This is a genomic window from Streptomyces sp. NPDC047043 (assembly GCF_040644055.1).
Classification (GTDB): domain Bacteria; phylum Actinomycetota; class Actinomycetes; order Streptomycetales; family Streptomycetaceae; genus Streptomyces.
Genome location: NZ_JBEYVO010000015.1, coordinates 1 through 55,609 on the forward strand (window position 1 = coordinate 1; position 55,609 = coordinate 55,609).

Consider the following 55,609-nt stretch of genomic DNA (forward strand, 5'->3'; position numbering starts at 1 on the left):
GGCGGATCTTCCGCAAGGCGCGTTGCAGCCCGAATCGAATGACGTCAATCGCGGCAGCCGTTCTCACTCTGGAGCGGCAACGCTGAAAGAGCTCACTGCCTGCTTTACGAAGATCCGGCAATTACGTCACGGAAAGCGAGTAGGGTAACTCCGGTTTTAGTCACGGAAGTTGCCACGCCATGGCCAGAGCTTGCACCCTCGGTGGCGCACATGGATCCGCATTCAGTTCGAGCCGAGCGCTCCGGGCGCCATTGCCATCGTCGCCCCGGGTGCCGGGGATGCCGACTTGAAACTCTCAATTGGCTCGAGGGACAGAATCTGGTAGCGGCCTCCGCGGCATGCGAAAGCGTCTGACGCCGGGGCTTCGTTGTATTACTCGTTTCGCACGTCGTCATTCTCCGCACTCAGAAATCCGGACAAGCACCCACAGCGAGGGCCTCAGAGCGAAGGAAGCAGCCGCCACCGCAGAGGGCGGTCGTGCCGGCCATGGACCCCAGATCTGCCGCACAAGGCCTTCTTCATCGCCCATAACCACCAGCAACGCGTGCCATCCCAGCGAGAAATGACGGTCAGGACAAGAAGTCACGCCCGGGATGCGCCGGCAGGTCGGGCGCGCCGCACTGGGCGGCCGCCTGGGACTGCCGGCACATGCTCTCCCGCCGACCCGGCCAGCGGCTGCTCAGGAGACCTCGAGGTTGAAGATGACGGGGCAGTGGTCGGATGCCTTGGGCTTGTCCTGCCCCACCCCGGGGAAGCGAGGGCCCTTGTATCGGGTGGCACGCAGCGGGGTTCCCTTACGGAAGATCTCCGGGAGTGCCTGCGGCACCGCCCGGGCGAGCGATACCGACGGCAGGAGGTAGTCCAGTTGCCGGTATTCGTCGGCGTCGTCCCAGTAGTGCGTCCACCGGTCTTCCTCGGGCAGGCGGGCCACGACGTTCTCGATCTGGCCCCAGGTGACGAGTTGATCGATGCCGGAACTCCCGTCGCCGTCCGGTTCCAGATAGTCGTTCAAGTCGCCCAGAACCACGAACGGATGGTCTCCCGGAGCCTCGTGCCCGAAGCGGTCGGTGGCTATGTCCATCACCTTCTTGGCCTGGCGTTCCCGCTTCCCGCGGGTCTGCGCACGCCCGCCAAGCATCGATTTGAAGTGGTTGACGAACAGCGTGACCGATGTTGTCTGCCCCGGGTTCACCTCGACCTCTATGTCGACCTCGAGGCAGTCACGGGAGAACAGTGCTGCCGTCGGGCTCGCCGGGTCCATGAGGTGCTGGTGCGAGCGAATACGTGTAATCGGCAGCTTCGACAGCACGGCGACGTCGATCAGCCGAGGATCGTTGCCGTCGACCCCAGCGACGTAGGGGTACTCCGAACGCCCCCCGAGGGCCTGGGCCCGGAAATGCTTGAGGGTGTCGACGTTCTCCACCTCTTGCAGGCACAGCACGTCGGCCCGCAGCTCCCGAACCGCTGCCCCGGTGATTGCCTTGTCGTCCACGCCCAGTTCCTCGAAACGGGTCTGGTCGACAATCCACCCCCGCGTATTGGCGGTTGCGGGATCGACATCGGCTTTGAACCGCCAGCGGGCAAACAGGTTCTCGACGTTGAACGTGGCCAGTCGCAGCGTTGTCATGGGTGCTCCCGAGAAGACGGGACTGGAGTAAGGCCGCTGCACAGCAGCGCGCATGGGTGCCGGCGCGGCAGGAGCGAAAGATGCTCTGACACAGTCGGCATTCGCTGGTAGCAGCACGCCCGCACCGACACGTCCAGTCTCCCGCCGGGCACGTCGGCTTGCAAACGCAACCAGGAGCGGTATCGACCCTCGCACCGGAGCCCCTGGCTTCGCCGGCCTCGGCCACCAGGCGGACCGCCCATCAAGATCAACCTTGGCGCCAACCACGGTTTCATTGATCCCCGACGCGAGATCAGTCTTTGTGTTCGATGGTTCCTGCCGCGTCGTCCTCGTCGGCAGATGACCCTGACGGCTGCCATGCACTCTGCGCGGCGCTCTGGCGCCACCCGGGCTTGCGGCTCGTTCGGACTCCGTCGCTCACGGCACGCGTGCCCGAGCGAACCCTGATCGTCAGCCGCCTTGCACACTCGGTGGTTCCTTGGCGGATTCGCCCGGTGCCCGTGACCGCGACGGAGGTTGGGAATCGGGCACTGAGCGCGAAGGCGCGCAGCCGGGGCCGGCGGCGGTGAGAGGGCGGATGTGGCGGGCTCCCGGTCGTGGGAGGCAACACGGCCAAGTCACCCCGAGGTGCCACGGCCTTGAACCCGAAGCACCAGGGCCCGACTCGGGTAAGATCCGCCGCGCTCAACCGGTCAGCAAACAACGGGGGTAGGCCGTGAACTGGTATCAAGGAAACGGCTACGGGGGTCCGCAATTCGGCCCGAACGGGCAGCCAACGGGGCCTGGATCGACAGGTCCCCACCCCTCGCCACCTGCTCCGCCACAGGGCAGTCCGCTTCCGCCGCAGCTGCCGCCGGCGGGCTGGGGCCCCTACCCACCGCAGCCGTATGGCGGCCCGCTGCCGCCCGGCATGCCGCCCATCCCGGAACCGACGCGACGCCAGAGGGTCCTGCGCTGCCTCCGCAACCCGCTGTACGCCGCCCAACGTGTCTTCCGTCCCTCGCGCCCGGACCTCATCGAGGATGCCACCGTCGGCCGGCTCCAGCTGTGGCGGACCGTTCTGGGCATCGCAGCCTGGCTGTGGCTCACGGTCACCTACGGCCTGGTGAGCGACGCCGGGGACGTCAAAACCGCCCTCTCGGACCGGTTCAGCCAGAGCTGGATCAGCGTCCTGGTGCTCATCTGCACGTTGCCCGTGGTCGTCGGCGTGTTCGTGGCCGCCGCCCACGGTCACCTGCGTCGCCTGTATCTGCGCCGCGCTCTGCGCTCCCTGGGTGCGATCGTGGCCCTGGTGGCTTCCATGGCCGTCTTCCCGCTGGCCATGGCGCCGGATGCGGCCACACGGGGATTCCGGGACTTCATCGGAGTGCCGGGCAAAGTCGTCCTCGGGCTGGCGTGTCTGTGGTCGCTCGGGTTCGCCGTCTACGGCATCGGCCTGGCTCTCGTCCACGTCTTGCGCACCGCCGACATCCACCAACTGCTGCCGCCCGCCCTCGCCATCGTCCTGGTGTGGGAGTTGGCACTGCTCGACCTGATCACCGGCGCCTACCCGGAGGTTCCCCCACTCGCCAGAGCGGTCTTCATGATGGGCGCCCCCGTCACCGTGACCGCCCTGTCCTGCTGGGAGATGCGCCGGCTGCGCCACCGCCACGGCCTGAGCCTGCGTCAGGCACTGCGCCCATGAATCCCTGTTTCTGCTCATCGATCATCACCCGCCGACGCAGACCGCCGACTTGCCGGGTGGCAACCGAGACCCGCGCCACGCTGGCAGGATGCCAGCTGCGCAGTAGCGCCACGCCCACTCGTGCATCCGGTCAGCCATCTCTCCCAAGGGCGGCCGCAGGTGACGTGCCCAGCGCTACCCCGCGTCAGGCATCAACGACCGTCCGACACAGCACTGTTCGCGGCGCCTGCAGCGGTGGCCGCGGCCATCACCGAGGCAACGAGGGCGGCCACCTTGGCCACCGGCGCCCAGCCGCTGTGGGGACTACTGCGCGCCCCTCCCCCACACTCACAACGCACACCCTCACCCTGACCCCTGCCCTTCATCACATGCCGCGTGCAGCGCGGGGACGCACTTGTCTGCGGCGTCTGGGTCAGCCGGTTCTCTGCCCGGGCAGTCGGCCCACTGCGCTGCTGGGCGGCTCGCCTGCCACCGCTGCCAAGCCCGACACCGTGGCCGCACTGCTACGGGCCGACGGGCGGCCGGGGTGGGCTGCCCGGGCGGCGTAGTAGGTAGCCCCAGAGCGGGCCGATGTACTCGTCCTCGAGCTCCGCCACGTCTGACCAGCCTCGCTGTTCGACCGGGGCAAGGAGGTCTTCGATGGTGCAGGACCAGGCGTCGCACAAGCGAGTGAGGAAGACCCCGGCCAGGCTGCCTGAAATCCGCCACCAGAGTTTCTGCCAGGTCAGTGTGGTGTGGCTGCGCGCGAAGTCGTAGGCGGAGTCGCGGTTGAGGGCGGGCGGGAAGAGCTCGACGAGTTTCTGGCCGATGAGGAAGCTGCATATCAGTACGCCGTGGTGGGGCAACGGCACATCGCGTCCGGTCAGATAGTGGAAGATGCGCGGTGGGCGGGAGCCCCAGCTCAGTGGAGGTCCTTCGGCCAGGAAGACCTCGTTGCGCTGTGCGGCCCAGGATGCGACGCCCTCAGGCCGGAGCAGTCCCTCGGCCGTCAGTGCGAAGGCGGTGTCGCCGGAGAGGGAGTTCAGGGCGCGTTTTTGGGTGTAGGCGAGTTCAAGCTGGACGGAGTCGGTGAATTGGCCGACGGCTCGCGTGCGGTGTTCCTGTTCCCGTATCCACTGGCGGATCTGGTCCTGGCTCGCCAGTGGCCGTGCCTGGTCGCGTGAGGCCCGGTTCGGCTGTCCCGCGAGGTAGCCCGCGAAGGTGCTCGTTTCATCGGCCAGAAACCCGTTGACGGTGACGATGCCCTGGTAGCTGAGGTGGCTCCAGAAGAGAAGGTCGGCCCCCAACGCGGCCAGGCCGATACGCTGCTGCTCGTCGTCGAACAGTTCGGTGGCCCGTAGGACGAACGCCTCGCGCAGCTGAAGACGTTGTTTCTCGTAGTTGACCCGCCATGTGTCAGCCAGGCTGGGATAGAGACGGTCGAAGACGTCTTCGGGAGCCCCGTCGGCCAAAGTGAAAGGCTGGAGGGTCTCCGGTGCGGCAGCACCGGGTTCCCATGCGCGGATGGGGATCGCGTTTTCCAGTACCAGGCGGCGCAACAGCTGGATGAGTCGTTCATCGTCGGTGCGCCGCAAGATGCCCTCGGCGTCGTAGGGGTCTTCTCGCAGTCGGATGCGCACGGTGGTGCCGGGTGCCGCCCGGCGCGGGGCGGGCACTGTCGTCAGCAGTGGGCGTGCAGATGCCTGGTGGAAGGTCAGGCACCGGGCATCGGCCATGGAGCCGTCGTAGCGCCGTGTGGTGAGCTCGACGTGGTCGCCGAGCATGAAGACGGAGAAGAAGCCGATGCCGAAACGGCCGTTGGGTTTGAAGCCGCCGTCGGCGAGGCCGGGAAAGCGGGTACGGACCCCGTCGGACGTCCATCCGCTGGTGCCGAAGTCCAGCAGGCCGTGGACGAGGATGTCCTCGTCCATGCCGATGCCGTTGTCCTGCACTTCCAGGTACCAGTGGCCGTTGGTGTCCGTCAGGCGCACGTCGATTCGGGCGCCGGCGAAGTCGGGGTCGACCGCCTGCCGGGCGAGTACGGCGTCCTGGGCGTTTTGAATCAGCTCCCGCACGGCCACTTCTGGTTCCTTGCCGTACAGTTGCTCGCCGCCCAGGGTGTCGACCAGGGCCGGGATGTCAGAGATCTTCACCTTGGCGTCGATGGGACGCCACTCGCTCACCGGGAAGTGGTCGGCGAAGCGTTCAGGGGAGTCCACGCCTGCCACCGCGCGCGCGGCGAGCCGGCCACGCCCCAGATCGTGCAACAGTGCGTCGACCTTTTTCAGCTCCCCGTCCACGCTGCGCAAATAGTCCAGGGCCAGCCACCAAGCCGAGGTGCTGTTCGGGCCGAAGGGGCGCAGTGACGTGTAGGTCACCCGGTCGCCGCGCAGGTGGGGGCGGCTGATGTGTTCCTGGAAGCGCCAATGGTCGTGGGAGGCGCCCGCCGGGTTGCGCAGGGCGAACAGGAACGTCGGCGCCCGACGGCTGTCGATTTGCGTGGCGTCGGCGAGCCGCAGAATGCACGCCAGCTTCAGCGGCTCGATGAGCCATTCCACTGGCTGCCAGGTCAATGAGCCCTTCGCCTGCCGGAAACGGCTGCCCAGCATGTCGACGTGCCACCAGTGGCTGGCGGCCAGATCACCGATCAGCGGGCCGTAGGACTCGCGCAGCTGCAGGTCCTGGATGAGGAAGAGGTCGTTTCCCGCGTTGGAGCGCCAGGGCTGGTCGACCAGCCGCCGGGCCTGCTCGGCGTGCGTCTCCCGAATGGCGGTCGCCCGGCACTCCTTGGCAACGTCCGTGGCAGGTCGCTCCAGTTGCTCGGCATCGGGCCAGCTGCCCTGCCGTCGGAAGTGGGCGACGGATACCAGGTCCCGCCAGCGCTGCTCGCCCAGGGCGTCGGACGGGTTCGTAGCGTGCGCGGCCGCGCCCATGGCCGCGTCATGCAGGACAAAGGCGCAGCCCAGCACGTAGGCCTCGGCCGGCGTCAAAGCGACCTGGTCGCCGCAGACCATGTCGGCCGTTTCCCACAGGGCGTCCACATGGGTGATGTCGTGAACGGTGAAGTCGGGCATGCTGCGGGCGTTCTCCGTCAACAGTGCCGCCGCGTTCTCCCGCAGCGCGAAGTACGAGGCGCGCAGGCGTTCCCGCTGGTCTCGGTGATCGTCATTCCGGGGCCGGGCGGCAAGGGTCTTCTGCCACAGCGATGTCGCGGTGAAGTCGTACTCGGCCACGTGAGACGTCACCTCATCGCCGGCAGCAGGAACAAAACGGCCAGCAGCCACATGACGACGACCGAGACGACGATGAACGCCAGCACGTAACTCTCGTACCAGCGCAGCAGGTTGCCGGTGCGGGGCCGCTTGCGAAACCCCGGAGCCACGATCGCATCGGTGAGATCGCACTCCTCGTTGCGGTAGTCCAGCCAGGTGAGCGCGCCCACCACGACCAGCGTGGCGGTGAACGCAGCGACCACGGTGGTCAGCACGAGCAATCCGATCACTCCGCCGCGCGCCGTGTGCGGGGCGATCCCCCACTTGCGGTAGCCCACGAACAGGGCCACAACAGCGGCCACCAACGACGTCGCCAGCGTCTGATAGATAGCCAGGAAACGATGCAGGTTCTCATTCACGGTATGGATCTGCTGAAGGATGTAGCGATACCGCTCCAGTGCGAACTCCCGCCGCACCGCACCGGAATCCCCTACCGCATCCCGGGATGCCTCAGGCGTCGTCATAGAATCCCCGTCCCCCGGCCGGAAACCACAGGATAGAGGCCCCACGCCCCCGCCAGAAGGGACTCTCCGCAAAGGTCCGCACCCAACTCCCCTCACCCGCACAGCAGTTCGCTGCGGCAGCATGAGGTCTTGGGCTTCCGCACGGTCAGGCCGAGCCCGAGTGGGCCTCCAATGCAGCCGCTGGCTCAGCTTCGAAGCACTGCAAGCGGCCGTTCCGAGGCGGTCCCGTCAAGGGCACCGCGCATGCGGCAGGCCAGAAATGGGCCATGTACCGCTCTCCGCCTTTCGGCAAGTTTGCCTCAACCTGCTCTGGCACGGCTTCTCGACCGACCCGTGCACTCCACGCACACCGACAGTTACTCGGATGGTCGGCGACGGGTTTTCGTTCGGGCCTCGGACCTCTCGTCACGGAACCGCGCAGGCAACTGTCCGACGACGTGAGGACGTGCGCCTGGCCGTCAATGATGTTGCCCAGCGGACACAGGCACAACGCCCGCGACGCCGGCCGACCGCTCGTCCTCCCAAAACTCACATGGTCATGAAACGCGCGTCGCGAGACTATGTGTCGAAGCGCTGCCCGCCGGGGAGCCACTTGGCCTCGAAGTTCGAATCGGTCGTCGGGCGCACCGGAGGCCTAATTTACTTCGCCCCTTCACTGACGGACCCCGACGAAAGAATGTGACGGACTGAGCGTGAGCCTCTTGCCGACGAGCTACTTCACTGAGCGTCGGACGCAGATCAAGGCCGTCGTGCTCTGGCTCCTGGGGACGGTAGCGGTGCCGATGAGGCCACCCCGGCTGGCCCCAAGCCACGTGGCGCCCGTGTCGTCACAGCCAAAGGAGTTCGCCTGGTGTCGATCAAGGCAGCGGGAGATCTTGCGGGCTGCTGGCTGATCGACGCAGTGGGCAGTCCGCCGGTGGTGTGAGGTCTGGATACTGACGCAGGTGGGCGAGGCGGGCCCCCGCTACTCGCCTCCTCGATGAAGTCGGCGACAAGGGGCTGCCAGGCACAGTTGGCCGACGGAGTCGACCGCGGATGACGCGCCGCATCAGTCTGACGGCCTCATCAAAGGAATTGAGAGCCGAAGAAAGGCGGCTGCCGCACGGAACAACCCGCTCCGCCCGTCCGTACCATCTACGGCAAGCCCTTCGCCTTGGTGCGGCCCGTCTGTGAAACCAGTGCACGCGGGCCACTCCCCCGCAGCCTTGCCGCGGCCGCGCAAGTCCCCCGTGCGGCTTGCCCTCAAGGAAAGGTCAGCCACATGTCCGAGTCCACGACCGCCTCCACGGAACTCACCTCGCAATACACCGCCCAAGTCAGCAGCGACCTCGAACGCAACCTCAAGGAACAAGAACGCGTCAGCGGCGAAATCTCCGCGTTGCAGCAGCAGCTGGCCACCCTGCAGCACGACCACACCGTGCTGGTGAACATGCAGCAAGCACTCGGCATCACCCCCACACCAGCCGAACCGATCACCACGCCCGCACCCGCGCCGACATCCAGTAAGAAAGCCACATCGCGCGCACGTCCCACCGCTCGGGCCCGCAAGGCCACTGCCACCCCCGACCGCGCGTCAACTCGCAAGCCGGCCAAGAAGGCCCCGGCAGCCGCCCAGCCCTCCCTGGTCGAGCTGATCCGCGAGCACCTTGCCGAACAGAAAGAACCTCGCTCCACCGCCGAGATCGCCGACGCCCTCCAGCAGGCCCATCCCGAACGGGGCATCAAGAACACCGTCGTGCGGACCACCCTCGAAAACATCGTCGCCAAGGGGCAGGCCCAGCGCACCAAGCAAGGCAGCTCCGTTTACTACACCGCCTCCGACACACCGACCGAGCAGCAGCAGGAGGCGAAAGAGACGCAGCCGGAGGAAGCGCTGTAGCCGACTCGCGCACAGCGGGGAGCACGGCTGCCCCGCCGTGGCAGCTCGCAGTGGTGTCGGCTCCATTGAACCGACATCACCTGCGCGTGCGACGCCCCGGGGCAGGGCTTCCTCGCCCTTTCCCCGGGTGGCCTTCGGAGCGCTGGCATGGTGGATCGCCGAGCGAGGTCAACTCGCGTTGCCCTCGCCCGGGCAACGAACACTGCCAAGAAGGGTCCAGTCAGCGCCCGGCGAGGAGTTCGAGTGTGTCGATCACGCGGTTGGAGAAGCCCCACTCGTTGTCGTACCAGGCGACCACCTTCACATGGCGGCCGTCGACGCGGGTGAGAGCCGAGTCGAAGATCGACGAGGCGGGGTTGCCCGTGATGTCGGAGGACACCAGCGGGTCGTCGGAGTATTCGAGGACGCCGGCGAGCGGTCCCTGCGCCGCGGTGCGGTACGCCGCGAGCACGTCGTCGCGCGTCACGTCCCGGGCGACGGTCGTGTTGAGTTCGACGATGGAGCCCACCGGCACCGGTACGCGGATCGAGTCGCCCGACAGCTTGCCGTCCAGGCCCGGCAGGACCAGGCCGATCGCCTTTGCGGCACCGGTGGTGGTCGGCACGATGTTGATGCCGGCGGCGCGGGCGCGGCGCGCATCGCGGTGCGGGCCGTCCTGGAGGTTCTGCTCCTGGGTGTAGGCGTGCACCGTCGTCATGAAGCCGTGCTCGATGCCGGCGAGGTCGTCGAGGACCGCGGCCAGCGGTGCGAGGGCGTTGGTGGTGCAGGAGGCGTTCGAGACGATGGTGTGCAGGTCCGGGTCGTAGGCGTCGGTGTTGACGCCGTAGGCGAGCGTGACGTCGGCGCCGTCGGACGGCGCGCTCACCAGGACCTTCCGCGCGCCCGCATCGAGGTGGGCGCGGGCGGCCTTGGCCGATGTGAAGCGGCCGGTGGCCTCCAGCACGATGTCCACGCCGAGTTCGGCCCACGGCAGCTGCGCCGGTTCACGCTCGGCAAGCACCTTGATGCGGTGGCCGTCGACGATGAGGGTGTCCCCGTCGACGGTCACCGGGCGGCCGAGCCGGCCGGCCGTGCTGTCGTAGGCGAGGAGGCGGGCGAGGGTGGCGGGCTCGGTGAGGTCGTTGACGGCGACGATCTCGAGGGTGCTGTCGCGCTCCAGGAGTGCGCGCAGCACATTGCGCCCGATGCGGCCGAATCCGTTGATGGCGATGCGAGTCATATGCGGTGTCCCTTCGGTTCGCCGTCCAGGCTCGCTCGCCGCCTCCGTCGGGGACAGTGGCGCGATTGCCATGGTTCAAAAGGATCGCGCCATGGCGCCATCGGGCGGGCGCCGGGGTTACTCGCCCTGGGTGAAGGTGCGCCGGTATTCGCTCGGTGTGGTGCCGAGGATGCGGTGGAAGTGCAGCCGTAGATTCGCGCCCGTGCCCAGGCCGACGTCGGCGGCGATCTGCTCGACGCTGCGCTCCGAACGCTCGAGCAGTTCCCGGGCCAGGTCGATGCGGGCGCGCATGACCCACTGCATCGGCGTGTAGCCGGTCTCTTCGACGAAGCGGCGCGAGAACGTGCGCGGGGAGACTGCCGCCTGCTGCGCCAGCAGCTCCAGGGTGAGGGGCTCGTCCAGCCGGTGCAGCGCCCACTCGCGGGTGGCGGCGAACCGCTCGCCGAGCGGCTCGGGCACGCTGCGCGGCACGTACTGCGCCTGGCCGCCGCTGCGGTAGGGGGCCGCGACCAGACGCCGGGCCGCGTGGTTCGATGCGGCCACTCCCAGGTCGCCGCGCAGGATGTGCAGGCACAGGTCGATGCCCGACGCGGCGCCGGCCGACGTCAGCACGCTGCCCTCGTCGACGAACAGCACGTTCTCGTCGACCTGCACGAGCGGGTGCTTCGCCGCCAGCGCGCGCGTGTAGTGCCAGTGCGTCGTGGCCCGTTTGCCGTCCAGCAGGCCCGTGGCCGCAAGCGCGAAGGCGCCCGTCGAGATGGCGGCCAGCCGGGCGCCCCGGAGGTGGGCGGCGACCAACGCGTCCACGACCGTCTGCGGCGGGTCCTCCCGGTCCGGGAACCGGTAGCCGGGGATGAACACGATGTCCGCCCACGCGAGCGCGTCGAGGCCGTCCGCCACGTGGTAGGACAGGCCGTCGCCGCCGGTCACCAGACCCGGTGCCGCGCCGCACAGCCGTACCTCGTACGGCATGCTCGCGCGCGTCGTGAACACCTGCGCCGGGATGCCGACGTCCAGCGGTTTGGCACCTTCAAGTACGAGGACGGCGACACGACGCAGGCGGGGAGCTGACACGAAGACACACTATGCGGACCTGCACGCCTACCGGTTCCGCTGCCCAGCGCGGCGTATCAGTGGCTCTGGGTCTTCGCCTTGCGCGACCGCAGTGGCACGGAGCGGCGCGAGACGGTGGTGCCGCCTGCCGCCGCGCGGGCCGGCGCGTCCGGGAGGGTGAAGGCGAAGACGGAGGTCGCCGCCGCGATGGCGGCCAGGGCCAGGTAGGCGTGTTGGTAGGCGGCGATGGGTGGGTCCGCGGCGGCGGCCGCGGGGGTGTTCAGGACCAGGGCCGTCGTCACCACGGCCGGCGCGAGGGCGCCGCCGGTCTGGCGTACGACGGTGTTGAGTGTGGAGGCCTGTGCCAGGTTCTTGCGGGTGATGGTGGCGAGCGAGGCCACGGTCGTCGGCATGAAGACACCGCCCATGGCGACGCCGAGCAGGAACATGTAGGCGCGGAAGGTCCACAGGCTCGTGTGCTCGTCGCAGGTGGCGAACAGCAGCAGGACCAGGCTGACGCCGGCCAGGCCGCAGCCGACGATGACACGGGGACCGACACGGGCGTAGAGGATTCCGGCGATCTGGACGGTCAACAGGACGCCGAAGGCCTCGGGGAAGGTGCTGAGGCCGGACTCCAGCGCGGTGCGGCCCTGTCCCTGCTGCAGAAAGAGCGGGCCGAGGAACATGGCGCCGAGCATCGGCACCAGACCCACCAGATTGATCAGGTTGGTGTCCCGGAACAGCCGGTTCGCGAACAGACGCAGCTTCAGCAGCGGTTCGGCGGTGCGCAGTTGGTGGGTGACGGCCGCGGCGAGCACAGTCGCGCCGAGGGCGAGGGCGGTGAGGACGACGGTGGAGGACCAGCCGCGGTTGGGGCCTTCGCACACGCCGAACATCATGGCTCCCATGGCCGCCGCGCACAGCAGCAGGCCCGCCACGTCGAAGCGGGGCGGCCGGTGGCCGCGGTGCCCGGCCAGGAACAGCGCTCCGAACAGCACGGCGGGCAGGCCCACCGGCAGGTTGACGTAGAACACCCACCGCCAGGACAGGTGGTCCACCAGCAGGCCGCCGAGGATGGGTGCGGCGGCCGGGGCGATCTGCTGCGGGACGATCATGTAGCGGGAGATGCGCACCTGCTCGGCGGAGCTGAAGGTGGCATACAGCAGGGCCGCCGAGGCCGGGAAGAGCACACCGGCGGACAGACCCTGGAGCGCGCGGAAGGCGACAAGCTGGGACAGGCCGACCGCCGCGCCGCACAGCAGAGATGAGGTGAGGAAGGCGACGAGTGCCATGAGCAGGACGCGTTTGGCACCGAAGCGTTCGACCAGCCAGGCGGAGGCCGGGATGGTCATGGCCAGGCAGACCGGGTAGACCACGACCACCCCGTCCAGGGCGGCTGTCGTGAGCCGGAACTGGTCGGCGATCGAGGGAAGAGCCACCGTGGTGATCGCCCCGTCGACGATTGCGATGAACGTCACGCTGACGCACATCACGGGGACGACCAGGCGCTGGCTGAGGCGGAAGGAGGGGACGGACAGGCGGAAGCGGGAAGGGAGCGACAACACATGCTGAGCATACTCACTATGTGTGTGCTCATAGAATTGGATTTTCGGCGGAACGGGGAGCGGCATGGCAGTCCAAGGCAGCAGCGACGTCCTGGTCGACGAGCTCTACGAGACAACCCAGCAACTGCGCAATTTCGTGGAGGGCCGGCTGCGGACCGGCGGGGCCTCCGTCGCCCGCCTGCGCGCCATGCGAATGCTCGCACGGGCCCAACAGCCGCTGCGCATGCGGGACTTGAGCGAGATGACGGGGGTCGCGGCACGGACCACGACCAGCATCGTCGACGCCCTGGAGCGTGACGGCCTGGTCGAGCGGGTGCGCCATCCGCACGACCGCCGCGCGTTCCTGCTGCGCCTGACCGAGCAGGGGGTGCAGTGCCACCGCGAGGCGGAAGAGGTGGACAGCCTCGCGCTCGCGGAAGCCACAGCCGGGCTCGGCGAGGAGGATCGCGAACAGCTGCGGACCCTGCTCGCCCGCATCCGCACCGCCACGTCCTGACCGCGGCGCTGAGATCGCCGTCCGGGCGTCAGCGCCTGCGGCCGCTCCGCACGGACCAACCGCTGCCGACGCCCGCCAAATGCAAAGCCAGCGCGGTGAGGCCGAGCAACATCACGTTCGTCGAAGTGAAGGTGTCGTTCGTCGAGATGTCCGCCGCGTTGATCAGGAAGGCGAGGAAGAACAGGATCGCCGAGACGATCGCCAGCATGAGGTGCGTCCCTTCGGTCGGCCGAGCCCCGCGTACAGTCCGGATGCCCCGGACTGGCCGGGACACACAGATTCCTCCTCGCCGACACCGCCCTGTACGGACGGGTGAGGTCAGGCGTCCTCGACGGTCGCCGTCACCGGTGTGCCGATCTCGACCGTGCGGCTGACCGTGCACAACCGGTCGTGGGAGGTCTTGACCGCCCGAGGAAGAATGGCCCGCGCACGGTCCGCTCCGTCGCCATCCGGGAAGGTGACGGAGAAGGAAACCTTGAGGTCGGTCATTCGGTTGCCGAGCTCGTCATTGATCTTGTCACCGGTCACCGTGACGGAGAATCTGGTGGGCTCCGCGTGACGGCTGGTGGCGATGTCCACATCCACCGCCGTACAGCCGCCCAGGGCCGCGAGCAACAACTCCACCGGAGTGAACTCGGCGTCCGCCTGCGGGTCGGAACCGGTCCCGAAGGCGATCGTGCCGCCTCGGGGGTTCCTCGCGATGAAGTGGCCGGTGGCGGTTCGCTCGACGCTGACGGAGCGCAGGGAGTCTTCGGTCATACGACGACCCTAGTGCCGTGGGGCGACGGGGCCGGGGAGGTCCGCCTGGCCGGACAGGCGGACTGAGCCGACAGCCGGCCACGGCACCGGCGCCCGCTGCGGCTGCGACTGCGACTGCGCGCAAGGCAACCGCCTCAGATCGCCGAGGGCTCGTGGCCACTGGCTGCCACGAGCCCCCCGGCATGCAATGTGCGTGCACGTCGAGAGGTTCCAGCGGCCGCGAGTCCACCTCACGGCCAGGAGACGCATCCGGCGTAACACGCCGCTCAGGTCAGGTGATCCGGCTGCCGCTTGCGCAACCGCTTTCGAGGCGTGCCGATCCGCGGCGCGTCACCGCGGAGTCCGTGAATTGGTGAACTGGGCGGAGAAGTGACCGACATACGGCCGGCCACTGGGACGGTGAGGTCACGGGCGCGGTCCGACGAACTTCTGGGCGCGGGCCAGCGCCTGCCATGGGAGGCGACGGTGCGTGGCGAGTTCGTCCCCGTAGCGGTCGGTCAGCTTCTCGATGTAGTGGGCCTCGCGAGCCCGACGGACTTGAGCGAGGTTGCACGGGCGCAGTCGGCATCGGCCACCGCGATGTCCTTCTCGGCCTTGAACCCCCCTCTCGAACGCCTTCCCGGTCCGGCCCCGGGTCCCTTCCCGGGCGGCCTCCTGGGCCTCACCCGGGTCGTCGTACGGATGGCTCGCCTGGCGCATGCCGACCGACCAGCGCCGCAGCGCCGTGCGGAAAAGCTGGTCACGCATCAGCTCGGGCACGTACAGCAGGCGGAGGTTGTCGGCGACCTTGTCCGCGCGGAACCACGTCTTGAGATCACCGCAGAGCCGTTCCTCAGCCTCCCCGGTGCAGCCGCCCGCCTTGCGGCGGATGGTGCCGCCGCCGGGCACCTCGGCGGTGAGAACCGGCGTGTCGGGGCCTCCGTCCAGGGCCTGGTCGTAGGCGCGGCCCCGCTCGCCCGAGAGCGAACGTCGGTAGGCGCCATTGGGATTGTGCAGCCTCGCCCACGTGGCCTTCGCGTCGATACGGCTGCCGTAGCCGTGCTCGCGTGCCCAGGCGACGTCGTCCTGGACATAGCCGACCGGGCGGCTCTCCTCCTGGGTCAGCGGATGCCACTCCCAGTAGTGGAAGCCCTGCCGGTTCATGCAGCGCTTGACCAGTCGCTGCTCGGCGTCGGAGACCCGCAGGTCCTCGGCGCGTGTGAGGTCCCGGGCCGCAACCGGCGCCGCCGGGCTGCGGTCCGGGACCCCGCAGCCGGTCAGCGTGACGCCGGCGAGAATTGCCGCCATGGCGAGAGTTGCGGATATGCGTCGCACGGGAACGGTCAGCCCCCGTCGACGTGGCCGTTCCCTTCAAAATGGCCGCTGCCCTCGAAGTGGCCGCTCGCTTCGGAATTCTCGTGGTAACCGGCCAGTTCGGATGTCCCGTGCCGGCTGTCAGCAGACGCTGCGCCGGTCCCTAAGATCAGACCGCCCAGGATCAGTGCGCCAACCGTGGCGCCGGTAACCAGCCTTGTGCGAAGCACGTGTACTGCCTCCGCTCTTGGTTTCCGGTGGTCCCTGACCCGTGGTGCCCGTAGCGCTCCTGGAGTTGGCGGCGCGTACCGAAGGGCTCTTTGTCCGCTCCCGGTCCCCGGGGCGACGTGCAGGCCGTAGCGCACCCAGACCTTCGAGTTCGCCGCGCGCAAGAAAGCGAACTGCTCTCCCGCCGCCGCCTCGGACGAGGTGACCGAGGCTGCCGCGCGATTCCTGTTGCATGCCGTCCAGTCTGGAGCTGGAGAGCAGAGTGCCAGGAGTGCCAAGTGACCAGCTTTTGCGGGCAGTTGTCATCACTTGGCATGACATCTGTCACTCGGCGACCCAGAGAGGGGGGCGGATCCGATGACGCCACGGGCACGTGCGCCCCCGCCGAAAACCACTTGAGGCGTGGAGCAGGCGCTGGCACGGTTGCCCCTCGTGCCTGCAACAGATGCACCCGAAAGCCGAGATCCTGAACCACCTGACAGCGACGCATCACCGGTCACTGGCACCCACCACGCGTCCGGGCAACCGCTCCGCTCCCCCGCCTTCCGGTGGTTTCTGAGCGGCCAGTCGATCTCCATGGTCGGCAGTGCCATGTCACCGGTCGCTCTGGCCTTCGGCGTCCTGGAGGTCACCCACAGCGCGGCCTGGCTGTCCCTGGTCACCACGGCGGCCTTGGTCCCCATGGTCGCGGCGCTCCTGCTGGGCGGCAGCATCGCCGACCGGCACCGGCGCGACACGGTGCTGTGCCTCACGAGCCTGGGCGCCGGTCTCACGCAGGTCGGCGTCGCGTTCGTCCTTCTGGCCCACCTGCAACCGGCGCTCCTGCTGCCGCTGTCCGCCCTCAACGGAATCTTTCAGGGACTGACCAAGCCCGCATTGCGCGGCATCGTCTCGAATCTGGCGGCGGGGCGCGGCATCCAGCAGGCCAGTTCCCTGCTGGCATCCGTCCGGAACACCACCCGGATCACGGGCCCGGCCACGGCCGGACTGTTGACCGCCTCAGCCGGAGGCGGCTGGGCGATCGCCGCGGACGCCGTGTCCTTCCTCCTGGCAGCCGCGTGCTTCGCCCGGATGTCGCTCCCGGACCCGCCACCGCGCGCCCACGACAGCGACGCGACAATGCTCGGCGAACTGCTGGAGGGCTGGGCCTACTTCAGCTCCCAACCATGGATCTGGACGGTGACCTCGGCCTTTGCCGTCTTCAACGCCCTGAACATGGGCGTATGGCAGATCCTGGGACCTGTCATCGCGAACGACACGATCGGAGCGAATGGTTGGGGCCTCGTCCTCGGCGCCCGAGGCGTCGGAGCGCTGCTCGCCAGTGTGGCGATGGTGAAGCTGACGGTACGTCAACCCATGGCACCGGCACTGTCCTTGATGTCACTGTCCGCCGTCCCCTTGATCTTGCTCGGCATCGGCGTGAACACCCTCTGGCTGGCTGCCGCCGCGTTCGTGTCGGGAGTGGCCTCCGAGTTCTTCACCGTCGTGTGGGAGACCGTGTGCAACACCCACATCCCGGAGCGGCTGCTCTCCCGGGTCGGCGCCCAGGACGAGTTCTGGTCCTTCGTCCCCATCCCCCTCGGCCAACTGTCCACGCCGATCCTCGTCGCGGCATTCGGGACGACCGCAGTCGCCGTCACCGGCGGTGGCGTGGCGGCAGTGGCGATGCTGGTGCCGTTACTGGTGTCGTCGCTTCGGCGGATCAGCACTGTCCACGCTGGATGATTGGTCCGTGCGCCTGGCCAGACCACGCGCCATGAGTCGATGCGCGACCCTGCCGACGCATGTGACGGCAGGCCCGATTAGCGTGGGAACCGACCCAGGGGTGACGTGTCGCCCACGGACCACCTGTGACCAAATTGGTCCGTGAAGCCACCTTGACGGTGCGTCCCCCAGGGCACGCGGTGATCCTCGATTTCCGCTCCGGCGGTTGCGCCGGCGGCGACGGCGCGCTCGATGAAGGTGTCGGGGTCATCGACGAACAGCTCAATGCAGGTGGTCGTGACCCCCACCTGGCCGGGACTGGTCTCTGCGGGGTTGTTCGGATTGACCTCATGGAGGAAGAAGACGGCGCCACCGATCTCAAGGCCCGCCACGCCACCAAGGTTCCACAGCTCCGTCGCGCCCAGTGCAGTCTTGCACCAGGCGACCGCTGCATCTGCATCTGCATCTGCATCTGCATCTGGAACGATCAACATCACAGAAATCACTGGTGGTGAAGCGGACACCGTGTCGCCGGACAGGTCGGGACGACCTTTCGGTTCCTCAGTCATGACCACAACATGCCGGATACCGCGAGCAGCGTCTCCCAGTCTGGCCGACAGCCCGACTCCACCACCACCGGCAGCAGATGACGAAGTGTCACCGCCGTCCAACCTTGCTGAGATCACTTCAGTGGACCGCAATTCCCTGCCAGACGCTTGCCTGCCAGAGAACGGATATCGTCAGAGCGACGAGAGTGACGCGCCGATGCCCTGGGCGCAGCGCGATTCGGCTCCCGGCATGCTGGGGGCGGTCGCGGACTTCTCTGCACGTGCACTCAACAGCCTTCGTCGGCTTCCCGTGCGACACGCTCCAGGCGGCTCCGATAGTTCTCCCACCACGCCGAATCGCCGGGCGCCATGCTGTCGTTGCCCTTGTCCATCCCGACGGTGCCGTCGATGAGTTCGCGCAGGATGTCGGCGTGGCCGGCGTGCCGTTGTGTATCGGCAATCACGCGCACCACCGCATGGTGCAACGTCACCTCGTCCCTGCCGCTCGGCCACCACGGCACCCTGCCGACCGTGTCCAGCGCCAGCGCGTCGAGCGTCGCGTCCGCGTGCGCCCACGCCCGGCGGTAGAGCTCGACGATGTACTCGCGTGACTCGTCGGCGGTGGCCCACATGTCCGCGTTGGGCTCGGCGTCGCCGTTCATCCAGGGCAGCGGCCCGTCGGACGGCCGCCCGAAGGTGTCCCCGAGGTAGCCCAACTCCGCACCGGTCGCGTGCTTCACCAGACCCAGGAGGTTGGTGCCGGTCGGCGTCATGGGTCTGCGGATGTCGTACTCCGAGAGTCCCTCGAGCTTCCACAGCAAGGCGTCGCGGGCGGACTGCAGGTAAAAGTGAAGGTCGGCCTTGGGATCCGATGTGGTCATGGCGTCAGTCTGCCGCTTGGGCGAACTCTGTCCACTGGGTTTGTCAGCGCCGGAGATGCAGCACTCGGTTGTTCCATCCGGCGATCGCACTCGGGGTGCCGGATCGCCGCTGTCAGGCGGATCGGTACGCCTTCAGTGCGCGGACGGAGTGTGCTCGGCGGACGCGGAACACGGCCTGCACCCTGGGGTCATTGCGCGGCAGCTTGGTGCCTCCGGAGAGGATCGCTCCGGGCACTTCGTAGCGGTAGACGACGTCGTCGCTCGCCTCCTTGACGCTCACGGCCGGGTTGGCCAGTACCGCGTGCACGCCGGGATAGCGGCTCTTCAACTCGACCGCGAGATAGTCGAGTTGGGCATCCATGTTGAACAGCGCGGCGGCGCCCAGGACTTGTCCGTCGAAGTCGTGCTTGAACAGGCCCGCTCTGCGTGCGCGGCTCGTCCACTGGGCCAGGCCCACGCCCGGCAGCCTGGGACCCTTCCGGGCAGCGGGGTCCCGCCGCATGATTTCCTCCGGCGAGAAGTCACGCAGGGTGCCCGCGAAGTCCCTGGCCCGCGTGGGCTTGGCCGCTGAGCTCCCCTCGATGCGGCTGGGCAGCACGCCGGACTCCGCCCACAGGTTGCCCACCATGCCTGCGGCTCCGTTCACCGGGTAGTGGTACCGGTCAACGAGGATCCCGACGGCGTACGCGAGCCGCGCCAATGCGCCCACTTTGGTCCAGTCGACGTCCGGAGAGTCCCCGGCCGGACCGGTCGCGCGGATCTCAAGCACCCCGTCCGCGTGGGTCCAGAACAGGGAGCCGCCCTGGAAGTCGCGGGCGCGGCCCTCGCCGTCGGCGTACTCGTCCGTCAGCGGATACCCCCAGCCGCCCTCGGGGCCGCCGAGCACGTCGACCCAGTGACCGGCGATGGCCCCGTGCACTGCGTGCGGGCCGAAGACCGGGTGCGCGCAGACGACGGCATCCTTGTGCCGCCGATAGGCACCCGTGCCGGTGTAGTTCACGTCGCCGACAGCCTCGCCGACGTCGAATCCGTCCGCCGCCAAGTCCGCCACCTTGCCGTCGAGTTGTGCTACGGCGTCGTAGTCCTTGTCCTGCATACGTTCCCCCGTATCGCGCTGCCGGGCCCCACGAACAACCCGGCACAGGCGACCCCCGTCCCGTGTTCGCAACCTGGCCCGCCCGGCCTGCCGGATCCGCCCGGACCTCAACGGTCCCCTGAGGAAAGCCCCTTGCACCAGGCGTGCGACGCCGTTCCGACGAACTTCGCATCAGATTGGCTGGCCCGGTCCGTCAGATGGCCCAGCCCAACTCCACCGGCACGCCGGGAACCGGGCGATGGGTGGACGGCAGCGTGGCGGCTGAGTCGCTTCGGCGAAAGGGGTGTCCGCCCGCTGCTCCCCTGCCGGGCGCGTCCCCGCTCCGCGAACCCTGCCCGTTCACCGGCCAGTTGGGGCGTGGGCCGGCTTGCGGACCATGAACACGTCCACCGAGTCCTCGGTCTCGAGCGTGAACCCGTGGCGCTCGTACAGCCGTCGGGCCGGGCTGCCCCGCAGCACGTTCAGCCGGACAGGCACGTCGCTGCGGTCACACCGCTCCAGTAGTTCGCGCAGTACGCCCGAACCAATGCCGCTGCCCTGCAAATGTGGGTCCAGGTAGAAGTGCTCCAGCCAGTGGGCGTCCTCGGCCTGGCGCAGCGCCACGCAGCCGGCGAACTCGCCGTTCACCTCGATGATCCGGGTGTGCGTCGGCTCGAAATTGTCCAGCAGCCGCTGCCGTACGCGCTCCTCGTCGTAGCGTCCGAGCCGTTCGAGATCCGGTCGCATCACCACGGCACGCAGTTCCGCCACTGCCGAGACGTCTGACATCGACGCCGGGCGCATACCCCACTCCACCATGATCGCCACGCTACCGCGGCGACGACAAGCTCCTGTGTCCGGAGTACTGACAGCGCGAAGCAGGCATGCAGAGTGCCGCCGTCAAATGGATCGCGCAACGTGAATCGGGCTGTCGAGCCGCAACCGGGCAGTCGCGCTTTGGTCTCCGCCTCCCTTGCGCCATCGGCTATTTCGGCAGAACCCGGACCTGGTCGAGAAGTTCACCGCGGCGGTGACCGAGTCGCTGCGCTACGCCTCCGGCCACCCGCATGAGGCCCACCAGGGCCTCACGACCTACACCAAGATCAGCAGCGACGCCCTGAAGGACCTCGCGGACGCTCTGCTCTCGTGAATGCGTTCGAGGAGAGGACAAGCACCACTCGCCCCACACTGAGAGGTATGAACGCAGATGACAGGAACCTCTTGACCCAAGGGCGAGTGGCGACCAGGCTGCCCGCCCAGGACCTGGACCGGGCGCGGCGTTTCTACTCCGAGCAGCTCGGTCTGCAGCCCGTTGAGGAAGGGCCCGGTGGGCTGCTGTATCGGTGCGATGGCGCGGAGTTCCAAGTGTTCGAGTCCGCGGGAGCCTCGCCTGGAACCTTCACGCAAATGTCGTGGGAGGTGGACGACATCGAGGCCGTCGTCGGGGCGCTGAAGCGGCGTGGCGTGGTGTTCGAGGAGTTCGGCCTTCCCTCGGTGTACGGCGGCGGGCACACGCAGGATGGGGTCGTCGCGGTCGAGAACTACCTGAGTACGCGTGCCTCAGGCGTACGAGGGGCGTTGGGTGCCTGGTTCCGCGACAGCGAGGGGAACATGCTGGGCATCGGCCAGCCGATCACCTGAGTTGAACAAACGGCCAAAGCCCCGAACCGCCTCAGCGCCCCCGTAGGGAGACCACTTGCACGTCACCGAACGCGAGCTGTCGGTCCCCGCCGACCCGTGGGAAGGCGTCCTGTTCACCCCCGCCTTCTCCCGCGGCAGCGACACCGGGGTTCTGGTCCTGGCCGGTTCCAGCGGACGTATCGAACGGGAAAGGGCTCGCCTCCTTGCCCAACAGGGCGTGACGGCCTTGTCGATCCGCTGGTTCGGCGGGCCGGGCCAGCCGCCGGGCATCTGCGAGATCCCCCTGGAAACCTTCACCGCCGCCGTCGACTTCCTCCGACTGCACGGGGCCCGACGTATCGGCATCCTGGGCGTCTCCAAGGGCGCCGAGGCGGCCCTGCTCACGTCGGTGCACGATCCGCGCGTGGACGTCGTCATCGCGCTGTCCCCCACCTCGCGGGTCTGGTGCAACGTCGGCCCGGGGCTCGACGGAGCGCACCGTCCCTGGCGCTCGTCCTGGACCTGGCAGGGGCGGGCGCTGCCTTTCGTCCCGCTGGACGATTCGTGGGCGCCTGCGGAGGCGGACGGCGATCCGGTCGCGATCCGCGGGTGGTACGAACTCAGCGAGCGGACGTTCGCCGATCGGCTCGCTGCGGCAGAGATCCCCGTGGACAAGGCGCGGGCCGATCTGGTGCTGGTCGCAGGCGGCGACGATGCGATGTGGCCGTCTTTGCCCTTCGCCGAACAACTGGCCATGCGGCAGCGGTCAGTTGGCGCTTCCGTGCGTCTGATCGCTTGTCACGACGCAGGCCACCGCCCGCGTTTTCCCGGCGAGGGACCGGCTCCGGCATCGCCGCGCTTCCAGTACGGAGGCACGCCCGAAGCCGACGCACTTTTGGGTACGTCCGCCTGGTCCCACGTCCTCGACGCGCTCCGCAACAAGGGCTGAACTCGGGCCTGTTGACTTTCGGATGTGCCGGAGTTCATGTGTGCTGGGCGGCGGGACGGCCTGGTGTTCGTCCGGCCAAGGCTGAGGGGGGATCACGAGCGACTTCGACGGAATCTTCGGGCCGGAGTACACGGCGACCGAGTTGTTTACCAATAGGGTCGACGAGTACACGGCATTCTCCACCGCGTTACGCCGCCACACCGCCCGGGTGCGCGACGGTTCGGCGACACTCGCGCACGCCGCTCGTCTCAACGTCATGTCGTTCTACGGCGTCGGCGGCATCGGCAAGACCGAGTTGTCGCGGCGTCTGGAGTCCTGGGCGGTCGGGGACCTGCAGGATCCCGGCGACTGGACGGAGTCGGTGGCCTTCGAACCACCGCTGAGCACCGTGCGGTTGGACTTCCACGGAAGCCGGGTCGTCCATGCGGCGGACAGCGTGCTGCGGCTGCGGGCGGCCGTGGCCGGGCGGTGGCGTCGTTTCCCCGCTTTCGATCTCGGTCTGGCCGCCTGGTGGTCGCTGGCGCGGCCGGGCACTCCCCTGCCGGATGTGGCCGTCGGCGGTTTCGACATACGGGGACAGATCACCGACACGCTGAATGACATCCTCAGCGACGCGGGGGCCCGTTTCGGCCTGGGCCCGCTGACCGTGCGGACGGGCATCCGCATCGTGGAAGCCGTACGGGAGAAACGGCTGCGCAGCCTCGCGCTGCGCAGATGCGAAGAACTCGTCCAGATCGTCGAGCGCGCCGAGAAGGATCCGTCCGACTACGTCGCCGCCACACTCGCCGGCCTGTTGTCATGGGACCTCGAGAATCTGTCGGCCGACAAACGGCCCGTCACCGTGGCCTTCGCCGACGCTGCGGAATACATCCAGGGTGACGACCGCGCGCAGGAACGCCTGTTCAACCGGATCGTCCATCTCACGCCGGGAGTTCTGTGGGTCGTCACCTCCCGCAACCGGCTGGACTGGGACAGTCCACACCTCAACCAGGCGCTCCCCGCAACGGGTCCGGGCGTCTGGCCCGGTCTGCGGCGGGAGGCGGAGGAGGACCCGCGTCAGCATCTGGTGGGCAACCTCTCCGACACCGACGTGGAGCAGTATTTGCAGGCGGCCTCGGGCACCGGAGGCAATCCGCACCTGCCACCGGACGTCGTCGGCCGCATCCGCGCCGGCGCGCACGGCCTGCCTCTGTATCTCAGCCTGTCCCTCTCCATCGCACGCGCCGCGAGCGGGAGTCCACTCTCGGCCGACTCCTTCGGCGGGCCCCTGCCGGAACTCGCCAACCGGGTCTTTGCCAATCTCCCGGACCGGGAACGGGAGTTGGCCCGCGCGGCGGCGCTGGTGCCGCGCTTCGACCAAGACCTCATCGCCCAGGCCGTCGGCGGGCTCCTCGGCGACGCGCACCGGTTGTGCCTGCGCACCCTCGTCACCCAAGACGACCACCCGCTCTTCCCCTACCGGCTGCACGACGCCGTACGTTCGGCGATCGCCCATGAACCGGTCACCGATCCCGGAGCCTGGGCCCCCGCCGACCGAACGGCCATGGCACGACGGCTGGTGGAAACGCTCAGGCTGCGCAGCGACGCGCTGCTGGACGACAGCAACCGCCGACTCGACGTACTGGAACTGACGGCCGCTCTCTGCGCGGAACACGACCTCACCGCCCCCTGGCTGGCCGACGCCCTCACCGATCTGCCGGGATTCGCCAAGACCGCCGAACGGCTGCCGCCGCCGACGAACGACACCTGGATGGGTCAGCTGTCCGGCATGTTCGAGGCATGGCGCCACGGGACGGTCGGCAAACGACGGGTCACCCGCCTCGAGGAGTTCCTCGCCGCTCCCCTGCGGGCCGACGTGCGGGCCCATGCACAGCTCCGACTCGCCTATCTGCATCGCAACCGCTCGGACTTCGAGCCCTCGCTGCGGCTGCTGACGGAGCTGCTGGCCGAAGATCCGGAGTCGCAGTTCCTGCGCTACCAGGTCGCGCGCTCCCTGCAGATCAAAGGGGATTTCACCGAACTGCACCGGCACCTGGCCCGACATCCCCTCGACGACACCACGGCGGCACTGCGCATCACCAGCGACCTCGCCTATGCGCGCGGGCTGCTGAGCGAGTCCGTCGCCGGGCCGACGGCCCGCGGCAGCCGCCTCCGGGAGCAGGGCAGGCACCAGATGGCGCTGGACAACGAGGCGACAGCGCTGTGGCGCAGGACCCTCCTCGGCCGCAGCACCCCGAGCGAATGCGACGTCGTGCTGGCCGAGGCCGACCGGTTCGGCGAGACCCTCACGATGCGGACGGCCCTCGCCGCCAAGTTGATCTGCCGGGCGGACGACAGCGCCGCCGGCCACGACATCATGGCCCAGACACAGAGCATCATCCGGGCGACGTCGGGCCGTAGTGGGTGGCGGGAGTTCACGAGCAAAGTCGCGTTCGGTCTGCGCCAGGCGGATCGCTCCAGCCTCGACCGACTCCACGAGAAATGGCTCGCATGGGATTATCCCTGGAGCATCAACTCGCACGTCGTGGACCGTCTCTTCGTCTTCGCCGGATACCCCGCCCGCTACGGCCCCGTACAGATCACAGCCGAGGAAGACCCGGCGACGGCCGACCGCCGCTGGCACGACGTCATCGATTCATTGGTGCACACCTGACACGCTCCCGTGTCCGCTTTCTGGAATCGTGGAGTCCATGCTCCGGTGCGCCCCCATGCGCCCCCGCGACGGCACGTTTTGACGGTATTGCTCCAGGCAACAACGAGGATCGGGGGATGAGCACGCCAGCGGGTGCGCGAGCACTCCGACATCTGCGCCTTGCCTCATTTTCCGCGCTTTCACAGGGGGCGGTCATGGCGTACCAGGGGCACGTGCGGCGCGTGTGGGCTTTAATCGGTGTCGGCGCCGTGTCCTGCGTCGGCTCCATTGCGTTGACTCTGGCGCTCGTCCATATCCCCGGACTTCAGTCCAGTGCGAGCGGGAACGCCGGGCAGGCCTTTGGTGCCGCCGCCGCTTGCGCGTCGTTCTTTGTTCTTCTCTACGCTGCGCGGAGCTTCCACCAGCAGGCCGAAGAATTCAGGATGAGGCGCGTGGAGATGGCGGCCCAGTGTGAGGAGCTGCGGGCGAATCGAGAGGATGCGCGGCTGGGGCACGAGAGCGCCTTCCGTGCGGCGGAGGCGTCGGTGCGGGGGCAACATGTGATGTTGACCCGGATGGCGATCGAGGACGCCGATCTCTCTGCCGTCTGGCCCGGGTACGGTCCTGAATTCGATCCGGTGCGCACGAAGCAGTATCGCTATGCGAACTTGATCATCTCGTTCCAGTGCATGTCGTATCAACTCAAGTACAACACGGATGACGAGGTGCTGGAGCTCATGCAGCATCTCTTCAGCAGCCCCGTCATCCACGACTTCTGGGCGGAGACGCGGGAGACCCGTAACAGGGTCACGCCGTACGGTGGCTCGATGCGCAAGTTCTACGAATTGGCAGAACTCGCTTTCCAGCAATACTCAGACACCGAGTGAGCACACGCGTAAAACGCCTCATCGTCATTCATCCACTGGAAGCCGCCAACCAGCGTTGATCAGAACCGATCGCGGGAGAACGACCAAACGTTCATCAGGGCCGACACCAGAACCCGCCGGGAGCTCCGACCTCAAGTCCTCCGTGTTGTCAGCCCCGATAAAAGCGAGATCACCACTGTCAAGTTCGAACACGGCCGGACAGTTGTATTCCGAATTACAACGGCCCTCAATTGCATCCACCGAGTCAAGGCGCTTTACGATTCGCATTGGCGATCTCTCTGTGCTGATGGCTGACGCTCGGCCCCCTGTGCGAGCGCCGAGAGGCTGCGACATTACACCCCCGTCCATCGCGGTCAAGTTACTGTCCGGATGTGTCAACCTGTGGATTGCTTTTCCCCAATTCAGGTGGAGTACGGGACGCCCGTCCGGCCAGTCCGCAGTACGCTCATGCGCCCGGTGACCGGACTCCGCAGGCGTCGGCGCGCGGGCCCCCTGGCGTGTTCGCTCCTATCGTGGAGGGGCACAGTGACGCTCGGCGCCAAGGCAGGCAAGACATGTGGGAACCGCAGATCGACTATGCGGCGGTCTTCCGCGCCCTGCCCGGCATGGTGGCGCTGCTCACGCCCGACCTGGTGTACGCCGACGCCAACGAGGACTTCCTACGACTGGCCGGACGCACCCGCGAGCAGCTGCTCGGGCGCTACATCTTCGACGTCTTCCCCGAGAACCCCAACGAGCCGGCCGCGGCGGGCATGCGGGAGACCGAGGCGTCGATGCGCCGTGCGGTGGACACCGGCGAGCGCGACACGATGGCGCTGCTCCGCTACGACATCGAGGACGTCCAGCGGCCGGGCCACTGGGAGGAGCACTACTGGAGCCCCGTCAACGCGCCCGTCTTCGGACCCGACGGCCGCGTGGCGCTGATCGTGCACCGGGTGGAAGAGGTCACCGAACTCATCCGCGCTTTCGGCGGGCCCGGCGACGACAGCCGGGCCCGGGTGCTGGAGGCCGAGCTGTACACCCGCGCCCGTGAGCTGCAGGAGGTCAACGAGCGGCTGCGCAATGCCCACGCCCACGAACGCGAGGTCGCCCTGGCGCTGCAGGCGGCCATGCTGCCGCCGCCCGGGCCGACCGGACAGCACGGTGCGGCCGTGCGCTACCGGCCCGCGATCGGTGCCCTGAACGTGTGCGGTGACTGGTACGACCTCGTCGAGCTGCCGGGCGAGAACCTGGCGATCGCGGTCGGCGACGTCGTCGGCCACGGTCTGGCCGCCGCCTGCGCCATGGGGCAGCTGCGCAGCGCCCTGAGCGCGGCCTGCCGCGTCGCAAAGGGGCCCGCCGAGGCCCTGGAAGCGCTCGGACTGTACGCCCGCTCCGTGGAAGGCGGCGAGTCGGCCACCGCCGCGGCGACGTTCATCGACTGGGACGACCACTGCATCACCTACAGCTGTGCCGGGCACCTGCCGCCCGCCCTGCTCGCCCCCGACGGCAGCGTCAGCTTCCTCGACCAGGCCACCGACCCACCGCTCGGCGCCCGTCCCGAGCACGTGACCCGCCCGCAGGCCAAGGCTGCCTTCGTCGAAGGCTCCACCCTGGTCCTCTACACCGACGGATTGATCGAACGCCGTACCGAGGACATCGACGCCAGCCTGGCCCGTCTCGCCGACTCCCTCACCCGCCATGGGCACGCCGACCCCGAGACCCTGGCCGACGCGCTCCTAGCCGACCTGCTTCCCACCACCGGCAACACGGACGACACCGCGCTGATCGTCCTTCGCCTTTGAAACACACCAGCCGACAAGCGAACTCGCGGGCGCTCATGCCCCGCCCGCCTCGAGATACTGCTGCGCCACCCGCTTCGGAGCCCTGGCCAGCCAGGCCTCCACGATCAGTTCTCCGAGCTCGGCGACATCGATCCGGTCGAGGCGGACCAGAACGGCCGGGTAGCCGTCGAAATGCGGCGTGGTGAAGTACACGTCCGGATCGGAGGCCAGCAACGCCTCCTTCACCCCGACGTCCGCCACCCGCACCCCGAGGATCGGTCCGTCCGGCGCGGCGTCGCCGAGGGCGTCGTAGTCCGCGGGGCGCAGTGGCCGTTCCCAGACGAAGCCCTTCTCCCTGACTCGCCATTGCGCCAGGTGACGGGAGAGCCGTTCGTCGGTTTCGGGGAGGGCGAGTGCGAGGCGGCGGACATCGTCCCAGGTGGCCATGTGTCGAGCCTAGCCCGAAGGTGGTGAACTGGTGGTGGGTGGCGTGTCGAGCGCCGTAGCCTGGGCCCGAGGCCTGGAAAGGACCTGACGTGGAAGAACACGCAAGGATCCATGATCGCAGCCTTACGGATCCGGACCGCTTCTGGCTCGGTGCCGCGGAGCTGATCGACTGGGTCGTCAGCCCGTCGCGTGCGCTCGACGACACGCGCGCGCCGTTTTACCGGTGGTTTCCCGACGGGCAGTTGAACACCTGCGCCAACGCGCTCGACCGGCATGTCGAGGGCGGGTTCGGCGAGCGTACGGCGCTGGTCTGGGACTCGGCGATGGTGCCGGCGAAGAGGTCGTTCAGCTACCGGGAGCTGCGGGACGAAGTGGCGCGTGTGGCCGGTGCGTTGAGTGCTCTGGGGGTCGGGAAGGGGGATCGTGTCGTCGTCTATATGCCGATGGTGCCCGAGGCCGTGATGACGATGCTGGCGTGTGCCCGGATCGGCGCCGTGCATTCGGTGGTGTTCGGCGGGTTCGCGCCGAAGGAGCTGGCGGCGCGGATCGAGGATGCGCGGCCCAAGGTGGTCGTAGCGGCGTCGTGCGGGCTGGAGCCGACGCGGGTGGTGGCGTATCAGCCGATTCTCGATGCGGCGCTGGAGATGAGTGTGCACCGGCCGGAGCACACGGTGATGCTGCAGCGTGCGGCGTTGCGGGCGGATCTGGGGCCCGGTTACCTCGACTGGGACGATGTGGTGCCCGTGGCGAAGCCGGTGGAGCCGGTGCCGGTGGCGGCCGGCGATCCGCTCTACATCCTGTACACGTCGGGCACGACCGGGAAGCCCAAAGGGGTGTTGCGCGACACGGGCGGGCATGCCGTTGCGCTGGCCTGGTCGATGGGGGCGATCTACGACGTCCATGCCGGTGATGTGTTCTGGACGGTCTCCGACGTCGGGTGGGTCGTGGGGCACAGCTACATCGTGTACGGGCCGCTGCTGGTCGGGGCGACGACGGTGGTGTACGAGGGCAAGCCCGTCGGCACGCCGGATGCCGGTGCGTTCTGGCGGATCGTCGAGGAGTACGGGGTCAAGACGATCTTCACCGCGCCGACGGCGATCCGGGCGATCAAGAAGGTCGACCCGGAGGCGGCGGAGCTCGCCAAGTACGACACCGGTTCGCTGACGTCGCTGTTCCTGGCCGGTGAGCGGCTGGACCCGGAGACCCTGCACTGGGCCTCGGGCGCCTTGGGCGTACCGGTCACCGATCACTGGTGGCAGACCGAGACCGGCTGGCCGATCGCGGCGAACCCGCGCGGGCTGGAGCCGCTGCCGACGAAGCCGGGCTCGGCCACGGTGCCCGTGCCCGGATGGGACGTACGGATCGTCGACGCCGAAGGCCGGCCGCTGGAGGCCGGGCAGGACGGCGAGATCGTCATCAGGCTGCCGCTGCCTCCGGGCGCGCTGCAGACGTTGTGGGGAGACGACGAGAGGTTCCTGGACTCCTACCTCAGCCGGTATCCGGGCTTCTACCACACGGGGGACTCCGGGTACTTCGACGACGACGGCTATCTGTTCGTGATGGGCCGCACCGATGACGTCATCAACGTTGCCGGGCACCGCTTGTCGACCGGCGCGATCGAGGCGGCCCTGGCCACGCATCCGGCGGTCGCCGAGTGCGCGGTGATCGGGATCCCCGACGAGTTGAAGGGCAGTGTCCCCTTCGGGCTGGTCGTCCTCAAGGCCGGTGCCGCGCCGGACCACGACGAGCTGCGGGCCGAGCTGATCGCGGCCGTCCGGCGCGATGTCGGTCCGGTGGCGGCCTTCCGGGACGTCGCGGTCGTGCCTGCTTTGCCGAAGACGCGGTCGGGCAAGATCCTTCGCCGGACGATGCGGGGTATCGCCGACGGACGGGACGAGCCCGTGCCGCCGACGATCGAGGACGCCTCGGTCCTGGACACGCTCACCCCGATCCTGCGGGACCGGCCGTAGAGCGCAGCGTGCATCGAGGGTGGGTGGACGCGTTGCGCGCTGCGGCTGCTAGGAAGCGGCCTGGCCCGCCAACTGCGGGTACAGCGCTGCCAGATCGCCGGAGAGGCCGGCCTTGACGGTCCGGGAGATGTCGTCGGCCAGCACCTCGTAGGCGCCGGCTTCGACGCCGTCGAGCGCGAGGGCGGCGACGTCACCCGGGCGGGACTTGGGTGCGTCCACGCTCGACGCCATGTCGGTGTCGACGTATCCGACATGGAGTCCGGTGACCCCGATGCCTCGCGAACTCAGCTCCAGGCGCAGGGAGTTGGTCTGCGACCACAGGGCGGCCTTGGTGGCGCTGTAGGAGCCGGCGAGGCCGACCCAGGAGAGCACCGAGTGGACGTTCAGGACGTGGCCGCCGCCGTTGCGCTCGATGATCGGGGTGAAGGCCCGGGTGACCAGCAGCGGTCCGTAGAAGTTCGTCTCGAACTCCCGGCGTATGTCGTCGACCGGGGCCTCGAGGAAGGAGGAGGCGCCCAGTGAGATGCCGGCGTTGTTGATCAGGACGGTGACGTCCGGAGCCTGGGCGGCTGCGGCGGCCACCGAGTGGGGGTCGGTGACCTCCAGGGCGAGCGGCACTGCTTCGGGGTGGGTCACGGTGCGCGGGTCGCGGGCCGTGGCATAGACCTTGCCGGCACCGCGCGTGTACAGCTCCTCCACCAGAGCCTTGCCGAGGCCGCGGCTGCCGCCGGTGACGAGTACTACGGCGTCCTTGATCGAAGTCATGTCCATCTCCACGTTGGAAACCGATCGGTTTACGTCACGGTAAACCGATCGGTTTCCAATGGCAAGCGGTGACTGGCACCGAGCCCTTGGCGGGGTCGGCCTACTCCGGGCCCACCGCTGCGGCGCGCGAGCCCGCGACGTGGGCGACGGCGGCGGACAGCGCGTTCTGCACCGACTCGGGCAAGGGGTCGCCCTGGATGGAATCCACCAGCTGCTGAGCCGCGCGATACAGCTTGGTGTTGGTGTTCTGCGAGGTCATCACCAGGACGCTCCACGCCTCTTCGGAGCTGAGCGTGAAGGCGGCCATGAGGATGCCGCGGGCCAGATCGATGACCTCCCGGGTCTGCATCGCCCGCCGCAGCTGTACGACCTCCACCCGCGGGTCCTGATCGGGGGCGTCGGAGCCCTCCGCAGCGGCCTGCGCGGGATCGTCGTCCTCTTCTCGGGCTTCGTCGCCGTCCGGCGCGAACAGGGACAGCGTGCCGGTGAGCGCGAAGACGCGCTCGGCAGCCGGGCTGATCCCGCGGATCGTGACGGTCTTGGACTCGGCCAGGGCCTGCTGGCGGATGCCCAACAGGATGTTCAGCCCGGAGCAGTCGCAGAACCGGACGCCGCCGAGGTCCAGCTCGATGCCGTGGTCGGAGCGGGCGAGCGTCGCGCGCAACGCCTGCTGCAGTTCCTGATCCACGGAGAGGTCGAGGTCGCCGGAGAGTGTGACGACCGTCCGGTCGCCATCGGGGCAGGTGCCGACCGTCAGCCCGGACGGCCGTTTCCCGCCACCGGAACCGGCAAGTGTTGTGCAGCCGTTGACTTCCCCGACCCCGGACTGCGCCGCCGCATCCGACATGAGTCCTCTCCCCTGGGCTGGATTCTCCGCCTCCAGATTCACCCCGTCACCAACTCACGTCAACGGATACGCGAAATTTGTTTCAGGTATTTTCGTGCGTGAACCAGCAGGCGTACGATCCCCCTATGGGAGGAGCACCGGAATCGCACACAGGATGGACGTTCATCACCAACCACGCGCGGGTACTTGCCGCCATCGCCGACAACCAGAACGCGCGGGTCCGCGACATCGCCGCGCACTGCCGGCTCACCGAGCGCGCCGTGCAGAAGATCATTTCCGATCTGGAGGAGAGCGGCTACCTATCCCACACACGTGAGGGGCGCGGCAATGCGTACCAGATCGAACCGGGATCGCCTCTGCGTCACCCCGCGGAGGCAGGGCTCACCGTGACCTCGCTGCTGGGCCTGCTCGCCCGGGTCGACGGCCACCACCCCACCCGGCCCGGCGGGACCGACAGACAGGCCGTCGACGACAGCTGAGCACCGCCGGTCCGGGTGCCCCGAGCCGCGGGCGTCAGTGGCCGATGTGCTGGTCCGGCAGCCGTTCCAGTGCCTCCGCGATGCCGGCCCGGTCCACGACGTCGACGAGCGCCTGGCCGATCACCGGCACGGGCTCGCGTGCCGGGAGCACCAGGCCGATGCGTTCCGTGCGGATCGGGCGGACCAGGGGAACGGCGTGCATGCCCGCGGGGACGCCGAAGACATGGAGCCAGGCGTACGGCACGACGCTTGCCCAGTGACCGGCTCTGACCTGTGCGAACAGTGAGGCGATGGAGTCGGTCTCCACGCGCGGGGTCACGGAGACGCCGGCTGCCTCAAAGACGGCGTCCAGGACCTGGCGCCCCTGCATCATGGGGTGCAGCAGGCACAGGGGGTACTGGGCCGCCTCCTCCCAGGAGATGTCGGCGGGGCCGGAGTCGGGGGCGGTCCGCTGGGTCAGCAGCACGTAGCGTTCCCGGTACAGCGGGACGAACTTGAAGTCGTGGGCCACGACGCTGCTGTGGTAGGTCACGGCCGCGTCGAGTTCGTACGTGCGGAGTCTGTTGACGATGTCCTCGGCCTGCAGGTCGGCGAAGACCTGGACGGTCGCGAGCGGGTTGGCGGTGCAGAACGGCTGGGTCAGCAGCGCGACCGCCGTGGCCGCGGTCGGCACGGTCCCGATGCGCAGTCGGCCGCTGAGCCCCGCCCGCAGTGCCTGGATCTCGCCCTGCATCGCGTCGCGGTCGGCGAGGATGCGCTGGGCCCACAGGACCACGCGCTCGCCCTCCGGCGTGAGCCCGTCGAACCGGCGTCCCCGCTGGACCAGGGGGATGCCGAGTTCCTCCTCCAGTTTGCGGATGCCCTCCGAGAGGGCCGGCTGGGAGACGTAGCAGGCCTGCGCCGCCTTCGCGAAGTGGCGGGCACGGGCGAGAGCGACGAGGTACTCGAGTTGGCGCAGCAGCACCCTCCAATGATCCCTCGCGCCCGGCCGTCCGTCGCCGGCGGTCCCCTCGCACGCTGCACTGATCGGTGCCGCCTGTCAGGCGATAAGAACTTCCGCTTTGACCTGGCCCGACGCGCAGGCCAAGAGTGTCGTGCGGATGAGAGGGCGTGGTGCGCGATGCGGGACTTCGACGAACCGGACGAGGCCGAGCTGTCGGTGACGGCTCCCAAGACGTGGGCCACCGGCGCTCCCGCCGTCGTCCACGCGCTGAAGTACGCGCTGGGCCAGACCTCCCCGAAGCGCACCGCGCTGACCCTGCTCAACATCAACCAGGCGAAGGGCTTCGACTGCCCGGGCTGCGCCTGGCCCGAGCCCGCACCGGGCCAGCGACACCGCAACGAGTACTGCGAGAACGGCGCCAAGCACATCAGCGACGAGGCCACCTCCCGCCGGGTGACCGCGGACTTCTTCCGGCAGCACTCCGTCGACGAGCTCAGCCGTAAGTCCGACTACTGGCTCAACCAGCAGGGCCGGCTGACCGAGCCGATGGTGCTGCGCGAGGGCACGAGCCACTACGAGCCGATCGGCTGGGACGAGGCGCTGGATCTGCTCGCCGGCGAACTGCGCGCCCTGGACCACCCGGACGAGGCCCTCTTCTACACCTCCGGACGGCTGGCCAACGAACCCGCCTTCCTGCTGCAGCTGTTCGCGCGCGCCTTCGGCACCAACAACCTGCCGGACTGCTCCAACATGTGCCACGAGTCCAGCGGTTCAGCCCTCAACGAGACCCTGGGCATCGGCAAGGGCAGCGTCAGCCTCGACGACCTCTACAACGCCGACCTCGTCTTCGTCGTGGGGCAGAACCCGGGCACCAACCACCCCCGCATGCTGTCCGCGCTGGAGGAGACCAAGCGCCGCGGCGGCCATGTCGTTGCCGTCAATCCACTGCCCGAGGCGGGGCTGCTGCGCTTCAAGCACCCGCAGAAGGCGCGCGGCGTCATCGGCCGCGGCACGGACATCGCCGACCAGTTCCTGCAGATACGCCCCGGGGGCGACCTGGCGCTGTTCCAGGCGCTGAACCTGCTGCTGCTCGAGGCCGAGGACAAGGAACCGGGCACCGTCCTGGACCGGGAGTTCATCGACGCACACACCACCGGCTACGACGCGTTCGCGGCCAACATCCGCGAAACCTCCTGGGATGCCGTCCTGGAGGCCACCGGGCTGAGCCGGGACGAGATCGAGCAGGTACACGAGCGGGTCCTGGCGAGCGGCAGCGTCATCGTCTGCTGGGCGATGGGTCTGACCCAGCACAAGCACGGTGTGCCCACCATCCGGGAGGTCGTCAACTTCCTTCTGCTGCGCGGCAACGTCGGCCGCCCGGGCGCGGGGGTGTGCCCGGTCCGCGGGCACAGCAACGTCCAGGGCGACCGCACCATGGGCATCTGGGAGCGGATGCCCCGGGCCTTCCTGGACCGGCTGGGGCGGGAGTTCGCGTTCACCGCACCGACCGCGCACGGTCTGGACTCCGTCGACTCCATCCGCGCCATGCTCGACGGACGGGCCAGGCTCTTCCTCGGTGTCGCGGGCAACTTCGTGCGGGCCACGCCCGACAGCGACGTCACCGAGCGCGCGATGCGCAACTGCCGCCTGACCGCGCACATTTCGACCAAGCTGAACCGGTCCCACGCGGTGTGCGGACGCACCGCGCTGATCCTGCCCACGCTCGGCCGCAGCGACCGCGACGTCCAGGCGGGCGGAGAGCAGTTCATGACGGTCGAGGACTCCATGAGCGAAGTCCACGCCACACGCGGCCGTCTCGCCCCCGCATCCGCGACCCTGCTGAGCGAGGTGTCCATCATCAGCCGGCTCGCCCGCCGGGTCCTCGGCACCGAACCAGCCATCCCCTGGGAGGACTTCGAGGCCGACTACGACCTCGTCCGCGACCGTATCGCCCAAGTCGTCGACGGCTTCCAGGACTTCAACGAGCGGGTACGCCAGCCCGGCGGTTTCCGCCTGCCCAACCCGGTCAACGCGCGGGTGTTCCGCACTCCCAGCGGCAAGGCCGTCTTCTCCGTCAACGACTTCACGATGCTCCAGGCCCCCAAGGGCCATCTGGTCCTGCAGACCCTGCGCTCGCACGACCAGTGGAACACCATCCCCTACGCGATGGACGACCGCTACCGGGGCATCAAGGGAGGCCGCCGCGTCGTCCTCGTGAACGCCGCCGACCTCGCCGAACTCGATCTCGAGGACGGCAGCCTGGTCGATCTGGTCAGCACCTGGACCGACGGCTCCGAGCGCCGCGCGGACGCCTTCCGCGTCGTCGCCTACCCCACTCCCCCGGGTTCGGCCGCCGCCTACTACCCGGAGACCAACGTCCTGGTGCCGCTGGACAGCGTCGCGGACATCAGCAACACGCCGACGTCGAAGAGCGTGATCGTGCGTCTGGAGCGAGCGGCCGAGCCGGCACCGGCGTGACGCACCCGTGCCGTGGGACGGATCGGCTCAGGGGTAGGTCAGCACGAGCCTGCCCCGCGCGTGGCGGGCGGCCCATTCGGTCAGGGCCGCCGGGACGTCGGCGAGGGTGACCGTCCGGGGCGACATCGGGCCCAGCCGTCCGCTCGCCACCAGGGTCATCAACTCGGCGAGCCTCATGGGCAGTTCGGCGCGGGCGCGTTCGTCGCCGCGGCTGCGGGCGGCTCCGAGGGCGATCCCATGGACGGAAGGGCCGCGGTGAAGGGGGTCACCGCCTGTCGACTCGACCCAACGCACCGTCGCCGACCGGGCGGGACGCGGCATCGAGGCTGGTCGGCGGGGGCTTCGGGACCCTGCGACTCGCGTTCAAGCACCCCGAGTTGTTCGGCTACGCCTCCAGCCTGGCCGACGCGGTCGTCGACTTCGACGACGAGCCGATGAAGCAACACGTGACCAACACGTTCGGCCCTCGCGGCGATCGGGGCCGGGGAGGCGCACCTCGACTCCGTACGACCCCACTCCTACGTCGAGCACAACGCTCGCGCCATCAAGGCCCACGGGCCAGGTCCGGCTCATCGTCGGCGACGGCGGGCCCGGCGGGGCGATCGGCGCGCCCATTCGGCGGCTACAAGCACAGCGGCTTCGGCCGCTCCCTGGGATCCGCCTACCTGGAGGACTGGACGCAGGTGAAGGCGGTGCTCATCAACGCCGGGTGATTCCTGCGCCGACCGGTCGCTAGTGTCGTATCCATGAAGATCACCGAACCCGCCCGCAGTCCCGAGCAGCGCAAACACGACGTACTGGCCCGCCTGGAGGGGGAGTTGGACCTCTGGGTCGCCACCGCCGACGCGGACGGGCTGCCGTGTCTGGTCGCGTTGTGGTTCGTGTGGGACGGGGAGGCGGTGTGGGTGTCCACCCGGGTGACCAATCCGACGGGCCGGAATCTGCGCGACGGCGGGCGCACCCGGCTGGCGTTCGGTGACACGCAGGACGTCGTGCTCCTGGACGGGGACGTGGAGACGTTCGCCGGGCCGGAGGTGCCCGCCGCGGCCGCGGACGCGTTCGTGGCGAAGACGGGCTGGGATCCCCGTAAGGACAGCGCGTCTTACGCGTTCTTCCGGGTGCGGCCGCGTGCGGTGCAGGCATGGCGCGGGCAGCACGAGCTGTCCGGTCGGCATCTGATGCGGGAGGGCGTGTGGGTGGGGTGAGCTGAGCTGACGCGGCACGCGGGCTGAGGGCCGGCGGACGGCCGGCCGCTCGTCCTCAATCGGCCTTGTGGTGCACGGCGTTGAGCCGGTCCAGCTCGTCGGCCGTCAGGCGGAGGGCGCCCGCTGCGACGTTCTCGGTGAGGTGGTCGGGGTTGCCGGTACCGGGGATGGCGAGGACGTGCGGGCCCTGGTGCAGCGTCCAGGCGATACGGACCTGGCTGGGGCTCGCGTCGTGGGCGCGGGCGACGGCGAGCACTTCCTCGTCGTGGTCGGTGCTCGCTGCCTTGGCCCCGCCCGCGCCCGCGACGGCGAAGAACGGCACGAAGGCGATGCCCTGTTCACCGCAGGTCCGCATCAGTTCGTCCGTGTCCGGGGCGTGTTGGCCCAGTCCGTAGCGGTTCTGCACGCTCACCACGGGCGCGATGGCCTGCGCCTCGGCAAGGTGCCGGGGTTCGACGCCGGAGATGCCGAGGTGGCGGACCAGGCCCGCCTCCCGCAGCTCGGCGAGCGCGCCGAAGTGCTCGGCGATCGAGTCCCAGCGCTGCTCGGACCTCCGCAGGTACACCAGGTCCAGGTGGTCGCGGCCGAGCTGGCGCAGGTTCTCCTCGACGTGTCCGCGCAGTTGGTCCGGGCGGGCCCAGGTGGCCCACTGACCGGAGTAGTCGCGCAGCGGACCCACCTTCGCGGCTATGACCAGGTCGTCCGCATACGGCGCCAGCGCGCTGTTGATGATCTCGTTGGCGGAGCGCAGCGACGAGAAGTAGAAGGCGGCCGTGTCGATGTGGTTGACGCCGAGCTCAACCGCCTTGCGCAGCACGGCGATCGACCGGTCGCGGTCGCTCGGGGTGCCGTGGTGGAAGGCGGCGCTGCCCGTCAGCCGCATCGCGCCGAAGCCGATGCGGTTGACGGTCAGGTCGCCCAGTGCCCAGGTGCCTGCGCTGTCCGCGGTGATCATGTGGGAGGTCATCGGCGGAGTCTCGCACACACCCGGCAAGAGGGTCAGCAGTAGAGGTTGCCGCCCGGCGACACCCCGAGGATCTGGGCGAACCGCTGGTAGGCGTCCACGCGGCTCTGGACCTGCGCCGGGTTCTTGCCGTCGCACTCCAGGGAGCCGTTGATGCTGCGGATCGTCTGGCCGAAGCCCGCGCTGTTGACCATGGCGTTGTGCGGGGTCATGGCGCCCGGCCCCGACTGGGTGTTCCAGTACCACAGGCCGGTCTTCCAGGCCACGGACGCGTCGTTCTGCACCAGGTAGGGGTTGTTGAGGAGGTCGATGCCGAGCGCGTCGCCCGCGGCCTTGTAGTTGAAGTTCCAGCTCAGCTGGATCGGGCCGCGCCCGTAGTAGGCCGCCTGGCCTGCCGGGCAGCCGTACGACTGGCTCCAGTCGCAGTAGTGGGGGTAGTTGGCGGTGTTCTGCTCGACGACGTAGACCAGGCCGCCGGTCTCGTGGCTGACGTTGGCGAGGAAGGCGGCGGCCTCCTGCTTCTTGACCGTGTCGCTGCCGGTGTTGGCGAAGCCCGGGTAGGCGCCGAGCGCGGCGGTCAGGCCACTGTAGGTGTAGAAGGAATTCCGGCTCGGGAACATCTGGTTGAACTGGGACTCGCTGACGACGAAGCCGGCGGCGGAGGCGGTGGGGGCCGGCTGCAGCGCCAGGAGGGCGCCGCCGAGGGCGAGCGAGGACAGGAGTGCGGCGATGCGGCGTCTCGACAAGGGACGAACTCCTTTGCGGAGCACGGCCGCTCCCGGTCAAGGGCAGGCTTGCGCCCGGCCTTGAGCGCACGCGCCGGTCGGACCGGCCACGGCGTGGGGGCGGCCGCGGTGGGGGGTTGTGGTGCTGCCTCACTCAACCGCTTTGGTCTGTACCAGTCAAGGGTGTAGACCAGTCATTCCCCTTCTCCGGCCGGGACGTTGCACAGAGGCGCCCGGCATGCCGTGCACGCCGGGCGCCCCACGGGCCGGATCCCCTGCGTCAGTTGGCGTCCCCTTCGCCCTGGCCCTCGCCTTCCCCGGCTCCCGTGTAGGCCGCCGTGGTCCGGTCGGCTGCCTCACGTGCCGTTTTCTCCTCCTCGCCACCGGCGACATTGGCCGCGTACCAGGCTTCGCTGCTGGACGTCATGAACAGACGGCCCTCGTCCGATCCCATCCAGGCCATGAACTTCTTCGGGTCGACGGCGGCACCGCTCGCGAGGTGCAGGGAAAGACTCGTGACCATCAGATCCCAGCCGACACCGACCGCACCGGGGCCGAACTCCGCCCATTTCGTGTCGTCGAGGTGGGCGATGTGCTCCAGCTGGAAGCTGGTGCCGCCCTCCTCGGACGTCAGGCTGAGCTCGATCCAGCTGACCTCGCCGCCGTACTCCCAGGTGGCGGCGAAGCCGTTGGGCGGGTCGCAGCGCTCGATCACGCCACCGGCATTGCCCTCGAGCTGATAGCGGCCCCCGAGCCGCAGCTCTCCCGTCACCGGCAGGAGCCAGCGGGGAAGGCGCTCGGGGTTGGTACAGGCGTCCCACACGTCGTCCAGCGGGGCGTCGTAGGACCGGGTCACGGTCACCACGCGCGCCTCACCCGCCTTGAAGGTGCGCCGGCCGACCTGCCGGCGTACGGCGTTGATGTCATGTGTCACGTCGGTCATGGGGTGCTCCTCGGGGTTTCGTCGGCGTCCCGGAGTCGGCGCGCGCGCTTGCCGCGAGCCAGCTCGGTGGCCAGGGCGTCCAGATGCGGGGTCCAGAAGCGACGGAAGCGGTCGAGCCAGGCGTCGATGTCCTGCAACGGCTCGGCATTGACCGCGTACAGCCGCCGGGTTCCTTCGGGGCGTACGGTCGCGAACCCGTTCTCCCGCAGCACCTTCAGATGCTGCGACACCCCGGGCTGCGATATCCCGAACTCCTCCGCGATGACCTCGCAGACGGCTCCCGAGGTCATCTCCCCGTCGGCCAGCAGCTCCAGGATCCGCCGGCGCACCGGGTCTCCGAGCACATCGAAGGCGTGCAGGCGGCAACTGTATCAGCGATCGTTTATATAAGTACCAGACGATATTTGGGCTCATGAAAAACGCCCGGCCACGTCGACGGCCGGGCGTTCTCCTCGCCGGATTCAGCTCAGCGGCTTCTCCAGCACCGCCTTGCGGTGACTGAACGTGTCGATCGAGTAGCGGCCGTGGTAGCTGCCCATGCCGCTCTCCCCCACCCCGCCGAACGGCAGGTCGGAGACGGTGAGATGGGCCAGCGGCAGGCCGTGGCCGAGGCCGCCGGAGGACGTCTCGGCGGCGATCCGGGCGCGGGTCTCCTCGGACTCGGAGAACACGTACAGGGCCAGGGGCTTGTCGCGGTCGTTGATGAAGTCGATCGCCTCGTCCAGGCCCGGCACGGTGACGACGGGCAGGATCGGGCCGAAGATCTCCTCCTGCATGACGGGCGACTTGGGGTCGACGTCGGCCAGGACGGTCGGCGCGATGTACTTCGTCGTACGGTCGCTGCCGCCGCCGACGACGACGCGGCCCGAGTCGAGCAGGCCGGTGAGCCGGTCGAAGTGCCGTTCGTTGATGATCCGGCCGTATTCGCCGGAGGCGGAGGGGTCGGTGCCGTACAGCGCCTCGACGGCGCGGGTGAGTGCCGGTGCCAGGGCGGCGGCGGTGGCCGGGTCGGTCAGGACGTAGTCGGGGGCGACACAGGTCTGCCCGGCGTTGAGGAACTTGCCGCGGGCCAGCCGGTCGGCGACCACGTCGAGGTCGGCGTCGCGGTCGACGAACGCCGGTGACTTGCCGCCGAGTTCGAGGGTGACCGGGGTGAGGTGCTCGGCGGCGGCGCGCATGACGATGCGGCCGACGGTGCCGTTGCCGGTGTAGAAGATGTGGTCGAAGCGCTCGGCGAGCAGGGCCGTGGTCTCCGGGATGCCGCCTTCCACGACGGCGACCGCGTCGGTGTCGAGGTGGGCGGGCAGCAGCCGGGCGATCGCGGCGGAGGTGGCGGGGGCCAGCTCGCTGGGCTTGACGACCACCGCGTTGCCCGCGGCGAGCGCGCCGACCAGCGGGGCGAGCAGGAGCTGGGCGGGGTAGTTCCAGGGGGCGATGACGAGGACCACGCCGAGGGGGTCGTACTGCGTCCAGGCGCTCGCATCGGCGCCCAAGTGGGCCGGAACGGGGGCGGGTTCGGGGCGCAGCCAGTCGGCGAGGCGGTCGAGGGTGTGGTCGATCTCGCGGATCGTGAAGTCGATCTCGGTGCGGTGCGCCTCGGTGGCGCTCTTGCCGAGGTCGGCATGGAGGGCGGCGGCCAGGTCGGGGCCGTTCTCCGTGAGCAGGTCGCGCAGGCGGCGCAGCTGGGCGGTGCGCCACTCGACGGACTTGGTGCGGCCGGTGCGGAAGGTGGCGCGCAGCCGGGCGACGGTGTCGGCGGGCTGCTCGGGGGTGGGCTGGTTCACGGTGCCTCGCTGCTGGTGCGGTGCGGCCTTGCGGCGCGCGGATGCGTTCTCGACGGTCGGGTGTATATGGCAACCTTTCATACACCAAAATAAATTCCGCTGCCGGGAGGACTACTTTCCGCGACGGCACGGTCACGCACGCAGAAGTTCCAGGCGACGGCGTTCCAGGTACGCCCGCTCCGCCGCGCTGTCCGTGCGCGCGATGGCGACGTCGTACGCGCGTACCGCCTCGGTGCCGCGGCCCAGGCGGCGCAGCAGGTCGGCACGGACGGCGTGGAAGACGTGATAGCCGTCGAGATCCAGTGCATCGACCAACTCCAGGGCCGCGCGCGGGCCGTCGACCTCAGCCACGGCGACCGTCCGGTTCAGCGCCGCGACGGGACTCGGGGCAAGGGCCATGAGCTGGTCGTACAGCTGCAGGATCTGGCCCCAGTCGGTGGCGCCGGCGCTCGGCGCGTCGCTGTGGACGGCCTGGATCGCGGCCTGGATCTGATACGGCCCCGGCTGGTTCCGGCGCAGACAGCGGCGCACCAGCGACTGGCCCTCGGCGATCAGTTCACGGTTCCAGCGCTCGCGGTTCTGCTCGGGCAGCGGCACCAGTTCGCCCTGCTCGTCCTGGCGGGCGTCCCGGCGCGAGTCGACGAGGAGCATCAGCGCGAGCAGGCCGGTGGCCTCGGGCTCGTCCGGCATGAGCTCCGCGAGCAGACGGCCGAGGCGTACGGCCTCCACGGTCAGGTCGGGTGTGCCCGCGTACCCCTGGTTGAAGATCAGGTAGATGACGGCGAGGACGCCCTTCAGCCGGTCCGGGAGGTCGGCGTCGCGGGGTACGCGGTAGGGGATCCGGGCGTCGCGGATCTTCGCCTTGGCGCGGACGAGACGCTGCGCCATGGTCGGTTCAGGCACCAGGAAGGCGCGGGCGATCTGGGGTGTGGTGAGTCCGCCGAGCAGCCGCAGGGTCAGGGCGACCTGGGCCCGGGGTGCGAGCGCGGGGTGGCAGCAGGTGAAGATCAGGCGGAGCCGGTCGTCGCGCACGGGTCCCTCCTCGGCCGGTGCGTCGGGGGTGTGCAGCAGGGCGGCCTCGGCGTGTCGTGCGTCGCGTTTCGCCTCCCGGCGCAGCCGGTCGACGGCCCGGTTGCGCGCCGTGGTGATGATCCAGCCGGCCGGGCTCGGTGGCACGCCGGTCTCCGGCCAGCGCTGCACGGCCGTGGTGAAGGCGTCCTGCACCGCTTCCTCGGCGAGGTCGATGTCGCCGAGGAAGCGGACGAGGACGGCGACGGCGCGGCCGTACTCCGCGCGGAAGACGGCCTCGACGTCGACGGGCCGCGGCGTCATTCCTCGGCCTGGTGCATGAACGGGCGCACCTCGATGGGCAGGGTGGTGGCCCAGGTGGCCTTCCTGCCCCACTCCAGGGCCGCGTCCAGGTCGGGGGCCTTGATCAGGCAGATGCCGCCCAGGTACTCCTTGCCCTCGGCGTACGGCCCGTCGGTGATCAGGACGTCGCCGTCGCCGGGCCGCAGCACGGTGGCCGTCTCGGGGCCGTGCAGCCCGCCGGCGAACACCCAGGCACCGGCCTCGCGCAGCTCCGCGTGGAAGGTGTCGAGGTTGCGGACGATCTCCGCCATGGCCTCCGGCCCGGGCGGCGTCCCTTCGGTCGGGGTGATCACGCTGAGCAGGTAGTACTGCATGACGTCCTCCTTGGCGTCCGGTCCGTTCTCTCACCTCCTACACGAACGGCACACCCCCGGATCGACACCGCGCGCGGCGACCTCGGGAGAATCTTCCCCATGACCGTCGCACCGCATCCGCTCATCGCCACCGCCCGGGCCCTCGCCGGCGACCTCCTCGCCCCGCACGCGGAGCGCGTCGACCAGGAGGGCGTGCCCGCGAGCCATATCGAGGCCGTCAGGCGGTCGGGGCTGCTGGGGGTGAGTGCGCCGGTGGAGTACGGCGGTGCGGGCGCCCCCGACTCGGTGGCGCGGGAGGTCCAGGAGATCCTGGCCGGGGCGTGCTGCTCGACCTGGTTCGTGCAGACCCAGCACCACACTCCGGTGCGGCTGCTGGCGAAGTCCCAACTCCCCGTGCGGGAGCGGCTGTTGCGCCCGCTGGCGTCCGGCGAGCTGCTGGCCGGCATCGCCTACGCCCATGTCCGCGCCTTCCCCCGCGTCCCGGTGCGGGCGACGGCGGAGCGGGACGGCTGGCGGTTCGACGGCACCGTGCCCTGGTACACGGGGTGGGGGCTCAACGACGTGATGCTGCTCGCGGGCGTGACCGACTCGGACGAGATCGTGTTCGCCTTCGCCGACGCACGCGAACAGCCGGGGCTGCGCGCCTCGGAGCCGCTGCGGCTGGCCGCCCTCACCGCCGCCCGGACGGTCTCGCTGGAGCTGGAGGGCCTGCGGCTGCCGGAGGAGAGCTTGGTGCTGCGCACCCCGCTCGACCGCTGGTCCGCGACGGACCGGCTCAAGACGCTGAACGCCGGCCCGGCGGTCTTCGGCATCGCACAGGCGGCCCTGCTTCTCCTGGACGAGGAGACGGCGGCTCCCCTGCGCGCCCGCCTGGCCGAGGTGCGCGAGCGGGCCTACGCCCTTGCCGACGGCGCGGCGCCCCACGAGCACACCGCCGAACGCCTCGCGCTCAGGATGCGGGCGTACGAGGTGATGCAGGCGGCCACCACGGCCGCGGTGGTGAGCGGTGGCGGCCGCTCGATGCTGCTGACGCGCACGGCCCAACGCCTGGCACGGGAGGGGCTGTTCCAGCTGGTGCAGGGTCAGACGCAGGAATCGCGGGCGGCCCACCTCGACGCGCTCACCGGGTGAGACACGCGGCCGTCCCTTCACCTCGGGGACGGCTCGGGTTGCTCCGCCGACGCTTCGGGGCCCTGCTCCCTGTCGCTCTGCGCACTGCCCCTGTCCCAGGTGGCCTCCCTGACGGCGGCGTTCTCCGGGTCGACCACCGAGTCGGTGGGCTTGCCCACCTCCGACAGCGTCATCTGGGCACGGTCGTCGACCAGACGGGTCACCAGGTGCTGTGCGGCGCCGAAGGCGGCGGCCCAGGCGAGGACCTGCGCCCGGCTGTCCAGGTCGCTGAGTCCGGGAACGAAGGCGCCCCTGATCAGCAGCACCCCGAGGAAGGCGGACAGGGCGCCGGTGGGGAACTTCAGCACCGCCGACGCCAGGGGCAGCATGTAGGGCGCGCTGGTGCCCCGGATGTGGCGCAGTGAGGCGATGACGGTGAAGGCCGCGCCGGCCAGCCCGGCCACTTCGACGGTGAGGATGTCCCTCGGTTCGGCGAGACTGCCGGGAACGGTGCTGGGCGACTGATCGTGGAAGTCCTTGCTCGGGCAGACGATGTCGACGAGGTTGTCGCCGCCGGGGCCGGGCTTGGGCGCGAAGCACAGGCTGAGCGACTGCGGGAAGAACCAGCCGTACACGGCGAGGCCCGCGACCCCGAGAAAGACGACGAACGTGGCGGTCCAGAGGATGTTGCGCAGGCTCCGGACCCGTGCCAGTTCGGCGTCGAGGGCGGTGTAGGCGCTGTCCAGCGCCCGGACCAGGAGTTCCCGGTCGGTCGGCACCAGCTCGCCGGAGACGATGGGACGGATCCGCTGGGCGAGCCTGACGCGCTGTGGGTCGTCCTTGCCGAGATGACGCTTGACCAGCGCCATGACCTCACTGGCGCGGCCCGCGGCCTCCGTGTCGGACACCAGCCGGAGCAGCAGCACGTCGGCGCTGCGCAGATTCGACCAGACGCCTTCCTGCGCGGTCGACCCCGACCACAACCGCCGCCATCCGAACGTCTCCTCCGCCGCCGCGCGGGCTTTGTCGAGGTGATTTTCCATTCCCCGGAGAAGGGCCTCGCGGTCGGCGGAGGGGCGTTTGGCCTCCTCGCGTTTCAGTTGCACCTCCAGGTGGGCGAGACGGGTTTTCGCCCGGGCCCGCCACGGCGACCGCGGCCGGGGACGCAGTCCGGCCTCGGTACGTTGGCGCGCACGGGCCCGGGGACTTCCCCGGGCCGCCGCGGAGGTGGCCATTGCGGGCTCCTCGGATGCCCGGGCAGGCTAGCGGGTCAGGGCGGGCACATGGAGTCTCTCCCACGACTGCCGCCCCGGCATTCCGTCGGCGTCGCTGCCGCCGAATCCGAGTTTGCGCTGCCACTTGGCGTAGGATTTCCGGTCCTCCTCGCTCCACTGGAAGTCGGGCTCGTCGTCGGGATACGCCGAACAGCCTTCCTCGATGAGGCGCCAGCCCATGACCTCGATGATGGGGCTGCTCACGGACGGCTGGAAGAAGTCCTTGCCCGGGAAGGGCTCGTCCTCGCTGACCGGCTCCTGACTCGGCGCCTTCACGCGGACCTGCTGGCCCACATGAATGACGTTCGGATTCTTGATCTGGGGGTTCCACTTCACGATCTGGGCCAGAGTCACATGGAACTTGACCGCGATCTCGGAGAGTGTGTCACCCGCCCTTACCACGTAGAACTCCGGTGTGCTGTTCATACGTCCATGCTAATGACGGATCGACAGGAATTCGACACGGGGAAATCCCCCGGAGAACCGGTTGAATCACGACCAATTGAATATTCACTCAACTCGCGAAAGGCACCTGGCCCTTGGCAGCGGCCTCCGTACGAAAGGGGTGCCGCCACAATCCCTCCCCGGCAAGTCGCGGCAGTACTCCCTCCCCGAACCAGTACGCCTCCTCCAGGTGCGGATATCCGGACAGCACGAACTCCTCGATTCCCAGGGCCGCGTACTGCTTGATGCGCTCGGCGACCTCCTCATGGCTGCCCACGAGCGCCGTACCCGCCCCGCCGCGCACCAGGCCGATGCCGGCCCAGAGGTTGGGGTGGATCTCCAGGCCGTCGCGGTTGCCGCCGCCGTGCAGGGCGAGCATCCGCTGCTGTCCCTCGGACTCGCTGCGGGCCAGGCCCGCCTGCACGGACTGCACGGTCTCCGGGTCGAAGCCCGCGAGGAGCCGGTCGGCCTCCGCCCACGCCTGCTCGGCGGTGTCGCGGGTGATGACGTGCAGCCGGATGCCGAAGCGCAGGGTGCGCCCCTGCTCGGCCGCGAGGCCCCGGATCCAGGCGATCTTCTCGGCGACCTGCGCGGGCGGTTCGCCCCAGGTGAGATAGCTGTCGACGTACTTGGCGGCGACCTCTCCGGCGACGGGCGAGGACCCGCCGAAGTACACCTCGGGGACCGGGTCGGGCACCCGGGCCAGCTTGGCGTCCTCGACCTGGAGGTGCTCGCCGTGCAGGTCGACGGACTTGCCCTCCCACAACCCCCGTACGATTTCGAGGAATTCGCCGGTACGGCGGTAACGGGCATCCTTGTCCAGGAAGTCGCCGTAGGCCCGCTGCTCATGGCTCTCGCCGCCGGTGACGACGTTGAGCAGCAGCCGTCCGCCGCTCTGCCGCTGGAAGGTGGACGCCATCTGGGCGGCGAGCGTCGGCGAGACGAAGCCGGGGCGGAAGGCGACCAGGAACTTCAGGCGTTCGGTGTTCTGGCTGACCATGGCGGTGGTCAGCCATGCGTCCTCGCACCAGGCGCCGGTGGGGGTGAGCGCGCCCACGAAGCCGAGGTCCTCGGCGGCCTTGGCGATCTGGCTCAGGTAGGCCACCGTCGGCGGCCGGTCCCGTCCGAAGGAGGTGGCGGGGGTGCCGTGGCCGCCGCCGACCACATGGCGGCTGTCGCCGTTGGTGGGGAGGAACCAGTGGAAGGTGAGGGACACGTGGGGTCTCCGATCAGAGGTGTCGCTGGTGTCGCGGAGCGCGCTAGAGGAGTCCGTGGCGGGGTGGCCGGGTGCCGTTGAGGACGTATCGGCCGATGTGCTGAATCTTCCAGCGGGTCGGGTCGTGCAGGGTGTGGGTGCGGGCGTCGCGCCAATGCCGGTGCAGGTTGAGGGAGTTGAGCGCGGACCGGGTGCCGGACACCTCGAACAGGGCGCTCGCCACCTCGACCGCCGTCTGCGCGGCCTGCACCTTGGCCGCGGCGACCGCGATGGACGCCTCGGCCGTCGTGTCGTCGGTGAGGTCGGTGCGCGCCGCGTCGACGGCGCGGGCGGCCTCGCGCAGCAGTGCCTCCGATGCCCGTACCTGGAGGGCGAGTTCACCGAAGCGCTGGATCAGCAGCGGGTCTTCGGCGGCCGTTTCGACGCCGCTCTCGAACCACGGGCGGCTCTTCGTCCGGACGAACTCGGCGGCCTCGGCGAGGGCGCCCGACGCGATGCCCGCATCGATCGCGGCGTGCAGCAACTGGGCGACGGCGCCGTGGAGTTGGGGACCCTCGAAGGTGAGGTGGTGGGGCAGGACGCGGTCGCCCGGCACCGGGACGCGGTCGAGGCGGACGGTGCCGCTGGCAGTCGTGCGCTGGCCCAGGCCGTCCCAGTCGTCGATGACCGTGAGGCCGGGGGCGTCCGCGGGGACGTAGGCGACGTGCAGTTTGTCGTCGTCGGCGCGGGCCAGTACCGGGATCCAGTCGGCGAAGAGGGCCCCGGTGGAGTAGTGCTTGACGCCGGTGAGCAGGTAGGAGCCGTCCGGCTGCGGTTGCAGCCGGGTGCGGATGTCCTGGACGTGCTTGGTGCCCGCCTCGGACTGGGCGTTGCCGAAGCGGCGGCCGGCGAGCAGTTCGGCGAAGAAGAACTTCCGCTGCTCCTCGGTGCCCTGACGGCGGATCACATTGACGTAGGCGAAGTGGCTCTGCGGGATCTGGGCGAGGCTGCCGTCGGCGGAGGCGAGCAGGCGGAAGATCTCGGCGAGGGTCAGGGCGGTGACGTCCGCGCCGCCGTGCTCGGCGGGGACGGTGACGGCAAGCAGTCCGGAGGCGGAGAGGCGGTCCAACTCCTGGCGCGGGAGCCTGCGTTCGGCGTCCCGGGCGGAGGCACCTGCGCGGAATTCCTCGGCCAGGGCGGCCGCGACGGCGAGGGCCTCCGCGTCGTCGGCGATGACATGGGCGGGCACGGCGCTCAGCTCGCCGCGGCCAGGAGCGGAGTGCGGCCCAGGGCCGTGGAGAACTGGTCGACGACCTGCGCGAGGGCCTCGGTGGCGCCCGGCGCGACGGTCAGCGAGCCGTCCTCGTGCACGGTGATGTCCTTGTCGAGGGTGAACCAGCCCTGCACGATGTGGCCGGCGCCCATGGAGCTGAGGACGGGGCGCAGCGCGTAGTCGATGGCCAGGACGTGCGCGGTGGAGCCGCCGGTGGCCAGCGGCAGCACGGTCTTGCCGGTCAGGGCGTACTGCGGGAGCAGGTCCAGCAGCGCCTTGAGGACCCCGGAGTAGGACGCCTTGTAGACGGGGGTGCCGACGACGACGCCGTCGGCCTGCGCGAACAGTTCGGTGGCCTCGACGATCGCGGGGTGCTTGAAGTCCGCGCCGAGCAGGGCCTCGGCCGGGATGGTGCGCACGTCGAGCGGGATCACCTCGTGCCCCTGTGCGATCAGCCGCTTGTCCAGGTGGCGCAGCAGACGGTTGGTGCGGGAGGAGGCGGAGGGGCTGCCGGAGACGGACAGGACGGTGGCCATGGGCCCTCTTTCGGGGATGCGCGGGGATGCGTCCTCTTGGCGAGGAGGCGGGGCGCCCGCGCGTGGCGGGCGCCCCCGGGGAAGCGGTCAGGAGTACCAGGTGGGTTCGGGCAGTTCGCCCTCGAGGACCCAGCGGCCGACCTCGCGCCGCTTGTAGGCGACGGGGTCGTGCAGGGTGTGCGTGCGGACGTTGCGCCAGAAGCGGTCGAGGCCCTCGGAGCTGGCGGTGGAGCGGGCACCCGTCACCTCGAAGATGCGGTTCGCGATCTCCAGGGCGACGTCGGTGGCGCGAGCCTTGACGGCCGCCACCCGCACCTCGAAGTCGCCGCGGGACTGCTCGGTGACCGCGTCGGGGTCGTCGTGCAGCTTCTGCCCCTCGGCGGCGACGGCGTCGGCAAGCGCCTCGGCCGCCCACAGCTTGGCGGTGAGGTCGCCGTAGGTGTCGATCACGTACGGCTCGTCGACCGCGCGCTCGTGACCGCCGTGCAGCCAGGACCGCGCCTTGGTGCGGGTGTAGGTGGCCGCCGTCTCCAGGGCGCCGCCCGCGATGCCCAAGTAGAAGTTGACGAAGACGAGTTGGATGGTGGGGACGTTGAGGGTGTTGTACGTGCGCGGCCGGAACTGCTTGTCGACGTAGCCGGCCGCGGAGGACCACGGGGTGCGCACCCGGTCGAGGGTGACGCCGCCGCTCTCGGTGAGTCGCTGACCGATGTTGTCCCAGTCGTCGTGGAAGGTCAGGCCCTCGCTGTCGGACGGGACGATCGCGAAGACGTGCTGGTCGGTGCCTTCCAGGACGCCTTCGAGGACGGTGACGTCGGAGACCTTGCTGCCGGTGGAGAAGGACTTGCGGCCGGTGAACAGCAGGTCGTCGCCGTCCTCGGTGACGGTCACGTCCTTGTCGCGCGGGTTGACGGCCCCGCCGAAGAACCAGCGGTTTCGGCTGGCCTCGGCCTCGACGTGCTCCCACTGTTCGCGGGTGCCGACCAGGCGGGCGGCCCAGAACCAGAGGTAGTGGTAGCCGAGGAGCTGGCCGATGGAGCCGTCGGCCTTGGCGACCTCGCGGACGACGCGGTAGGCGGTGGGCCAGTCCTGGCCTGCGCCGCCGTGCGCGGTGGGGCCGAGCAGGGTGACCAGGCCGGCGTCCTTCAGCAACTGGACCTCGGCGTACGGGGTGGCTCCGGCGCGATCGCGCTCGGCGGCGTCGGTGGCGAGGACTGCGGCGACCTCGGCGGCGCGGGCGATCCAGTCCTGGGCGATCTGCGGGGCGGGGCGGGTGGTCCAGTCGGTGGGTGTGGCGGTGCTCATGTCGTGCGGCCTCCTTCGCGGTGCGGGCGCTCAGGCGTGGGCGGGGACGGACTCGGGCTCGGTGTCCGGGAGTTGGGCTTCGAGTTCGCGCACGAGCGGCAGCACGCGCTTGCCGAAGTACTCCACCTCCTCGTGGTAGTGCAGGAAGCCGAGCAGGAGGAGGTCGACGCCGAGCCTGCGGTAGGCGACGATGCGCTCCGCGATCTGCTCGGGGGTGCCGATGAGCCCCGTACGGAAGCCGTCGTTGTACTGGACGAGGTCCTCGAAGGAGGAGTCCTGCCACATGCCCTTGTTGTCGGCCGTGGACTGGCCCGCCTGCTTCACCGCCGTGCCGAAGCCCTCGACGGCCTCGGTGTCGGCCTTGGCGACGATCTCACGGAGCGTCTCGCGCGCCTCGGCCTCGGTGTCACGGGCGATGAGGAAGCCGTTGAGGCCGAACTTCGGTGCGCTGCGGCCGACTTCGGCGGCGGCCTTGCGTACGTCGTTGATCTGCTCGGTGACTCCGTCGAAGTCCTTGCCGTTGGAGAAGTACCAGTCGGAGACCCGGCCGGCCATCGCGCGGGCGGCGGTGGAGTTGCCGCCCTGGAAGATCTCCGGGTGGGGGCGCTCGGGGGTGTTGAGCGGCTTGGGCTTGAGGGAGAAGTCGCGCAACCGGTAGAAGTCACCGGCGAGTTCGGTGTGGTCCTCGGTCCAGATCTGGCGCAGGGCGCGGATGAACTCCTCGGAGCGGCGGTAGCGCTCGTCGTGCTCCAGCCACGCCTCGCCGAGGGCGGTGAACTCGCCCTTGAACCAGCCCGATACGACGTTGACGGCGAAGCGGCCGTTCGAGAGGTGGTCGGCGGTGGCGCCGAGCTTGGCGAGGACGCCGGGGTGCCACAGGCCGGGGTGGACGGCGGCGATGACCTTCAGGCGCTGGGTGGCGAGCAGCAGGGCGAGGCTGAAGCTGGTGGACTCGTGCTGGTACTCGGCGCCGTAGCTGGCCATGTAGCGGACCTGGCTGAGGGCGTAGTCGAAGCCGTTGTTCTCGGCGAGGACGGCGAGTTCGCGGTTGTACTCGTATCCCCAGTCGGTGCGCTGCTCGATCTTGCTGGTGACCAGTCCCCCGCTGACGTTGGGGACCCAGTAGGCGAATTTCACGGGCTCTGCGGGCATGCGGAACTCCTGTTGCGGAATGTTTTGGGCATGCCGAACTCAATAGATGCACAAACGCGATGAATTCAGCATGAAACAAGGAAAGGCGCGGCGGATCGCCGGGAGTTGATCAGGCCGCGGGGCAACAGGAGGCGCTGGAGACGCGCGCGAGGTCGACGTGGCGTCGCCGCGTGAGGTCCAGTCGCATCTTCATGCCGTCGATCCTGACAGTCGGCGGCGAGGACCGTCAAGGAAAACCCGACCGGTCTCGTATCGCGGACCATTGAATTTCACGAACGTGTGACAGGGAAACCCTTGAACACGCGGTGAAACAGCCCGCATTCTGCTGGGCGTGCGGACCGAACAACTGGAATACATCGCGGCCGTGACCCGGCTCGGTTCACTGCGCCGGGCGGCGGAGGAACTGCGCCTTTCCCAGCCCGCGTTGAGCGAGACGGTACGGAACCTGGAACGCGAGCTGGGAGTCGACCTCCTGGAACGCAAGCGGTCCGGGGCGACGATGAGCGCGGAGGGCCGGGAACTGCTGCCGCACATCATCAATGTGCTGGACGCGGTGGACCGGCTGCGCTCGGCGGCGGGCGAACAGCACCGCATCAGCCGCATGGTGCGCGTCGGCACGGTGAACGCGGCAACCGTGCCCCTGCTGATCCCGGTCGTCCGGGAGTTCAGGTCCGCGCACCCGCTCACGCAGGTCGAGGTCGTCGCAGCCCAGCAGACGGAGATCCACCGGGCCCTGTCGGAGGGCGGGTTCGACCTCGGTCTGGTCAACCACCTGGACGGCGACGACGTGCCGGCCGGCTTCGAGTCCACCCAACTGCTGTGCGGACGGCCGGTGGTGTGCGTGCGCCCCGACAGCCCGCTCGCCTCGCTCACCACCGTGACGGCCGACGACCTGCTGGCCCAGCCCGTGATCGCGATGCGCTCCGGGTACGTCATGAACCGCTACGTGCACCGGCTCCTGCACGGCCGCGGCCCGGCCTTCTCCTACTCCACCGACGGCGCCGAGATGGGCAAGCTGATGGTCGCCGAGGGCCTGGGGGCGACGGTGCTGCCGGACTTCAGCGTGATCGGGGATCCGCTGGAGCGGCAGGGCACGATCACCTACCGGCCGATCGCCGACGACACAACCCGGGTGCTGCTGATGCTGCAGCGCCGCCGCGCCGAATCGGTGCCGCGCGCGGCGCAGGACCTCCATGAGGTGTTCGTACGCAGGGCGCGCGAGCTGGGCGGCACGCTGACGTGAGCGCGAGCGGTGTCAGTCGTCGTCGGCCGGCACCACCACGAGGAACGCGTCCGACTTGAGATCCATGATCACCGTCGCGGGCTGCCCCTCGGCGCGGCGCCTGGCCGCGTACTCCTCCGCCGGCCACGATCCGCGCGGAGCTCCCGCAGGAAACCGCTCCAACACCTTCGCGCCCATAGCGGCCGCCACCTCCACCTGCACTTACGGTTATGACTCCTCCATGGTCCGCATGCCCGCGATCGACGCAGACATGTCCTGATGCCCTGCATCCGCCGGGTCGGCCGCACCAGAAGCAGACATAAGCCCCTGTTTTCCCTCCCGGGAGTCGCGCCATGAACGTCTCGCTGGTCCTGTTCACCTCCGACCTGCGCCTGCACGACCACCCGCCGCTGCGGGCGGCCCTCGACGGCGCACGCCAGGTGGTGCCGCTGTTCGTGCGCGACCGGGCCGTGGCCGACGCCGGTTTCGCCGCGCCCAACCGGCTGGCGTTCCTGGCGGACTGTCTGCGGGACCTGGATGCGGGCCTGCGCGAACGGGGCGGCCGTCTCGTGGTCCGTTCCGGTGACGTCGTCGACCAGGTGTGCCGGGCGGCCGCCGAGGCGGACACCGACGAGGTGCACCTGGCGGCCGACGTCAGCGCCTACGCCCGACGGCGCGAGGACCGGTTGCGTCGGGCCCTGGAGTCGGAGGGACGCCGACTGCACGTCCACGACACGGTGACGACGGCGGTCGCGCCCGGCACGGTGACGCCGGCGTCCTCGGATCACTTCGCCGTCTTCACGCCGTACTTCCGCCACTGGTCGACGCAGCCGCTGCGCGACGCGCTCGCCGCGCCCCGCACGGTACGCGTGCCCGACGGCATCCGTTCCGAGCCGCTGCCGCGCCGCGACGGCCTGTCCGGATGCTCGGCGGGACTGGCCCGGGGCGGCGAGACGGAGGCCAGGGCACGGCTGACGGCCTGGCTGCGCTCCGGCGTCACCTCCTACGACACCGGCCACGACGACCTGGCCGCCGACGCGACCTCCCGCCTCTCGCCCCATCTGCACTTCGGTACCCTCTCCCCCGTCGAGCTCGTCCACCGCGCGCGGCGCACGGGCGGTCCGGGTGCCGAGGCCTTCGTACGCCAGCTCGCCTGGCGCGACTTCCACCGCCAGGTCCTCGCCGCGCGCCCGGCGTCGGCCACCGCCGACTACCGCACACGGCACGACAGTTGGCGCTCCGAGGCCGAGGCACGGCAGGACGTGGAGGCCTGGCGGGCGGGCCGCACCGGCTACCCGATGGTCGACGCGGCGATGCGCCAACTGCGCCACGAGGGCTGGATGCACAATCGCGGGCGGCTGCTGACGGCGAGTTTCCTCACCAAGACCCTGTACGTCGACTGGCGGGTCGGCGCCCGGCACTTCCTCGACCTGCTGGTCGACGGAGACCTCGCCAACAATCAGCTCAACTGGCAGTGGGTCGCCGGGACCGGCACCGACACCCGGCCCAACCGGGTCCTCAACCCCGTCGCCCAGGCGAAGCGGTACGACCCGGACGGTGCGTACGTCCGGCGCTGGGTGCCCGAACTGGCCGGGCTGGAGAGGCCGTTCGTGCATGAGCCGTGGAAACTGCGGGGCGCGGAGCGGGCTGCCGTCGACTATCCGGAACCGATCGTCGACCTTGCGGAGGGGCTCGGCCGGTTCCGGCGGGCGCGGGGTCTCGCATGAGGGTCGGTCGGAGCTGCCGAGATCCGGTCGAGGCAGGCCGTCGGGTGTGGCTCAGGGCAGTTCGCCCTGCCGGTACACGCGGGACAGCATGTCGAGCGCGTCCTGCAACCCCGACGGGCGCGGCATCCCGGGCACGGTGCGCCCCGCCCAGCCGGGGCCGCCCAGCAGGACCAGCGGCTCACCGCGCGCCCCCTTCACACCCCACTGGGTGGCTGCGATCTGCCGGGCCAGCGGCAGGCTCGCCGTGGAGCGGGCCTGCGCCCACAGAACCACCGCCGCCGGTCCCAGGCGCCGTACCGCCGCGGTCATCGCCTCTGCCGGGACGGCCCCGCCGAACATGCGGGCCGGCAGCCGGAGTTGACCCAGCCCGGCGTTGAGCGCCTCGAGCGCGAGGGTGTGCTGTTCGCCCGGTACGCAGGCCAGCAGCACGGGGCCCGGGGCCGCGGTCTCCAGGGGCACGGGAGGGGGCGTGCAGCGCCGCAGCACGGTGGCGACGTGCCAGGACAGCAGATGCTCGACCTCGACGTAACGGTCCCCGGACGACGCCCATTTGCGGCCCACCGCGTGCAGCGTCGGCACCATCACCTCCTGCCAGGCGACGGCCGGACCGTGCCGCTCGACGGCCTCGGTCAGCTGGGCCTCCACGGCCGGAGCGTCGAGCCGTACGGCGGCCCGGGCGAGCCCCCGGGCCTCCCGGCGCACATCGCCCAGGGGAAGCGCGCCGGCCGCGCGGGAACGGCCACTCGGCGCCGGAACCGACGTCCCGGCGCCCACCCGCGCGGCGCGTGCCGCCTCGGCGGGTGGCACTCCCGCCGACGTCAGCCGGCACATCGCCTCCAGCACCGCCACGTCCCGCGGCGTCCAGCGACGGTGGCGTCCTTCGGAGCGGACGGCGGGACCGAGGCCGTACCGGCGATCCCAGGAGCGCAGCGTGGTGGGCGAGACGCCCAGCCGACGGGCCAGCGCCCCGGTGGTGAGCGCGGTGCCGGGCGGCTGCTCGCCCGGGTCACCCCTGCCGGCCTTCCTGGGCTCGCCCATGCGGCGACTATACGACGCACAACCGATGCAAGTTGTCGGCTCGTCTCCCCCGCGCTGACCATGGCCCTACCAGGACGAACCTGCCCCGACCGGGCACCGCATCGCCCGCCGTCCTGCGTGAGGAGCCGACGTCATGCGCACGCATCCGCGACCCGCCGAGGCACGGCCGGCGGACCCGCACTCCGCCGCGCCGCCGCGGGAGTGGCTCGACGACGAGGTGGTGGCCCGGGGTGTGATGACGGGCGACGAGGACTGTCTCGCCGTCGCCTACCACCGGTGGTCGGCGCTGGTCCGCACGGTGGCCCGGCGCTCCCTGGGCGACCCGCAGGACGTCGAGGACGTCACCCAGCAGGTGTTCCTGGGGGTGTGGCGCGGGCGTACGGGCTACCGGCCCGAGCGCGGCAGCTTCGCGGGCTGGATCATGGGCATCACCACGCGTCAGGTCGCCGACGCCCTGTCCGCCCGGTACCGCCACCGCGACCTGGTGACCGCGGCCGGATCTGCTCTCCCACTCACCGCTG

The 55,609-nt window shown here is 69.6% G+C and carries 54 protein-coding genes and 1 pseudogene (1 of these 55 cut by a window edge); 20 read left to right on the plus strand and 35 right to left on the minus strand.

Annotated features, from left to right (window positions below; translation table 11 throughout):
- Positions 1-86, plus strand: a pseudogene (locus ABZ880_RS23700) (IS5/IS1182 family transposase); the annotation flags it as partial.
- Positions 87-679: 593 nt separating this feature from the next.
- Here the strand turns inward: ABZ880_RS23700 and ABZ880_RS23705 are convergent.
- The gene (locus ABZ880_RS23705; protein ID WP_361266250.1) at positions 680-1,627 is read right to left on the minus strand and encodes an endonuclease/exonuclease/phosphatase family protein; all 948 of its coding nucleotides are present in this window, start codon (positions 1,625-1,627) and stop codon (positions 680-682) included.
- A 910-nt stretch (positions 1,628-2,537) separates the two neighbouring features.
- On the opposite strand from ABZ880_RS23705, the gene ABZ880_RS23710 reads away from it, so the two are divergent.
- The gene (locus ABZ880_RS23710; protein ID WP_361266252.1) at positions 2,538-3,311 is read left to right on the plus strand and encodes a hypothetical protein; all 774 of its coding nucleotides are present in this window, start codon (positions 2,538-2,540) and stop codon (positions 3,309-3,311) included.
- A gap of 503 nt (positions 3,312-3,814) precedes the next feature.
- Here the strand turns inward: ABZ880_RS23710 and ABZ880_RS23715 are convergent.
- Both ABZ880_RS23715 and ABZ880_RS23720 read right to left on the minus strand, forming a co-directional pair.
- A complete protein-coding gene (locus ABZ880_RS23715) occupies positions 3,815-6,364 on the minus strand; it encodes an ATP-binding protein (RefSeq protein WP_361266673.1) in 2,550 nt (849 codons plus the stop codon).
- Positions 6,365-6,531: 167 nt separating this feature from the next.
- Positions 6,532-7,026 carry a hypothetical protein gene (locus ABZ880_RS23720; protein ID WP_361266254.1) on the minus strand — a complete coding sequence of 165 codons (495 nt, stop codon included), beginning with the start codon at positions 7,024-7,026 and terminating at the stop codon, positions 6,532-6,534.
- A 1,261-nt stretch (positions 7,027-8,287) separates the two neighbouring features.
- Between ABZ880_RS23720 and ABZ880_RS23725 the strand changes: the two genes are divergently transcribed.
- The gene (locus ABZ880_RS23725) at positions 8,288-8,905 is read left to right on the plus strand and encodes a hypothetical protein (RefSeq protein WP_361266256.1); all 618 of its coding nucleotides are present in this window, start codon (positions 8,288-8,290) and stop codon (positions 8,903-8,905) included.
- 220 nt (positions 8,906-9,125) lie between these two features.
- Here ABZ880_RS23725 and gap read toward each other — a convergent pair whose 3' ends face one another.
- The 3 genes from gap to ABZ880_RS23740 form a co-directional block, all read right to left on the minus strand.
- Positions 9,126-10,124, minus strand: coding sequence for a type I glyceraldehyde-3-phosphate dehydrogenase (gene gap, locus ABZ880_RS23730; RefSeq protein WP_361266258.1), 999 nt, complete (start codon positions 10,122-10,124; stop codon positions 9,126-9,128).
- Between the two features lie 117 nt (positions 10,125-10,241).
- Positions 10,242-11,198: a helix-turn-helix domain-containing protein gene (locus ABZ880_RS23735; RefSeq protein ID WP_361266260.1), complete on the minus strand. Its 957-nt coding sequence runs from the start codon at positions 11,196-11,198 to the stop codon at positions 10,242-10,244.
- A gap of 56 nt (positions 11,199-11,254) precedes the next feature.
- Entirely contained in the window at positions 11,255-12,667 is a 1,413-nt protein-coding gene (locus tag ABZ880_RS23740; protein ID WP_361266675.1) for a DHA2 family efflux MFS transporter permease subunit, read from the minus strand.
- A gap of 139 nt (positions 12,668-12,806) precedes the next feature.
- On the opposite strand from ABZ880_RS23740, the gene ABZ880_RS23745 reads away from it, so the two are divergent.
- Entirely contained in the window at positions 12,807-13,238 is a 432-nt protein-coding gene (locus tag ABZ880_RS23745; protein ID WP_361266262.1) for a MarR family transcriptional regulator, read from the plus strand.
- Between the two features lie 28 nt (positions 13,239-13,266).
- Here the strand turns inward: ABZ880_RS23745 and ABZ880_RS23750 are convergent, their stop codons facing one another.
- The 3 genes from ABZ880_RS23750 to ABZ880_RS23760 form a co-directional block, all read right to left on the minus strand.
- A complete protein-coding gene (locus ABZ880_RS23750; protein WP_361266264.1) occupies positions 13,267-13,446 on the minus strand; it encodes a hypothetical protein in 180 nt (59 codons plus the stop codon).
- Between the two features lie 110 nt (positions 13,447-13,556).
- On the minus strand, positions 13,557-13,997 hold the full coding sequence (locus tag ABZ880_RS23755; RefSeq protein ID WP_361266266.1) for an OsmC family protein: 441 nt from the start codon (positions 13,995-13,997) through the stop codon (positions 13,557-13,559).
- Between the two features lie 405 nt (positions 13,998-14,402).
- Positions 14,403-15,284 carry a hypothetical protein gene (locus ABZ880_RS23760; protein ID WP_361266268.1) on the minus strand — a complete coding sequence of 294 codons (882 nt, stop codon included), beginning with the start codon at positions 15,282-15,284 and terminating at the stop codon, positions 14,403-14,405.
- 666 nt (positions 15,285-15,950) lie between these two features.
- Here ABZ880_RS23760 and ABZ880_RS23765 point away from each other — a divergent pair.
- On the plus strand, positions 15,951-17,243 hold the full coding sequence (locus tag ABZ880_RS23765) for an MFS transporter (RefSeq protein ID WP_361266270.1): 1,293 nt from the start codon (positions 15,951-15,953) through the stop codon (positions 17,241-17,243).
- 77 nt (positions 17,244-17,320) lie between these two features.
- On the opposite strand, the gene ABZ880_RS23770 is transcribed toward ABZ880_RS23765, so the two are convergent.
- The 4 genes from ABZ880_RS23770 to ABZ880_RS23785 all read right to left on the minus strand — a co-directional run bounded on the left by ABZ880_RS23770 (position 17,321) and on the right by ABZ880_RS23785 (position 20,545).
- Positions 17,321-17,791 (minus strand): VOC family protein, encoded by a 471-nt coding sequence (locus tag ABZ880_RS23770; protein ID WP_361266272.1) that lies wholly within the window; start codon positions 17,789-17,791, stop codon positions 17,321-17,323.
- A gap of 266 nt (positions 17,792-18,057) precedes the next feature.
- Positions 18,058-18,651 carry a DinB family protein gene (locus ABZ880_RS23775; RefSeq protein ID WP_361266274.1) on the minus strand — a complete coding sequence of 198 codons (594 nt, stop codon included), beginning with the start codon at positions 18,649-18,651 and terminating at the stop codon, positions 18,058-18,060.
- A 112-nt stretch (positions 18,652-18,763) separates the two neighbouring features.
- The gene (locus ABZ880_RS23780; protein ID WP_361266276.1) at positions 18,764-19,747 is read right to left on the minus strand and encodes a phage tail tip lysozyme; all 984 of its coding nucleotides are present in this window, start codon (positions 19,745-19,747) and stop codon (positions 18,764-18,766) included.
- A 339-nt stretch (positions 19,748-20,086) separates the two neighbouring features.
- Positions 20,087-20,545, minus strand: a complete 459-nt coding sequence (locus tag ABZ880_RS23785; protein ID WP_361266278.1) for a GNAT family N-acetyltransferase — start codon at positions 20,543-20,545, stop codon at positions 20,087-20,089.
- Between the two features lie 154 nt (positions 20,546-20,699).
- On the opposite strand from ABZ880_RS23785, the gene ABZ880_RS23790 reads away from it, so the two are divergent.
- From ABZ880_RS23790 to ABZ880_RS23815, 6 genes are all read left to right on the plus strand, one after another.
- Entirely contained in the window at positions 20,700-20,876 is a 177-nt protein-coding gene (locus tag ABZ880_RS23790) for a hypothetical protein (protein WP_361266280.1), read from the plus strand.
- A gap of 47 nt (positions 20,877-20,923) precedes the next feature.
- Positions 20,924-21,367 carry a VOC family protein gene (locus ABZ880_RS23795; protein ID WP_361266282.1) on the plus strand — a complete coding sequence of 148 codons (444 nt, stop codon included), beginning with the start codon at positions 20,924-20,926 and terminating at the stop codon, positions 21,365-21,367.
- A gap of 55 nt (positions 21,368-21,422) precedes the next feature.
- Positions 21,423-22,295: an acyl-CoA thioester hydrolase/BAAT C-terminal domain-containing protein gene (locus ABZ880_RS23800; RefSeq protein WP_361266284.1), complete on the plus strand. Its 873-nt coding sequence runs from the start codon at positions 21,423-21,425 to the stop codon at positions 22,293-22,295.
- 142 nt (positions 22,296-22,437) lie between these two features.
- Positions 22,438-24,948, plus strand: coding sequence for a hypothetical protein (locus tag ABZ880_RS23805; RefSeq protein WP_361266286.1), 2,511 nt, complete (start codon positions 22,438-22,440; stop codon positions 24,946-24,948).
- Between the two features lie 194 nt (positions 24,949-25,142).
- Positions 25,143-25,814 (plus strand): DUF6082 family protein, encoded by a 672-nt coding sequence (locus ABZ880_RS23810; RefSeq protein ID WP_361266288.1) that lies wholly within the window; start codon positions 25,143-25,145, stop codon positions 25,812-25,814.
- A gap of 554 nt (positions 25,815-26,368) precedes the next feature.
- Complete coding sequence (locus tag ABZ880_RS23815) at positions 26,369-27,598, plus strand: SpoIIE family protein phosphatase (RefSeq protein ID WP_361266290.1); 1,230 nt, start codon at positions 26,369-26,371, stop codon at positions 27,596-27,598.
- 33 nt (positions 27,599-27,631) lie between these two features.
- On the opposite strand, the gene ABZ880_RS23820 is transcribed toward ABZ880_RS23815, so the two are convergent.
- Complete coding sequence (locus ABZ880_RS23820) at positions 27,632-28,024, minus strand: MmcQ/YjbR family DNA-binding protein (protein WP_361266292.1); 393 nt, start codon at positions 28,022-28,024, stop codon at positions 27,632-27,634.
- Between the two features lie 89 nt (positions 28,025-28,113).
- Here ABZ880_RS23820 and ABZ880_RS23825 point away from each other — a divergent pair, with 89 nt between their 5' ends.
- Positions 28,114-29,994, plus strand: a complete 1,881-nt coding sequence (locus ABZ880_RS23825; protein ID WP_361266294.1) for a propionyl-CoA synthetase — start codon at positions 28,114-28,116, stop codon at positions 29,992-29,994.
- Between the two features lie 48 nt (positions 29,995-30,042).
- Here the strand turns inward: ABZ880_RS23825 and ABZ880_RS23830 are convergent, their stop codons facing one another.
- Both ABZ880_RS23830 and ABZ880_RS23835 read right to left on the minus strand, forming a co-directional pair.
- Complete coding sequence (locus tag ABZ880_RS23830) at positions 30,043-30,759, minus strand: SDR family oxidoreductase (RefSeq protein ID WP_361266296.1); 717 nt, start codon at positions 30,757-30,759, stop codon at positions 30,043-30,045.
- 100 nt (positions 30,760-30,859) lie between these two features.
- The gene (locus tag ABZ880_RS23835; protein ID WP_361266298.1) at positions 30,860-31,606 is read right to left on the minus strand and encodes an anti-sigma factor antagonist; all 747 of its coding nucleotides are present in this window, start codon (positions 31,604-31,606) and stop codon (positions 30,860-30,862) included.
- A gap of 125 nt (positions 31,607-31,731) precedes the next feature.
- Here ABZ880_RS23835 and ABZ880_RS23840 point away from each other — a divergent pair, with 125 nt between their 5' ends.
- On the plus strand, positions 31,732-32,085 hold the full coding sequence (locus ABZ880_RS23840; protein WP_361266300.1) for a helix-turn-helix domain-containing protein: 354 nt from the start codon (positions 31,732-31,734) through the stop codon (positions 32,083-32,085).
- Positions 32,086-32,119: 34 nt separating this feature from the next.
- Here ABZ880_RS23840 and ABZ880_RS23845 read toward each other — a convergent pair whose 3' ends face one another.
- Positions 32,120-33,049, minus strand: coding sequence for a LysR family transcriptional regulator (locus ABZ880_RS23845; protein WP_361266302.1), 930 nt, complete (start codon positions 33,047-33,049; stop codon positions 32,120-32,122).
- Between the two features lie 156 nt (positions 33,050-33,205).
- On the opposite strand from ABZ880_RS23845, the gene ABZ880_RS23850 reads away from it, so the two are divergent.
- Positions 33,206-35,506 carry an FdhF/YdeP family oxidoreductase gene (locus tag ABZ880_RS23850; RefSeq protein WP_361266304.1) on the plus strand — a complete coding sequence of 767 codons (2,301 nt, stop codon included), beginning with the start codon at positions 33,206-33,208 and terminating at the stop codon, positions 35,504-35,506.
- Positions 35,507-35,533: 27 nt separating this feature from the next.
- Here ABZ880_RS23850 and ABZ880_RS23855 read toward each other — a convergent pair whose 3' ends face one another.
- Positions 35,534-35,827: a zinc-binding dehydrogenase gene (locus tag ABZ880_RS23855; protein ID WP_361266306.1), complete on the minus strand. Its 294-nt coding sequence runs from the start codon at positions 35,825-35,827 to the stop codon at positions 35,534-35,536.
- Positions 35,828-35,940: 113 nt separating this feature from the next.
- Here ABZ880_RS23855 and ABZ880_RS23860 point away from each other — a divergent pair, with 113 nt between their 5' ends.
- Complete coding sequence (locus ABZ880_RS23860; RefSeq protein WP_361266677.1) at positions 35,941-36,219, plus strand: aldehyde dehydrogenase family protein; 279 nt, start codon at positions 35,941-35,943, stop codon at positions 36,217-36,219.
- A 33-nt stretch (positions 36,220-36,252) separates the two neighbouring features.
- Entirely contained in the window at positions 36,253-36,711 is a 459-nt protein-coding gene (locus ABZ880_RS23865; protein WP_361266308.1) for a pyridoxamine 5'-phosphate oxidase family protein, read from the plus strand.
- A 55-nt stretch (positions 36,712-36,766) separates the two neighbouring features.
- On the opposite strand, the gene ABZ880_RS23870 is transcribed toward ABZ880_RS23865, so the two are convergent.
- The 7 genes from ABZ880_RS23870 to ABZ880_RS23900 form a co-directional block, all read right to left on the minus strand.
- Entirely contained in the window at positions 36,767-37,678 is a 912-nt protein-coding gene (locus ABZ880_RS23870) for an aldo/keto reductase (RefSeq protein ID WP_361266310.1), read from the minus strand.
- 32 nt (positions 37,679-37,710) lie between these two features.
- Entirely contained in the window at positions 37,711-38,421 is a 711-nt protein-coding gene (locus ABZ880_RS23875; RefSeq protein WP_361266312.1) for a chitinase, read from the minus strand.
- A gap of 259 nt (positions 38,422-38,680) precedes the next feature.
- Positions 38,681-39,343: an SRPBCC family protein gene (locus tag ABZ880_RS23880; protein WP_361266314.1), complete on the minus strand. Its 663-nt coding sequence runs from the start codon at positions 39,341-39,343 to the stop codon at positions 38,681-38,683.
- The gene (locus tag ABZ880_RS23885) at positions 39,340-39,702 is read right to left on the minus strand and encodes a metalloregulator ArsR/SmtB family transcription factor (protein ID WP_361266679.1); all 363 of its coding nucleotides are present in this window, start codon (positions 39,700-39,702) and stop codon (positions 39,340-39,342) included. Before ABZ880_RS23885 ends, ABZ880_RS23880 begins: the two co-directional genes overlap by 4 nt.
- A 102-nt stretch (positions 39,703-39,804) precedes the next feature.
- The gene (locus ABZ880_RS23890; RefSeq protein WP_361266316.1) at positions 39,805-41,208 is read right to left on the minus strand and encodes an aldehyde dehydrogenase family protein; all 1,404 of its coding nucleotides are present in this window, start codon (positions 41,206-41,208) and stop codon (positions 39,805-39,807) included.
- Between the two features lie 51 nt (positions 41,209-41,259).
- Positions 41,260-42,459 (minus strand): RNA polymerase sigma factor, encoded by a 1,200-nt coding sequence (locus ABZ880_RS23895; RefSeq protein ID WP_361266318.1) that lies wholly within the window; start codon positions 42,457-42,459, stop codon positions 41,260-41,262.
- A complete protein-coding gene (locus ABZ880_RS23900) occupies positions 42,456-42,812 on the minus strand; it encodes a YciI family protein (RefSeq protein ID WP_361266320.1) in 357 nt (118 codons plus the stop codon). Before ABZ880_RS23900 ends, ABZ880_RS23895 begins: the two co-directional genes overlap by 4 nt.
- A gap of 99 nt (positions 42,813-42,911) precedes the next feature.
- Between ABZ880_RS23900 and ABZ880_RS23905 the strand changes: the two genes are divergently transcribed.
- Positions 42,912-43,943, plus strand: coding sequence for an acyl-CoA dehydrogenase family protein (locus tag ABZ880_RS23905; RefSeq protein WP_361266322.1), 1,032 nt, complete (start codon positions 42,912-42,914; stop codon positions 43,941-43,943).
- Between the two features lie 17 nt (positions 43,944-43,960).
- Here the strand turns inward: ABZ880_RS23905 and ABZ880_RS23910 are convergent, their stop codons facing one another.
- The 8 genes from ABZ880_RS23910 to ABZ880_RS23945 form a co-directional block, all read right to left on the minus strand.
- Complete coding sequence (locus ABZ880_RS23910) at positions 43,961-44,965, minus strand: hypothetical protein (RefSeq protein WP_361266324.1); 1,005 nt, start codon at positions 44,963-44,965, stop codon at positions 43,961-43,963.
- Between the two features lie 219 nt (positions 44,966-45,184).
- Positions 45,185-45,622 carry a peptidoglycan-binding protein gene (locus ABZ880_RS23915; RefSeq protein ID WP_361266326.1) on the minus strand — a complete coding sequence of 146 codons (438 nt, stop codon included), beginning with the start codon at positions 45,620-45,622 and terminating at the stop codon, positions 45,185-45,187.
- Positions 45,623-45,710: 88 nt separating this feature from the next.
- A complete protein-coding gene (locus ABZ880_RS23920; protein ID WP_361266328.1) occupies positions 45,711-46,856 on the minus strand; it encodes an LLM class flavin-dependent oxidoreductase in 1,146 nt (381 codons plus the stop codon).
- Between the two features lie 43 nt (positions 46,857-46,899).
- Positions 46,900-48,084: an SfnB family sulfur acquisition oxidoreductase gene (locus ABZ880_RS23925; protein ID WP_361266329.1), complete on the minus strand. Its 1,185-nt coding sequence runs from the start codon at positions 48,082-48,084 to the stop codon at positions 46,900-46,902.
- Between the two features lie 5 nt (positions 48,085-48,089).
- Entirely contained in the window at positions 48,090-48,644 is a 555-nt protein-coding gene (ssuE, locus tag ABZ880_RS23930; protein ID WP_361266331.1) for an NADPH-dependent FMN reductase, read from the minus strand.
- 87 nt (positions 48,645-48,731) lie between these two features.
- A complete protein-coding gene (locus tag ABZ880_RS23935) occupies positions 48,732-49,949 on the minus strand; it encodes an acyl-CoA dehydrogenase family protein (RefSeq protein ID WP_361266333.1) in 1,218 nt (405 codons plus the stop codon).
- A gap of 30 nt (positions 49,950-49,979) precedes the next feature.
- Positions 49,980-51,101 carry a dimethylsulfone monooxygenase SfnG gene (gene sfnG, locus ABZ880_RS23940; protein WP_361266335.1) on the minus strand — a complete coding sequence of 374 codons (1,122 nt, stop codon included), beginning with the start codon at positions 51,099-51,101 and terminating at the stop codon, positions 49,980-49,982.
- Positions 51,102-51,210: 109 nt separating this feature from the next.
- The gene (locus tag ABZ880_RS23945; RefSeq protein ID WP_356352894.1) at positions 51,211-51,294 is read right to left on the minus strand and encodes a putative leader peptide; all 84 of its coding nucleotides are present in this window, start codon (positions 51,292-51,294) and stop codon (positions 51,211-51,213) included.
- 138 nt (positions 51,295-51,432) lie between these two features.
- Between ABZ880_RS23945 and ABZ880_RS23950 the strand changes: the two genes are divergently transcribed.
- Positions 51,433-52,344, plus strand: coding sequence for a LysR family transcriptional regulator (locus ABZ880_RS23950; RefSeq protein WP_361266337.1), 912 nt, complete (start codon positions 51,433-51,435; stop codon positions 52,342-52,344).
- A 12-nt stretch (positions 52,345-52,356) separates the two neighbouring features.
- Here ABZ880_RS23950 and ABZ880_RS23955 read toward each other — a convergent pair whose 3' ends face one another.
- Entirely contained in the window at positions 52,357-52,545 is a 189-nt protein-coding gene (locus tag ABZ880_RS23955) for a hypothetical protein (RefSeq protein ID WP_361266697.1), read from the minus strand.
- 131 nt (positions 52,546-52,676) lie between these two features.
- Here ABZ880_RS23955 and ABZ880_RS23960 point away from each other — a divergent pair, with 131 nt between their 5' ends.
- Complete coding sequence (locus ABZ880_RS23960; protein WP_361266339.1) at positions 52,677-54,050, plus strand: deoxyribodipyrimidine photo-lyase; 1,374 nt, start codon at positions 52,677-52,679, stop codon at positions 54,048-54,050.
- 51 nt (positions 54,051-54,101) lie between these two features.
- Here the strand turns inward: ABZ880_RS23960 and ABZ880_RS23965 are convergent, their stop codons facing one another.
- Positions 54,102-55,088 carry a MerR family transcriptional regulator gene (locus ABZ880_RS23965; protein WP_361266341.1) on the minus strand — a complete coding sequence of 329 codons (987 nt, stop codon included), beginning with the start codon at positions 55,086-55,088 and terminating at the stop codon, positions 54,102-54,104.
- 235 nt (positions 55,089-55,323) lie between these two features.
- Between ABZ880_RS23965 and ABZ880_RS23970 the strand changes: the two genes are divergently transcribed.
- Positions 55,324-55,609, plus strand: the beginning of a protein-coding gene (locus ABZ880_RS23970) for a sigma-70 family RNA polymerase sigma factor (RefSeq protein WP_361266681.1). 287 nt of this gene lie beyond the right edge of the window; the window shows 286 of its 573 coding nt (coding positions 1-286); its start codon is at positions 55,324-55,326; its stop codon lies beyond the right edge, outside the window.

Bases quoted from the DNA above. Each gene is read 5' to 3' on its own strand.
- gap (WP_361266258.1), bottom strand. From the start codon at position 10,124: ATGACTCGCATCGCCATCAACGGATTCGGCCGCATCGGGCGCAATGTG.
- ABZ880_RS23770 (WP_361266272.1), bottom strand. From the start codon at position 17,791: ATGACTGAGGAACCGAAAGGTCGTCCCGACCTGTCCGGCGACACGGTG.
- ABZ880_RS23890 (WP_361266316.1), bottom strand. From the start codon at position 41,208: ATGAAAGGTTGCCATATACACCCGACCGTCGAGAACGCATCCGCGCGC.
- ABZ880_RS23880 (WP_361266314.1), bottom strand. From the start codon at position 39,343: ATGACCGACGTGACACATGACATCAACGCCGTACGCCGGCAGGTCGGC.
- ABZ880_RS23775 (WP_361266274.1), bottom strand. From the start codon at position 18,651: ATGACCACATCGGATCCCAAGGCCGACCTTCACTTTTACCTGCAGTCC.
- ABZ880_RS23705 (WP_361266250.1), bottom strand. From the start codon at position 1,627: ATGACAACGCTGCGACTGGCCACGTTCAACGTCGAGAACCTGTTTGCC.
- ABZ880_RS23795 (WP_361266282.1), top strand. From the start codon at position 20,924: ATGAACGCAGATGACAGGAACCTCTTGACCCAAGGGCGAGTGGCGACC.
- ABZ880_RS23785 (WP_361266278.1), bottom strand. From the start codon at position 20,545: ATGGTGGAGTGGGGTATGCGCCCGGCGTCGATGTCAGACGTCTCGGCA.
- ABZ880_RS23720 (WP_361266254.1), bottom strand. From the start codon at position 7,026: ATGACGACGCCTGAGGCATCCCGGGATGCGGTAGGGGATTCCGGTGCG.
- ABZ880_RS23740 (WP_361266675.1), bottom strand. From the start codon at position 12,667: ATGTGCGTCAGCGTGACGTTCATCGCAATCGTCGACGGGGCGATCACC.
- ABZ880_RS23830 (WP_361266296.1), bottom strand. From the start codon at position 30,759: ATGACTTCGATCAAGGACGCCGTAGTACTCGTCACCGGCGGCAGCCGC.
- ABZ880_RS23760 (WP_361266268.1), bottom strand. From the start codon at position 15,284: ATGGCGGCAATTCTCGCCGGCGTCACGCTGACCGGCTGCGGGGTCCCG.
- ABZ880_RS23905 (WP_361266322.1), top strand. From the start codon at position 42,912: ATGACCGTCGCACCGCATCCGCTCATCGCCACCGCCCGGGCCCTCGCC.
- ABZ880_RS23710 (WP_361266252.1), top strand. From the start codon at position 2,538: ATGCCGCCCATCCCGGAACCGACGCGACGCCAGAGGGTCCTGCGCTGC.
- ABZ880_RS23855 (WP_361266306.1), bottom strand. From the start codon at position 35,827: ATGCCGCGTCCCGCCCGGTCGGCGACGGTGCGTTGGGTCGAGTCGACA.
- ABZ880_RS23865 (WP_361266308.1), top strand. From the start codon at position 36,253: ATGAAGATCACCGAACCCGCCCGCAGTCCCGAGCAGCGCAAACACGAC.
- sfnG (WP_361266335.1), bottom strand. From the start codon at position 51,101: ATGCCCGCAGAGCCCGTGAAATTCGCCTACTGGGTCCCCAACGTCAGC.
- ABZ880_RS23895 (WP_361266318.1), bottom strand. From the start codon at position 42,459: ATGACGCCGCGGCCCGTCGACGTCGAGGCCGTCTTCCGCGCGGAGTAC.
- ABZ880_RS23725 (WP_361266256.1), top strand. From the start codon at position 8,288: ATGTCCGAGTCCACGACCGCCTCCACGGAACTCACCTCGCAATACACC.
- ABZ880_RS23755 (WP_361266266.1), bottom strand. From the start codon at position 13,997: ATGACCGAAGACTCCCTGCGCTCCGTCAGCGTCGAGCGAACCGCCACC.
- ABZ880_RS23915 (WP_361266326.1), bottom strand. From the start codon at position 45,622: ATGAACAGCACACCGGAGTTCTACGTGGTAAGGGCGGGTGACACACTC.
- ABZ880_RS23750 (WP_361266264.1), bottom strand. From the start codon at position 13,446: ATGCTGGCGATCGTCTCGGCGATCCTGTTCTTCCTCGCCTTCCTGATC.
- ABZ880_RS23810 (WP_361266288.1), top strand. From the start codon at position 25,143: ATGGCGTACCAGGGGCACGTGCGGCGCGTGTGGGCTTTAATCGGTGTC.
- ABZ880_RS23835 (WP_361266298.1), bottom strand. From the start codon at position 31,606: ATGTCGGATGCGGCGGCGCAGTCCGGGGTCGGGGAAGTCAACGGCTGC.
- ABZ880_RS23935 (WP_361266333.1), bottom strand. From the start codon at position 49,949: ATGAGCACCGCCACACCCACCGACTGGACCACCCGCCCCGCCCCGCAG.
- ABZ880_RS23840 (WP_361266300.1), top strand. From the start codon at position 31,732: ATGGGAGGAGCACCGGAATCGCACACAGGATGGACGTTCATCACCAAC.
- ABZ880_RS23715 (WP_361266673.1), bottom strand. From the start codon at position 6,364: ATGCCCGACTTCACCGTTCACGACATCACCCATGTGGACGCCCTGTGG.
- ABZ880_RS23860 (WP_361266677.1), top strand. From the start codon at position 35,941: ATGAAGCAACACGTGACCAACACGTTCGGCCCTCGCGGCGATCGGGGC.
- ABZ880_RS23850 (WP_361266304.1), top strand. From the start codon at position 33,206: ATGCGGGACTTCGACGAACCGGACGAGGCCGAGCTGTCGGTGACGGCT.
- ABZ880_RS23780 (WP_361266276.1), bottom strand. From the start codon at position 19,747: ATGCAGGACAAGGACTACGACGCCGTAGCACAACTCGACGGCAAGGTG.
- ABZ880_RS23870 (WP_361266310.1), bottom strand. From the start codon at position 37,678: ATGACCTCCCACATGATCACCGCGGACAGCGCAGGCACCTGGGCACTG.
- ABZ880_RS23900 (WP_361266320.1), bottom strand. From the start codon at position 42,812: ATGCAGTACTACCTGCTCAGCGTGATCACCCCGACCGAAGGGACGCCG.
- ssuE (WP_361266331.1), bottom strand. From the start codon at position 48,644: ATGGCCACCGTCCTGTCCGTCTCCGGCAGCCCCTCCGCCTCCTCCCGC.
- ABZ880_RS23745 (WP_361266262.1), top strand. From the start codon at position 12,807: ATGGCAGTCCAAGGCAGCAGCGACGTCCTGGTCGACGAGCTCTACGAG.
- ABZ880_RS23910 (WP_361266324.1), bottom strand. From the start codon at position 44,965: ATGGAAAATCACCTCGACAAAGCCCGCGCGGCGGCGGAGGAGACGTTC.
- ABZ880_RS23945 (WP_356352894.1), bottom strand. From the start codon at position 51,294: ATGAAGATGCGACTGGACCTCACGCGGCGACGCCACGTCGACCTCGCG.
- ABZ880_RS23960 (WP_361266339.1), top strand. From the start codon at position 52,677: ATGAACGTCTCGCTGGTCCTGTTCACCTCCGACCTGCGCCTGCACGAC.
- ABZ880_RS23965 (WP_361266341.1), bottom strand. From the start codon at position 55,088: ATGGGCGAGCCCAGGAAGGCCGGCAGGGGTGACCCGGGCGAGCAGCCG.
- ABZ880_RS23820 (WP_361266292.1), bottom strand. From the start codon at position 28,024: ATGGCCACCTGGGACGATGTCCGCCGCCTCGCACTCGCCCTCCCCGAA.
- ABZ880_RS23815 (WP_361266290.1), top strand. From the start codon at position 26,369: ATGTGGGAACCGCAGATCGACTATGCGGCGGTCTTCCGCGCCCTGCCC.